Below are 57,671 nucleotides of genomic sequence, written 5' to 3' on the forward strand. Positions count from 1 at the left end.
CGACAAAACCACCCAGTCCTACATCGGCTTCGTTAGCCTCGCCTCAGTCCTGCTCTGGCTACCCTTTGTCCACGATGGCTAGCGATCGCCGTTACCGGGGACCGTTGGGAATCAGGACGATCTTGCCCGCGAAGCTGCGATCCTCCAGCAGGCGATGGGCGGCCGCCCCTTCGCTTAGCGGGAAGATGGTGATGGCGGGCGCGGTGATCGTGCCGGCTCGCAAGGCCGCGAACAGCCTGTCGGCGCGGCTCTGTCGGCTTTCGGCGCGGTTCAGATAGGTCCAAAGATCGCCGCCGACGACACACTTGGAATGCTCCATCAGCGACAGTGGATCGATCGCGGGCGGCGTACCACCCGCCTTGCCGAAGATCACCACGCGGCCACCGGGACGCAAGGCGGCGAGGCTGTCGTGGAGCGTGGTGCCGATCGAGTCATAGACAACATCGACGCCGTCCCCGGTCGCCTGCCGCACCTGTGCCACCCAATCGTCATAGCCATAGACCGCACTCGCGCCATTCGACCGTGCCTGTTCGCGCTTGGACGGCGTCGAGGCCAGCGCATGGACCTCGGCGCCCAGCGCCACCGCCATCTGGGTCAGCAGCCGCCCGACGCCACCCGATGCGGCCTGGACCAGCACCCGGTCGCCTGCCGACAGCCTGCCGCTATCCTCGATCAGATATTGCGCCGTTACGCCTTGCAGCAACAGCGCGGCGGCCGTGCGGTTGTCGACATCGTCCGGCAGTGCGACCAGCCGATCGGCGGGCGCGTACACCCGTTCGGCATGGGCGCGCGGCACGTCGAGAAAGCCGACCCGCTGCCCGACCCGCCAGCGATCGACGCCAGTCCCGACCGCGACGATATGCCCCGCCCCCTCATAGCCGCCGATCCATGGTGCTTCGCCGTCCAACACATAGATGCCCTGACGGCGATAGATGTCGGCGAAGTTCAGGCCGACCGCGCTGGTTTCCACCAGCACCGAACCGGCGTCGAGTGCCTGATCCGAAAGATCGCCATAGCGCAGGACCTCGGGGCCCCCGAACCGTTCGAAAAACAACGCCTTCACTGAACTATCCTCGACACAATCATTACCAATCATCCTTGTTCTGGTTGCTAATGACCGGAGGATGCCTGCTGGACAGCGATGGAAACAGCCGCATAGGATGCGACGTCTTCAAACCAGGGGTTTGCAATGGACCGATTGACCAGCATGGCGATCTTTGTATCGGTCGTCGACCTCGGCAGCTTCACCGCCGCAGCCAAGGCGCACGACATTTCGGCAACGATGGTGGCCAAGCACGTCAATGCACTGGAAGCACGGCTCGACACCCGCCTGCTTCACCGCACGACCCGGCGGTTGTCGCCGACCGAGGCCGGTCGGCGCTTCACGGAAGCCTGTCGTCGCGTGCTGGCGGATGTCGCGATCGCGGAGGCGGTGGGGGCCGAGGTGGCTCAAACGCCGGTCGGTCGGCTTCGCATCGCGGCGCCGATCGCCTTCGGCACCGAACGGGTCGCGCCCTTGCTGGCCACCTATCTCGACTGCTTTCCGGACATGCAGGCGGAACTGGTGCTGGGCGACCGCAAGGTCGATCTGATCGAGGAAGGCTTCGACCTGGCCTTTCGGATCGGTGCGCTGGAGGATGACTGGCTGGTCGCCCACCCGCTCGCTCCCTATCGGCTGATGCTCGCCGCCGCGCCAGCCTATCTGGAGCGACACGGTCATCCGCAGACGCCCGTCGACTTGCGCGGACATCGGCTGATCGGCTTCGCGCAATTCGGTGCGGACGACCGGTGGACGCTGGTCGGTCCGAGCGGTGAGCATGTCGTACCGCTGCCCCCGCCCCGCCTGCGCATCAATCACGCAGCCGCCCTGCGGCAAGCGGCGGTCGCGGGCTATGGTATCATCCTGCAATCCCGCGTGACGCTGGACGGCGATCTGGCGTCGGGGCGTCTGATCCCGGTTCTGGCGGATTACGCGCCCGAACCTCGTCCGCTGACGCTCGTCCGCCTGCCCGATCGTCGCATGACGGCAGGCCTGCGCGCCTTTGTCGAAATGGCGGTCTCGGCGTTCAGCGACGATGCCTAGGGTTATGCTTCGAGCTTCCGGAAGCCATCGGCAATCGCCGCCAGATCCGGAGCGTTCGTCATCCGGCCACCTGCCGCAGCACGGCAAGAAAGCGGTCGTTCTCCGCCGGTCGTCCGACCGTCACGCGTACCCAGTCATCAAGCGGGGGGAACGGCTTGGCAATCTCGATGCCTGCGGTGGCGGCCGCAGCGCGAAGGCGGCCTGCTGCCGGCGTGCGGAAGAAGACGAAGTTCCCACGCGCATCGGTGTGGCGGAGCGACAGCGCGTCGAGCGCCGTGTGAAGTCGCCGCCGCTCCCCCGCCGTCCGGTCGCGCACCATGGCGACATGGCCCTGATCCGCCAGCGCCGCGCCTGCGGCCGCAAGCGCGGGACGGGACAGGGAATGCGGTGCGCCGATCCCCGCCTGACGCAAGGCGGTCGCCAGTGGTGCCTGCGAAACGGCATAACCGACCGACAGTCCCGCCAGCCCATAGATCTTGGCGAGGGTGCGGAAGACGAGCACATTGCGCCCCGCCCGCACATGCTGGATCGCCGACAGCCCGGCGAGGTCGTCATATTCGAGATACGCCTCGTCTACCACAGCCAGCGTCCGGCGGGACAAGTCGGCCAGAAAGGCGTGCCACGCCCCCGCCTCGCTCACCGTGCCGGAGGGATTGTGGGGGTTCACCAGCGACACGGCCAATGTGTCCCCGCCGACCGCGCGAGACAGTGCCGGCAGGTCGTTCTCCAAACGCCCATTGAGCGGTACCGGCCTGCCCCGGCCACCAAGCGGGGCCGCCGCATCGACCAGCGCCGTATAGCCGGGCGCCGAGAAGACGATCTCGCCGCCCCCTGCCCGCCTGCGCGCCAGGAACAGCCCGAGTGCTTCGAGCACTTCGCCGATCACGACCTGCTCGGGCGTGACGCCTTCGAGGCGGGCGATCTGCCGGGCGAGCGAGTCCACTTCGGCCTGCGAGACATAGCGCTCCACGCCAACCGCCGCCGCACGAATGGCGGGCGCGACGTCTGGGGACGGCCCCCAAGCATTCTCGTTGAGTGACAGCCGGGTCCGTGCGGCAAGCCCCGTACCGATCGCCGGTGTCGCGGCCACCGCCGCGCCCATCGCGATCCACTCGCGCCGATTGAGCAGCGCCGCCATCAGAAGCTCACTCCGGCGCGAACATAATAAAAGGCGCCGCTGAAGCCGAAGGGTGAGAATTCGCTGTACGGAAAGACACCGAACGTATCGGCGCCGGTCAGCGCGGCGGTCGACCGGATGTTCTCGGTCGGGTAGACGTTGAACAGATTGTTGGCGCCCACCGTCACCGCCAGGTTGCGGTTGACCTGCCCGGTGAAGCTGAAATCGGTCACCCATTTGGGCTCGAGCTGCTGGATCACATCGACATTGCCCCGCGTCCCGGACTCGGTCGGCAATGTGCGATAGGGCGTCGATCCTTGCGCGATCAGGGCGACGGCGGCAGGCGTCTGGTTGGTCAGCGCCACTTGCTCGACACGGCCATAGCGGGCGGCGCGCACATCGAAGGTGATGGGACCGGTCCGGAAGGTGGCCCCCAGCGCCACCTTGTCGCGCGGCTGGCCACGCTCGACGCGCGTCCGTTCGACGACGTCGAACAGCGGCGTCGTGATACCCAGCGCCGTGATTTGCGGGGGTGTTGCCGCGACACGGCGCAGCCGTGTCCGGTTGTAATTATACGCCGCCGTCAGCTTCAGGTCGCCCCATCCGCCCAGCGGAGTCGCATAGGCTGCGGTCACGTCGACACCTTGCGTCCGTGTATCGACCGCGTTGGTGAAGTAGCGGACGCTGGTCACGCCCGGAATGCCGATACCCGCGAGATAGTCGCGCAGACGGCGGCTGCCCGACGCATCGACATAGTTGGACGACAGCATGATCCGGTCGTCGATGTCGATGTGATAATAGTCGACCGACGCCGTCAGATGGCCAGCCGCGTAAGTCAGGCCACCGCCAAAGTTGGTCGACGTCTCGGGTTTCAAGGCCTGGGCGCCAAGGGCCTTGGCAAGGGCCGAGCCGACCGGCGCGGTGCGGACGAGGACGAATTCAGGGAAACCGGTCGTGTTGTTGACGATCGTCCGGCTGCTGGTCGAACTGAAATATTGCTGGGCGAGGCTGGGCGCGTGGAAGCCGGTGCCGATGGACCCGCGCAGGGCGAACCCCGCCGGCAGGGCGAGGCGCGTCGACGCCTGCCCGTTCCAGGTGTCGCCGAAGTCCGAATAATGCTCATAGCGTCCGGCGAGATCGACCGTCCAGCCGCGCAGCGGTTCCAGCCCGGCTTCCGCAAAGGCGCTGATCGCGTCGCGGTGGACATCGACCGTGTCGCTTGGCTGAATGCCCGCGAAACCCTGCGACCCGATCGTCGGGATCGCCCCGGCATTGGGGCCGTCGAGCACGCGTACGGGCCCATATTGATAGCTGGCCAGCTCGCCGGCGCCGATCTTGTACCCGTCACGGCGATATTCGGCCCCGATCGCGACGTCGATCGGCGCGGCCAGCCCCGCCTCGACACTGTTCGACAGGGTCAGGTCGGTCGTCCACTGCGAATTCCCATAGCGGCCGTTGTAGAAGCGCGTGGGGCTGGCGGTGCCCAGCGTGGCGTTGAGCGTGTTCCGTGTCCGATATGCGATGCGGTTGCCGCCATAGACGCTGGACAGGTCCCACTTCCAACCGGCCAGATCGCCGCGCAAACCCAGCGCGCCGGTATAATCGCGGCTCTCGGTATCGACGAAGGGCAGGAAGCCGTTCGGGTAGATCGCACGGACATTCTCGTCCTGCCCCGGGCGGCGGAACGAAGCGTTGCTCTTCGCCTTGCTCAAGCGATAGCCGCCAAAGCCATAGAGTTCGACGCTGCCGAGCGGCTTGCTGAGATTGACCAGGACGGAGCCGTCCTTGATGTCGCCCTGATCGGCGAAGCGCCAGACGTTGCGGTCGACTCCGGCCTCGCGCGGGTCGAGCCGTGTTCCCGTGACGCCGCCGGGCGGATTGAGCCCGATCCCCGCCCCATAGCGCGACGACAATGGCTGAGGCGTGCCCGTGGGCGAAAGGCCGAAATAGAATTGCCGCGTGTCCGGCTGCGCACGGTTCGCCGCCTGATGATCGCGATAATAGCCGGTGACGTTGACGAAGCCGTCCTCCCCCAGCTTCAGCCCGCCGCCCAGCGAGACCTCATAGGTGTCACCACCGCCATCATAGGTCGTGCCCGCGCTGGCCGTGGCGTGCAGCGCGGTATCGGTCCGAAGCAGGATGTTGATGACGCCTGCGATCGCGTCGGAGCCATATTGCGCCGAGGCACCGTCGCGCAGGATTTCGATGCGGCCGATCCCTGCCGCCGGAATCTGGTTGAGGTCGGTCGGCGTCGCGCCCTTGCCGATCGTGCCGCCGGTATTGACCCAGGCCGCACCGTGAAGCCGCTTGCCGTTGACCAGCACCAGCGTCTCATCCGGCGACAGCCCCCGCAGCGAGGCGGAGTGGATATGGGTGTTGCCGTCCGGCGTCGTCGGATTGGCGAAGGAGAAGGACGGCGCAAGCTGGCGGAGCACCTCGCTCGTCTCCTGATAACCCGAAGCGCGGAGGTCGTCGCCGCGCAGCACGTCGATCGGCACCGGTGAAGTCGTGACGGTACGTTCGCCGGTGCGCGTCCCGGTGACCACGATCTCGTCGCCCGTCTTCGACTCTCCTACACTTGCCCGAGGGGCCGCATCTTGTGCCGCAGCGGTCGCCATGGGTGATGCGCCGACCAACAGACTCATCACGACGATCTTCATCCATCAACCCCCTTGCCGACCCTGCGACGCCTGTTGGCATTCGCATCGATATAATATCCTATCGTTTAGATGGGCTTTGATAGAAATGATTGTGTACGGGCAAGCTCAGACCCACCTTTCGCTCCTGCCGCGCCGCCGCCTTGGAATGTCCATTCCGCCAGGCGGCCGGGCTGCTTCCAGCCCATGCGAATATCCGCGCTCAAACGGCACTTGGCCGGCATGCATAAGGATTGAAGCCGATCTTCAGCGAAGGCTTGCACGCACTCGGGCGAGTGCCGCTTCAGACCATGCCCCCTCCCCCGTCCCAACTATTAGCTGCTCGGACGCAGGAAAAACTTTGTCGCGGGACCGCTCACCGCTTTTCTACCTAACTCCCATCTGAATAAGGGGGTATCATAATGTCGTTGGTCATCGGCCGCCGTCGAGCGGTGCAATTCGCCATGTCCGGTGCGGCGCTGATCGCGATGGCGCAACCGGGGCTGGCACAGCAAAAAGGGCGTTTGGCGGCCCCCGCCGATGATCAGATTTCTCCGACCGATCCCCTGGCCACTGCGGCCGACATCACGGTCGTCGGGACGCGGGCCTCGCTACGCTCGGCGATCGCGCGCAAGAAGCAGGCGGATACGGTGGTCGATTCGATCGTCGCCGACGACATCGCCAGCTTTCCCGACAAGAATGTCGGCGAGGCGCTGGCCCGGATCACCGGCGTGCAGTTGCAGCGCGACTTCGGCGAGGGCAGCAAAGTGTCGATCCGCGGCGTCGAGCCCGATCTGAACCGCATCGAGATCAACGGCGTCAGCCAGCAGAGCGCCGGCGGCGAGCGGAGCGGCGACTTTCGCGAACTGGCGGTCGAGCTGGTCAAGTCGATCGATGTCTATAAGGGCTATACGGTCGATCTGACCGAGGGGGGTATCGGCGGGACGGTGCGCGTCGAGACCCGCCGTCCGCTCGAACTGCTCAAGCCCATCTTCAGCATCAAGGGCGAAGCGCAGCGGCTGAACTTGGCGCAGAAATGGCGCCCGCGCGTCAATCTTACCGCGGGCCGCGCCGACCTGCTGGATGGTCGACTGGGCGTGCTGCTCAACGTGACGCACAGTCAGGTCGACACGCGCGGCGACTCCATCGCGAATACCGACTGGCGGCGCTATTTCGATCTCGACCGGTCGAACGAAAAGACCGTCGCCGACCCGGCCTATGCGGCCTATTCGACCTATGAAAGCTGTGCGGGCACGACGGGCGGAACCGCCGCCAAGGCCACCGCCGCGCGGCTGGCGTGCGAGACCCAGTTCTTCGACTGGGCCCCCAACTCCGCACGATACCGGGTGCTGGACCGATTCGACGCCCGGACCTCGTTCGACGGGCAGTTGCAATATCGCGTCGCCGATAACTTCACGATCTGGACCCAGGCACAGCTCAACTGGCGCAACCAGCGGATGCGCGACACCAACTATACCGTCAATCTGAGCAGCGGGACCGGCAGAACCCTGGACCTGACGCGCTATAACCTGGACGCGCCGCTGGCCGCCAACGCTGCCGGTGGCGCTTCCCGTCCGCGACCGACGGTGGGAACGGTCACGACCGAGAACCACGTATTGACCAGCGTGCTGACCGCGTTGAACGGCGTAAACGCCGCCACCGACGGCGCGACCGCCAATTATCGTGGCGCGAACGGCATCGTCGGGGTGCAGCGCCGCGACTTTCGCTACGACGAGGAAAGCCGCTATCTCCAGACCGGGTTCGAATGGGATCTGGACCGGCTGCACCTGATCGGCCTGGCCTCGACCTCCAGGGCGTCGCGGATCGATGAGACGAACCTGGTGGGGATCACCACGGGCGTACCGGGTATCAAGATCGACCGGCGCAACCCCGACGGTCTGCCCATCCTCCAGTTTCCGGCGGCGTTCGATCCCGCCGCCATATCCAGCTATGCCGACGCCACGCGGCGCGGCGCGAATGGGCAGTTGCTCAACCAGACGGGCCCCGTGCTGCAATATCGCCCCGGCCAGAACGATGCCTCGGAAGACCAGTTGAAGCTGGATGCGACCTATGCCGTCAATTGGGGGCCGCTCAAGGCCATCGCCTTTGGTGGTCAGTTTCGGAACCAGGATCTGGTATCCTACGGGGCGGGCGGCGCCCGCCTGCTGAGGGCGGCCGTCACCGCGGTTCCGTCTGCCGGGATCGCCGCATCGCCTGCCGTCTACCAGTATAACAACAACATATCCTATACGACCGTGATCGGCCCGGTTCCCGCGGGTGGAGCGGCGGCCAACACCTATTACCTGACTGCATCGCAGTATCAGCAGTTCCTCGCGGCCAATAGCGGGGTGACCGGCGGAGCGCCGCTGTTCACCGGGATTTCAGGAGCGGAGGGCGCGCCGCAGAGACTGGCCATCCCATTGTTCGACTATGCCAATTTGTCGCGTTACTATGACCTGTCGGGATTCAACCAGGATCGCGTGCGCTTTGCGGACGGCCTTCCCCAAATTCCCGATTACGTCATCAATGAGCGTATCGTCGCGGGCTATCTGAAGGCCGATATCGATACACGCCTGTTCGGAATGCCGCTGACGGGCAATGTCGGGGTGCGCTATACGGCGACACGTGACCGTTCGGTCAGCAGCAACACGCGGCGCGAAAATCGCGTACGGCCGGGAACCGGGGTCGGCACCATCCCGGCGGTGATCGAAACCGCGACGGTCGCGGTTCAGCAGATCACGCTGCAAAATCGCTATCATGACTGGTTGCCCGCCGCGAATGCCGCGCTGGAAGTACGGCCCGACCTTTTCATCCGACTGGGCTATGCCAAGAACCTGGCACGGCCCAAGCCCAGCGATCTTTCCCCCGCGATCAACTGCGTGATCGACACGGCGGATACGATCGCGGGTGAGGACACCTGCTCGGCAGGCAATCCCTATCTGAAACCTTATCGTGCCGACCAGTATGAGTTGAACGCCGCCTGGTATCCCAACCGCGATACCGCGATCAGCATCGGTTATTACTACAAGGACATCCAGAGCTTCGTGTTGCCCGCCGCGACGGTGTCGGGCATGGACCTTTTTCGCGACGGCACGCTGTACACGGTACGCCAGCCGCTCAACGGCTTCGGCGCGAAGCTCGACGGGATCGAGGCGAGCGCCCAGACCGTGCTCGGCTTCCTGCCAGCGCCATTTGACGGGTTCGGGCTCAGCGGCAACATCACCTATAGCCGCTCGATCAACAGCGGCCTCACCAACCAGGCGACGGGCGAGCCGCTGGCCGAGTTCCCCGGACTGTCCAAATTCACCTACAATGCCAGCATCTTCTTCGACCGCGACTGGCTCAACGCCCGGATCAATTACAACCGGCGGAGCAGTTGGCTTTATCAGGCAGCCAGCGCGAACAACGGCAACAGCCCCGTGTACCGACGCGGCGAAACCTATGTCGATGCCAAGGTACAGCTTCGCCTGGGCGCCCATTATTCGGTCTTTGTCGAGGCGCTGAACCTGACCAATCAGTTGACTCGATCCTATATCGATGATGCGCGGCCGATCGAATTCACCGATGTCGGACGGCGCGTGTTCCTTGGCGCGCAGCTGAAACTGTAAATATGCGGGTGGTTCTGATCGCAGCCGGGCTGGTCGGTCTTGCGCTGCTCGCGAAGAGCGCGTCTGCCGCCTGTGTTCGGGCCCGAACGCCGCCGCCGTCCGCATGGCGGATCGAGGCGGAGGATCCAGCGACGCGTGTCACCTTCCTCGGTGGAGACGAAGTCGAGATCGACACGGCGCGCGGTTTGACCCTGTGGTACGCCCGCCGTCTGGCTATGCCGGTTCGCATCGCGTTCGAGGCAAAAGCGGTTGCGGCGGGCGATGCTAATGATCAGGTGAGCGACCTCAACGCCTTCTGGATGGCAACCGACCCCGCCGTCGCGGACGGTTCGGTGTTGGCCGCCGGTCGCCATGGCAGGTTCGAGGATTATGATGCCCTCGCCACCTATTATGTCGGCATCGGTGGCAATCGGAATACGACCGTTCGGACGCGGCGTTATGTGGGTCAGCCCGGCAACCGTCCGCTGATCGGGGAGCGTGCGCCCACCCGCTCGCGCGACCTGTTGCACGCCAATCGCTGGACCCGGATCGTGCTGACCGCCGATCACGGAGGGATTTCCGTGACGCGCGATGGCCGCCCGCTCTTCGCCTATCGTGACGCGGCGCCCTATCGACAGGGCTGGTTCGCCTTTCGCACGACGCAGAGCCATTGGCGCCTGCGCCATATCTCCATCACTTCTGCCTGTAATTCGGAGTAGACCACCGATGCGACCGACCCACCGCGAGCGGGCCTGATTGATGTGAGCGTCGCGATCTGATTCACGCCTCGCGAAGAAGCCGGGACGAGCGACCATTTTTTCGACTGCTACGTAAATGTGCTACGTACAGCGTCGGCCCGGCCATCAAAAAACGGCGGAAAACTGAAATTCTTGGAAATGGTCGGGAAGACAGGATTCCTGACCTAATTCTACCGCGCGCTAAGTCATTGATTTTGCGTCACCGTGCAACCCGTCTTTCAGCGAGTTGCACAATCAGGGGTACAAGAAGGGGTACAAAGAGGCAAGGACATCGAACGAGGTTTGACACGTTGGCGATACGCCGCCACCGCGGCGCTTCCCAATCGCCGTGGATGCTCTCCGCGTCCTTCAGCCGCACAATATGTCCGAACGCGTCATGCCAGCTACCATGCTTGAGCAAACCGGCCGGAGGTCTCGACTATTGTGTCCATGCTGGCGGACCGACCTGCAACGCCTGGGCATTACAAAAGCCGTGCGCCCATGTTCCTCCGTGCTGGCGTAGATATGTCTGACGCTGGGATAAAGGGGTCGTTCGCGTTCATGCTCGAGAATGGCAGGTTCTATCCAAAACCCGCCATTCCCCGAGCCTCCAACGATCGGTCGACGAACGCGCAACACTGGCCGATAGGTGAATGTCAGGTTCGGAGCCGGACCATGGAGGTCGCAGATATCAATCGGCGTCGGTAGGACCCTTCTTTGCCACTCAGGTGCCGAATGTCCGTTCCCAGGTGCGGTCCGTCCGCTGATCCATTTTGGAAGCGCAAGACGGGCGCGTAGCCAGCAAAACTATGAAAGCAGCAGGGAGGCCGCCTCTCGGCGAACCTCCTAAATTCCTTTGACGATGAGGGGAGGCCATAGCCCGCATTCTTCAAGCCCGGGGGCGGTGATAGCTCGAGGGGGACCAGTTGTCATTGTGGTAGGTTCGCGCCCTCGCAAAATACGGCGTGCTCGATTATGCCATTCATATGGCAGGACCAAACCTAAACCAGCAGGCAGCAATCGAGGCAACACAAGGCCCAGTCCTGATCATCGCAGGACCTGGTTCCGGCAAGACCTACACACTGGTAGAGCGCATCGTTCGCCTGATCCGGGTTGAGGGGAGGCGGCCGGAGCAGTTGCTGGTGGTCACCTTTACCGAGAAGGCTGCCCGCGAGCTGATCACTCGCGTGTCCAACCGCCTCCTTGAGATCGGCATCTCGTTTAACATCAATGAGATGTATATCGGGACTTTCCACTCCATCTGCTTGCGCTTGTTGAAGGATCACCGCGAGTTCACGCGCCTCAAGCGCAATTTTTCCCTGTTTGATCAGTTCGACCAGCAATATTTCCTGTTCCAGCGCCTGGGCAAATTCGACGAGATCGCCGACATCGATCTTGTCATCGGGGCGGAGCAAACCGGCCGCTGGAACCGCGCCACCCAACTTATGAGGTGGCTGAACAAGGTCGCCGAAGAGGCGCTCGATGTCGTGGCCCTCAAGACCGGCGATGATCCTGCCATTGTCGCGCTCGGCCATGCTGCCGACCTCTATCAAGAGTTGATGCTTGGGCAGAACGCCTTGGATTTCTCCGGCATCCAGGCGGAGGCCCTGCGATTGCTGGAAGAAAATCCGGCAGTTTTGATTGAGGTCCGCCACCAACTGACCCACCTGATGGTGGACGAGTACCAGGATACGAACACCATCCAGGAACGGCTGCTCTTCCTTCTCGCCGGGGAGGAGCAGAACATCTGCGTCGTGGGCGATGATGACCAGGGCCTCTATCGGTTTCGCGGTGCGACGATCCGCAATATCCTTGAGTTTCCTAGCAATTTTGCTCCCGGTCGGTGCAAGCAGGAGCGCCTGACGATCAACTACCGGTCAACGCCGGATATCATCAACTTCTACAACCGCTGGATTGCGGACGAGGATTGGTGCGAAGGCGACAGGAGCTTCCGCTTCGACAAGAGCATTGTCGCGCGCGACGATCAGTTCCCCGACACCCCGTCCGTCGTGAAGCTCCGCCAGTCCGATGGCGGCGATTTCCACGAAGAGGTGGTGAGCTTCCTCCACTCACTCCGCGACAAGGGGCTGACGGATTGGAACCAGGTCGCGTTTCTGTTCCGGTCGGTGAAGAACGACAAGGTGCTCGCCCTGGCGCGGCATCTGGAAGCGAGTGGTATCCCGGTCTACTCCCCGCGTTCGAACCTTTTCTTCGAACGCGAAGAAGTTCGATTGATGATCGGCGCATTGCTCTTCCTCTTCCCCCGATACCCTTCGATCAGGCAGACGCGGGAGGGGATGGAACTCGCGATCTGGGACTACTACGATCACCAGTGCTTCCAGGCGTTCGCGCAGGAGCTGCGCAAGCCGGAGAACGCGAGCTTGCTTGCGTTCGTTCGTCCACTCGCCAAGCGCCATATGGCGATGACGGAAGCGGCCGACTATGGCCTGACCGGGCTTTTCTACCAGCTCCTACAGTTCCCGCTGTTCAGCCGCTTCCTCGGCGAGGAAATGATGAATGGGGTCGATAAAGGGCGCGCATCGCGCAACCTCGCCCTGCTCTCGCAGCTGCTGACCAAATTCGAATACCTGCATTTCATCACCGTCATGAACCCGGAATACCTGGATCGCGACCTCTTGAATCTGTTCAACCAGTTCCTGCGCTTTCTATACGACGGCGGCATCGACGAGTACGAGGACGACAGCGAATATGCGCCCAGCGGGTGCGTTTCCTTCCTGACCGTTCACCAATCGAAGGGCCTGGAATTTCCCGTTGTGGTCTGCGGGTCGCTTGAGGCGGTGCCTCGCAAGCAGTGGACGGACATCGATGTGGCGATGGAGCCATACCTCGCCAAGCGGCCGTTCGAGCCCCTAGACCGGATCAAGAATTTCGATTTCCGGCGTCTCTTCTACACCGCCTTCTCCCGAGCCCAGAACCTGCTGGTGCTCGCCACCGAGGAGAAAGAGGGGCGCGGCCGGTCCCCCTCGAAATATCTCGCTGACGCCTGGGGGGAGCTGCCAAACTGGCGCGATCCCGAGTTTCATGCCGAGCGCATCGCCTTCGATGTGGTGAAGCAGATCAACCTCAAGCGGCAATACAGCTTCACGTCCCACATCGCGCTGTTTGAGACCTGCGCAGAGCAGTACCGCTTCTTCCGCGAGCTCGAATTTACGCCCGTCCGCGCCAGCGCCCAGCTCTTCGGCACGCTCGTCCATCAGACGATTGAGGATGTCCACAAGGCGGTGTTGCGCGGTGAGGGGCACATCGTCACCTCCAGCCAGGTCGAGGATTGGTTCGAAACCAACTACCACTATCTTTCGCGCCGCGAGCGGCAGTACCTCAACCAGCTCGCGAAGGGGGCGGCGCTGCGCCATGTCGAACGCTATGTGAAGCGCGAGCGGCGGCATTTCGACCGGCTCAAGGAAGCCGAGGTCGATATCTCCATGGTTAAGGACACCTACATCCTCAACGGATCGGTGGACCTGATCCGTGGCGAAGGCGATACGGTCGAGCTGATCGACTTTAAGGCCGAAAAGAAGCCTGATCTCGTGCGGGATCGGGAGCGGCTGCAACAATACCGGAAACAGCTTGAGGTCTACGCGCACCTGGTGGAGGAGAGGACGGGCCACACGGTCAGCCGCACCCATCTCTATTATACCGGCGAGGAGAGCGGAAATCCGTTCATCAGCTGGGACAAGGACAGCAAGGCCATCGACCGCACCATCGCGGATTTTGACCGGATCGTCGGCCGGATCGAGGCGGGCGATTACCGGATGAAGTCGCGGCCGGGGAAGAAATGCGAGGACTGCGACGCGCGGTTCTATTGTGACATGAAGAATTGGAAATTTTTGGAAAGGTAAATGCGAGTGAGTGACGGACAGGAAAGCTTGGACCTGGGGCGGCAGCAGGAAGGCCGGGTCGAAGAATACAAGTTCGAGCCAATTAAGGGCTACCCCATGCTCAACTGGCGCGGGAAGCGCCCGTTCACATCGACTCAATACTATCCCGCCCAGCTGAAAGAAGTTCATGGTAAAGATATCGATGGCTGGCGCAACAAGATTTTTTGGGGAGATAACCTTCAGGTAATGAGTCACTTGCTGCGTAATTTTCGTGGAAAGATTGACTTTATCTATATTGACCCTCCATTTGATTCCAAGGCTGATTATTCAAAGACAATTCGAATAAGATCTAGAAGTGCTAAAACAGAGAAATCAAACTTCGAAGAAAAGCAGTACGCAGATATCTGGACAAACGATGAATATCTGCAATTCATGTTCGAGAGACTGTCGATAATCCGCGAACTAATGTCGCCCAGTGCAACAATTATGGTGCATCTTGATTGGCATAAATCTCATCAAATAAGATGCATGCTTGATGAAATATTCGGACCATCAAATTTTTTAAACGAAATTATATGGCATTATTATAACAAGATGCAGGGTAATATAAATAGATTTGCATCGAATCATGACAATATTTTCTGGTATAGAAAAGGTGACGGATTTCACTTCGATAAAATCAGGGAGGAACGCGAAAAGCCCGTCACCCAAATCAAGCGAGTCTGGAGTTCAGAAACTCAATCGTTAGTGAATGCAAAAGACGAAAATGGAAAAGTGATCTACATCGAGTCGACCCACAGAACGGTCGATGATGTCTGGCGCATGTCAATGCTTCAGCCAGCCGATAAGATCGAACCTACCGGATATCCAACTCAAAAGCCCGAAGCGTTGATGGAAAGGATACTTAAGGCAGCAGCCCCCAAGGGCGGTCTCGTTTTCGACGCATTTGCTGGGTCGGGAAGTCTCCTGGCTGTAGCCGCCAAAACCGGAAGGCGCTTCATCGGCGCAGACATCAACCTGGGCGCTATTCAGACCATGACCAAACGGCTCCTTGCAATCGAGTCATCAGCAGGCTTGGAATCGTTTAATGTCAATAATTACGATATTTTCCGTAATCCGGCAGAAGCCAAGCAACTGCTGATCGATGCACTTGAGCTCCAGGTGCTTGACGCACATGGAGTTTTCGATGGCGAAAAGGACGGTCGCATGGTGAAGATCATGCCCGTCAATCGAATTGCAACCAAAGCCGATCTTGGTGAGCTTGTAGCCGGTTTCGATCAGAAGCTTTTCCAGCGTCGGCAGGATGAGAAGCCCAATCAGCCAGTCGAGAAAATCCTGCTCGTGTGCATGGGCCATGAGGCGGATTTGAAGGCGGAGCTCGAACTCCAGGCCAAGCCATTCAGGATCGATGTCGAGGTCGTGGACATCCTGCGCGACAAGTCGCAAATCGAATTTAAGCGGGATTCCGAGGCCAAGATCTCAATCCGCGATGGCGAGCTCGTGATCGAGAACTTTTACCCCATGAACCTCCTGCAAAAGCTGTCCTTGCAGCAGGAGCAGGTGGGCGAATGGCGCGAGCTCGTGGATAGCGTGATGGTCGATTGGAACTACGACGGCGCTGTCCTTCAGCCGACCATCGTTGATGTTCCCGGCAAGGACGATTTCGTCATCGGCCGCTACAAGGTCCCGGCAGACGCTGGCACGATCCGTGTGAAGATCACTGACCTCCTTTCCGAAAGCTGGGAAGGCGAAATCGATGGCTAAAGCGACCAAGGCCAGCCAGCAGGAAGCCGTTCTCGGCGAGTTTGCCTTCTTCAACTTCCTATGGAGGTTCTACCGGAATAACCGGGGTACGATCCGGCGCGAGTATCGAGATCTGACCAAAAAATTTCTCGACTTCAACGACCCCGACCACAACCGGAAGGCGTTCCTGCGCACCCCGCAGTTCGAAGCCCTGGAAATGTATGTCTTCCTCAAGGAGTTTCTGGGCAACGCGCGTGTCGAGCAGATTTTCAAGGACTGGTTCGACCGCGCTGGCAAGTTCGCCGACCGGGCCGAAGGTGGCGTTGCCAACTCGCAAGGCCAGGGAACCCTGTTCGAGACGGTGACGCGCGAGCAGTACCAGGTCGTGTTCGATATGATGAAGCGCAACCGGCGCACATATCCGAACTACATCTTCGCCCTCACCATGGGGACCGGCAAAACCATCCTCATGGCGACCTGCATCTTCTACGAATTCATCCTTGCCAACAAATGGCCCAAGGACGCAAAATACTGCCATAACGCGCTGGTCTGCTCGCCTGACAAGACCGTTCTCCAATCACTCCGCGAGCTAGAATCCTTCCCGCTCGCGCGTGTGGTGCCCCCCGAATATGTGAATTTCCTCACCACACATATCCGCTTCCATTACCTGGAGGAGGCGGGCACTTCGCTCGACACGCTCGACCAGTCGCGCTTCAATGTGATCGTCTCGAATGTGCAGAAGATCATCCTCAAGAAGAAGCACAAGCATGAAAGCGCCATCGACACCCTCTTCCGCGCAACCCCGGAGGTGTTTAAGGAGCCGGGCACCGTCTACGCCGATGCAGCCGATCTTTACGGGTTCGACGAGCCCGAGGACGAGGGGGAGCTGACCACCAACCAGCGCTTCGAGAAGCTGACCCGGCTCGAACAGCTCGGCATCTATGTCGATGAGGCGCATCACGCCTTCGGCAAGGACCTGGCGAAGGACATGGGCATCGGGGCGAAGGCCACAGACACCAGCCTGCGCACGACCATCGACAAGCTTGCGGCCAAGCTGAAGTCGGCCGGAACGCAGGTCGTGGCCTGCTTCAACTACACCGGCACGCCCTATGTCGGGAAAACCGTCCTACCCGAGGTGGTCTACGCCTACGGACTGAAGGACGCGATCAGCAACCAGTACCTCAAGACCGTCGATCTGAAGGGATACACGAACTCGCGCACTTCCGAGTTTGTGAAGATCGCCGTGGATGACTTCTGCGATCAGACCGATGGGCTTTTGCCCGAAGGACTGACGCCGAAGATGGCCTTCTTCGCAGCCAGCATCGACGAGGCGGTGAATGAGCTGAAACCGGCCGTCGAGCAAGCGCTCATTGACCGGGGTATCCCCACGAGTCGCATTCTCGTGAATGTCGGTGACGCGAAGCATACCAGCAATGATGATGAACGGGCTTTCCGACGCCTCGATTACCCCGAGAGCGAAAAGCAGTTCATCATCCTGGTTAACAAGGGGCGCGAGGGCTGGAATTGCCGGTCGCTCTTCGGCGTTGCCCTCTACCGCCAGCCAGCATCGAAGGTGTTCGTCCTACAGGCGTCGATGCGCTGTCTGCGCGCCATCGGCGACATGCAGCATACCGGCCACATCTACCTGTCGGCAGGCAACCTGGCGATCCTTGACAACGAGCTCGAACACAACTTCCGCATGACCGTGGAAGACCTGAAGGGCGCTGCGAAGGACAAGGAGACCGTCGAAGTCCGCGTCAACGAGCCGGTCAGGATCAAGATCAAGCGCGTCCGTCGCGAATTTCATCTGGAAGAGAAGGTCCTCACCGACGGGGCGGACCTGAGGTTCAACATGGCCGACAAAGCGGCATGGGCCGATCTGACCGACCGCTATCGGTTGATGGCAACGCACAGGACCGAGTTGGCGCCTGGGAAGATCAGCGACCGAGTAACCGACCTCACCGCACACAGGTCGAAGCTGACCTACTCGCCACTCATGATCGTGTCCGAGGTCGCGCGGTACTTGAACCGCAGTCCCATCGAGGTGGAGGGCCTCCTTGCATCTTCCGTCCAAGGGATGGGCGCCACGGTCGAGGCCGTGAACGCCTACAACGAGTTGCTGCACGATCTGATCATCCCGCAGCTCTTCGGACACCTGTTCACGGTCAGCTCGACCGTGACGCCGGAGGAATACGAAGTTGACCTCGTGAAGGTCCCTGCCGAGGGCTTCTACCGGGTTACGGCCGAAAAGGATAAGATCGTGCGGGAGACCGACGCGCCTGCTGTACCGGTCGCCCACAAAAGCTTCCACCTCGACACCTACTGCTTCGACTCCAAGCCCGAGCAGACGCTGTTCTGGGACCTCATCCGCGAGGGTAAGGTGCGCAAGCTCTATTTCACCGGCATGCTCACCCATGGGCAGAGCGACTTCTTCATCCAGTACATCGACCCGGATTCGAAAGCAGTTCGGACCTACTACCCCGACTTCCTCTTCGAGCGTGAGGACGGAAAGATGGTCATCGTCGAGGTCAAGGGCGACCACCAAGTGGACACGCCGGTCGTGCGGGCCAAGCGCGAGTTTGCCGAACAGATGGCCGTCGCTTCTGGCATGACCTACGAGCTCATCAAGGGGACGGACGCTGAAGCCCATAGCTATGCACGGCTTCTGAACTGACGCGGCGCGGCGTGAGATCGGTTCCGTGCCACCGATCTCACGCCGTCCTCGGTTACCCACGAGCGCTGGAGGTGAACCGTAGGCAGCTTTCAAGGAGAGGCTATTTGAGGGCTCGAACGGCAGCAATGGCGGCAGACCCACCATGCTCGGAGGCCGAGCCGAATGGCGGGTTCAACCGGAAGCCGACGTTCAGTGCCTGTTGTGCGGCGTGGCGTTACGACTGAATCTGGTCGACTGCTGCCGGAAGCGAACGCCGGATCGTGGGACAATGACCCCGCTACTACTGGCTCAGCTAAACAGTTTCACTTGATCGAAGCGGGTGTCGCGGAGCAATGCTCATGACCATCGAAGGTAGCCCGCTATTAAGACGTTCCCTTTCTATTTATACGGCACGGCTTTCCGCCAGTGTCACGCCGATAGTCCGAGCCCCGGTTGGCCCGCGGTGGGTTCCGCGACGAATGCTGCGGCGTCAACGCCAGCCTCCCGAAGAAACGGGGCCTCCGAAAGACGCGCGTAGAGGTTCAACATGCGCGTTTCGGCCCGGCGGATAAACGTCTCGTAAGCCATGGGTATGATCTTCGTGCGGCCTTCCTCGCGAACGCCTTCGCGCGGGGTGAGCTTCGAACCCATCACAAAGCATGTCACCCGCGTTGCATCATCGATGAGCCCGTGGGACTGCAACTCAACGACATATTTCCACGCCTGGTTCTTCTGATCCATCCCGATCGGAATTCCCGGCCGCTTCAATTCGACCACCACCAGATGCGCCACGCCAATAACCTCATGCTGGTCGTCAAAGGCAGGCCGCGCGAACAGGCCGACGCTCCCGTCAGGCAAGATAACGAAGTCGGGGCGGTTGAGGCTGCCCTGCGGGGAGCCGCCGAGCAGGGTCTTTATTACGGTGGACATGCCTCGGTTGGATGTGAATTCAATGCTTTCGAACTCGGGACCGAACACCCAAAGGCTTCGCTCGATGAGCGGCTGCAGTTCGCGCACCTCGTCGGCCCGCTCGTCACGAAGCTTATCGTGCAGCTCATGAATAAGTTTGAGCCGGCTCTGAATCTCATCAAGCGCGAGCTTCGCGGTCGCGACGCTCCAATCGGCGAGAATACCGTCGAGTTGATCGAGTTCCCCAGGTTGAAGGGAATGCAGCTTCGCAAGTAAGCTATATTGCGATGACGACGCTTCTAGATTGGCGAGGATGCCAGCAACCTGCTCGATCTGATCGGATGAAATTCCTGGACAACTGTCGGTGACTTGGTCGACGAAGCTGTTCCAGCGCTCGCGCGCGATCGGCGTGATCTGGGTAACGGTAGAGGCATAGCGCTCACGGACCGCGTCCTTAACCTCTCGGCGCCGTTCCGAATGAAATGCGGAGATTTCCTCGCGGATCTTGTCCTGGACAGCAATCTGGGTCTGTTGCCAGGCGGGATGGCTTTGCTGGAATCCGGACCAGTCGGGCAGAACCGCATCGGTGTCAGCGAGAAAGTCGGCGAAGACTATGAAGGTGAACCGCTTCGCCTCACTGGATCGACCGTCGAGCACGCGTTCATAATCGGTGCTGCGCCAGCCGCAATTGCCGACTAGCCGATTGTTCACGTGCCAGGCAATGCCATGCTGGCGGGTGCTGCGATCGGCGCGCTGGGACTCAATCATCAGTATGGTCGCACGGCCGACGTCGGGGATATCCACGAAGCTCTCGCGCAGAAAATCGCGCGGAATATCGTCGAAGGTCACGGCCTGACCATCGACGAAGACCCGGAAGTTTGGATCGGTAAGGAAGCGAGTGCCGAGCACCTCGCGAATATCAGCGGCGCTGAGCCGCAACCGGGTCGGCTCAACGGCCTTGATCTCGACCCCGTGCCTGGGGCTCGGTTCGCGCTTGACTAGCTCCCAATGGAACGGGCGCAGCCCGCCGCGTGACACACGATAGGTTACCTGCTCGCCGCCCGCTTCGACGGTGATGTCGTAGGGGTTGGAGAAGGCGAAGCCGCCATGGCGTCCGCGTCCGTTGCGGCCATAGGCTCGACGCGGTGCAAGCGTCTCCAACTCGGGCGGGGGCGAGACATATTCGCCCTCGGCCGCCACGCGATTATAGTCGAACACCCCCCAACGCTGTTCAAATTGCGCGGCAGTCATGCCACGGCCGTTGTCCTTGATAGCAAACCTGCGCTCGCCGTCGGCGGTTGGCCAGGTGATATCGACTCTGGTGGCATAGGCATCCCAGGCGTTCGCCACCAACTCGACAATGGCGACCGAGAGATCGGAGATGATGGGACCGGCATGGCGATCGAGGAAGCGCCGGTCGAACGCGTATAAAGTTTCCTGTGACGTCATGACCGATCCCCCGTTTCACCGTTCATAGCGAGGTCGATAACCGTTGCGCCATCTCGAACTGCCATTTTGGCGTCTGGCAAGCCTTTCTCGGTTATCTGGACTCGAGTCATAAGTTGGCATTGGCCTAGATCAGTCCCGAGTAAGCGTGCGCGACCAAAGATCTCCCACCCCTACGTCGAATGGCAACCGATCGCGCCATCGGCCTTGATCCAGTGTGTTTCGTCGGACGGGAGTGTCCGGTTAACCATATGCCGGAGAACGGCTTAAGTTGGTCGACACCTGCCGCACGCGGATCCCAAGAGCTTCACGGCGCCCCCACGGGAGCAGTCAAACAACGCCCTTGATCGTCGATCATGAAGATGGCGGCGGTAAACTCCTTGCCGTCGATCACCGATGCTCCGCCAGACTGCGGAAGGTGATTGACCAGCGCAGATGTTCCATCGGCGCGATGCTGTGCTCCCAGTTGTGGCGGGCTGGTCCGCTCATATGATAGCCGCCCTGCGGGTCGAGCGGCAACGACGCGCGGTCGAAGCCGTCAGCGCGCCGCCGCCGGAAGCGCATCGTCGTCGGTTCGCCGAGGGAGATGCCGAGGACATGGCCGTAGATGGGCCGATCGCGATGCCAGCCGATCCCGGCGCCTGGGTCATAGCGGATAAGCAGCGCCTGAATCAGCGCCTCGGGCGCGAGCCCGGCGAAATTGGCGGCCCTATCGCGGATGGGGAGAAGCCAATCCGGCATCGGTGGCGCATCCTTCGGGCGCCCGACCTCGAAGTCGTAACTCCATCCGAAGGACGTTGTCAGCCGCTTGCCTGTCCAGCCCTGAAAGCGGAACGGCTCGAGGTCGGTCGCGTCGATCCGGTCGATCAGCATGCGCTCCTCGTCCGCCGTGATCAGGTTCGCCCGCGTGGCGAGCCCCGGCAGTAGCGGCGCGTCAAAGAGGTCAAGCATCATGCCGCCGCCTCCGCGAAGATCGGCAACTCGGTCGCCGCCACAGCCTCAGCCTCGACGAAGTTCGATACCGTTACGCCGACCAGTCGTATCCCCTTCTGGGTCGGCAGAACCGACCGGATCAGGTCGAGCGCCGCGCGGCGCAGGCCTTCCCGACTGATGACGGCCACGGGCTGGCTGCGGCGTCTGGTGATCTGATGGAAATCGGCGTACTTGATCTTGACCGTCACGGTCCGGCCGAACGCCTGCCGTGACTCGCACCAGTCCCACACGTCGTCGGCCATGCGAAGCACGCCCGCCTCGATCTCCCCCGGTTCGGTCAGGTCGCGGTTGAACGTGGTTTCCGACCCCGAAGACTTGCGCACGCGGTTCGGATTGACCGGACGATCGTCTTCCCCGCGCGCGATGGCGTGATACCATTCGGCGGAACTGCCGAAATGCTGCTGCAAGAACGCCAGCGACTTGGCGCGCAGATCAGCCCCGGTCTCGATCCCCAGCCGCTTCATCTTCTCCGCCGTCACCGGTCCGACGCCGTGGAAGCGGCTGACGGGCAACGTCTCGACCCAGGCGGCGCCCATGTCCGGCGTGACGGCGAACTGGCCGTTGGGCTTTCGATGATCCGAGGCGAGCTTGGCGAGGAACTTGTTGTACGAGATCCCCGCCGACGCGGTCAGGCCGGTCTCCGCCAGAATAGCGGCGCGGATCGCCTTGGCAGTCAGCCATGCGGTTTCCAGGCCACGCTTGTTCGCGGTGACGTCGAGATAGGCCTCGTCCAGCGACAAGGGCTGGATCAGGTCGGTATAGCGCGCGAACACGTCATGGATCTGGCGTGAGACGTCGCGGTACACTTCGAAGCGGGGCGGCACGAAGATCAGGTCGGGACAGCGGCGCAGCGCGGTGACTGAGGGCAAAGCGGAGCGAACGCCGAACGTGCGCGCCTCGTAGCTGGCCGCCGCCACCACGCCCCGTGCGGCGGCATGACCGACCGCAACCGGCTTGCCGCGAAGCGACGGATCGTCACGCTGCTCCACCGACGCAAAGAAGGCGTCCATGTCGACGTGAATGATCTTCCGCACCGCCATGCGCACCTTTTAACGCATGCAGAACAGGATGTGAACATATTATGAAAAAACTTCGGAAACCCGTCGCTTATCCCACCTGCCCATTTCTTGGCGTAGATCCGAGCACGACGCCGTTCGAGCGATGCCGCGAACGTCGCCGCCGCATCTGCCGGATGATCACCGCCGCGCGAAGAGGTCCATATTCGCATCGCCCCAAGCCTTCAGCGCCGCGATGATAGGCGACAGGGATCGGCCACGATCGGACAGGCTGTATTCGACACGCGGCGGCACCTGGGCGAAGACCTCGCGCTCGATCAGACCATCGGCCTCCAGTTCGCGCAGCTGGTTGGTCAGCATGCGCGGCGTCACATCACCAGCGCGGCGGCGCAGTTCGTTGAAGCGCGTGGTTCCGTCCTGCAAATGGTAGAGGATCACCGCCTTCCACTTGCCGTCGATCAGGCTCACCGCTGCCTCGACGGCACAACCCGGGGTACAATCGAGGCGGGAGTGACGGGCTTTCGCCATCGGAACGGTATCCTTTTCGACACTATGAGCGTTTTTTGTGCCTACGACAAAAGCTGACACCGTCTCTATCTCGCGTGCGTCAGCAGAAGGAGCAAGACCCATGCGCGCCATAGCCTATCGCCAGCCCGGCCCGATTGACCGGGACGAAGCCCTTGTCGAGGTCGAACTGCCACGACCCGTTCCGACCGGGCGCGATATCCTGGTCGCGGTCCGGGCTATCTCGGTGAACCCGGTCGACGCGAAGGTTCGCACTGGCGCCGCGCCATTCGACGGGCGTGACGAGCGCATTCTCGGCTGGGATGCGGCGGGCGTGGTCGAGGCGGTTGGCCCGGAGGCCACCCGCTTCAAGGTGGGTGACGAGGTCTTCTATGCGGGCGACCTGATGCGCGACGGCAGCAATGCCGAATATCAGCTGGTCGACGAGCGGATCGTCGGCCATCGCCCCCGCAGCATCGGCTTCGCGGAAGCGGCGGCGCTGCCACTGACGACCATCACGGCCTGGGAAACCCTGTTCGATCGGTTGAAGGTCGACGACCAACCGCCTGGCGGCGCCCGTGCCATCCTGATCATCGGCGGTGCGGGCGGCGTCGGTTCCGCGGCGATCCAGATCGCGCGGACCCGCACCGACCTGACCGTGATCGCCACTGCCTCGCGCGCCGAGACGGAAGGTTGGGTCCGCGACCTAGGCGCGCATCATGTCATCGATCATTCCCGGCCGATGGCACCGCAGATCGCCGCACTGGAGATCGGTGCGCCCGCCTTCGTCTTTTCGACCACCCACACCGATCGCCATCTCACCGACATCGCCGAGTTGATCGCGCCGCAGGGGCGCTTCGCGCTGATCGACGATCCCGCCAGCCTCGACATCGTCGCCTTCAAGCGCAAGGCGGTGTCGGTTCATTGGGAATTGATGTTCACCCGGTCGCTCTTCGACACACCGGACGTCGGCGAGCAAGGTCGACTGTTGGACGCAGTGGCCGAACTGGTGGACGAGGGGCGCATTCGCACCACGGCGACCGACACGCTCTCGCCGATCAATGCCGCCAATCTGATGGAGGCGCACCGCCGGATCGAGAGCGCCACCACGCGGGGCAAGATCGTCCTGGAAGGCTGGGACAGTCAGCAGGCGTAAGCTCGACGCGTACCACTACGAGAGGAGCGTGCGGGCGGGTCAGGCGAACGCCAACTCGCCCGTGACGATCGCCATGGCATGGTCGACGAAGCGCCCCTTCTCGCCGACCGGCGCGACGTAACGAAGTGCCTCGCGCGCCAGTTCGGGCTCGCCTCCGCGCGCGATCAGCCATGCGGCGAGATAGGACGCGGCAAGGCAACCGCCCGCCGTCGCGACATTGCCATGAGCAGCGAACGGTGCGTCGATGACGGTGACACCAGCCTCCACCACCCATGGCTTGGTGGTGAGGTCGGTGCAGGCTGGCAAATCGCCGATCAGGCCGAGCCTGGCCAACAACAGCGTCCCTGAACATTGCGCCGCGATCAGTTGCCGCGTCGGATCGAGACGAAGCCGGGCCAGCATCGCCGGGTCGGCGGCAATGTCGCGCGTGCGAACCCCGCTGCCGATCAACACCGCATCCGCCTCCTCGATGAATTCGAGCGGGCGTTGGCGATGGACGGTGACGCCGTTCATCGACGTCACCGTTTTAGTCGGGGCGGTAATATGCGCGGCCCAGCCATGTGGGCGCAGCCGGTTGATGATCACGGCGGCCACGAACGAATCCAGTTCGTTGAAGCCGTCGAAGGTCAGGACCGCGACCTGCATCACCCTTGCGTCCGTCCGGAGAACAGCGTCCGCGTCGGACCGGCGACCCAGACCTGGCCGGTCTCATCCTGCGAGACATGGATACGCCCGCTCCGCCCGAGGCGCGTGCCCTGGGCGGCGACATAGCTGCCGCTGGCCCGACCGCTGGCGAACAGCCACTGGCCGACCGAGGCGTTGAGGCTGCCGGTCACCGGGTCCTCGATCAGCCCGCCATGCGCGTCGGTGAAGAGCGCGCGCAGTTCGAACGCGACCTCGCTGCCGGGGGCGTGCGGACCGACAATGCCAATGTCGATATGCTCGGAATGGTACCGCGCCGGTTTGACCGCCAGCACTGCCTCGGCCGACTCCAGCATAACCGCAATCCAGCCGGGGCCATTGTCAGCCCAGGCGGCATCGACGATCGCCGCGCGGTCGATCTGCAGCAACTCGGCGACCTGAGCGATCTCGGCCTCGGTCGGCGTACCGCCGCGCAGCAGTGGCGGTGCGGCAAAGGCAAGCTGATCGCTCTCGCGCCGGATCGTCACCAGCCCGACACCGCATTCCTGCACGATCACGCCGTCCTGCTTCGGCCGCCCGCCCGCTTCCGCCCACGCATGCGCGCTGCCCAAGGTCGGGTGCCCGGCGAAGGGCAGTTCGTGCGCCATGGTGAAGATGCGGACGCGATAGTCGGCCGATGGATCGGTCGGCGGCAGCAGGAAGGTCGTCTCCGAAAAGTTCAGCCAGCTTGCGATCGCCTGCATCTCGTCCGTCGTCAGGCCATCGGCATCGGCGATGACGGCCAACGGGTTGCCGGTCAGCGGATCGGTGCCGAATACGTCGACGAGGCGAAAGGGGCGGGTCACGGTCATCTCCTGTTGATGTTAGCTCGTCCTATCGCGCGACAACTGGCGCCGACAGATACACATCGGTACAAACATGCCGAACTGTATTGGTGAGATTGGCAGTACGATGGCGAGCGCCCCCGATGAAACCCGCACTGGCATGGTGGTCCGTGCGATCCGCGACCGGATCGATGCCCGCGCGCTGACGCCGGGCGCCCGGCTGCCGTCGATCCGCGCCATGGCCGAGACAAGCGGCGTCGCACGCTCGACGGTGGTCGAGGCCTATGATCGCCTCGCGGCAGAGGGCGTGATCCGATCGCGACCGGGATCGGGATTCTATGTTGCCGCGCCCTTGGCCCCGCTGGCGCTGGATCGGCTGGCCAGCACGAAGGAGCGCGAGGTCGACCCGCTCTGGATGCTGCGCCAGTCGTTGGGCGAGCGGCGCCACGAATTGATGCCGGGATGCGGCTGGCTGCCCGATGATTGGCTGGCGGGCGATGCCCTCCGCAAGGCGATGCGCGGGGCAGCGCGATCCGACGAGAACGGCACCCTGGCGGGCTATGCTTCCCCCTTGGGTTCGCCCCCGCTCAGGGCGTTGTTGGCGAGGCGGATGGCGGATCAGGGGATCGAAGCTGGCTCCGAGCAAATCCTGCTGACCGACAGCGGCACTCACGCGCTCGATCTGGTGTGCCGCTTCCTGCTTCAGCCGGGCGATACCGTGCTGGTCGACGACCCGTGCTATTTCAACTTTCTGGCACTGTTGCGTGCGCACCGCGCCAAGGTGGTCGGCGTGCCGATGACATCGACCGGGCCGGACGTCGCCAACTTCGCCGAGGCCGCTGCGACGCATCGGCCGCGCTTCTACCTGACCAACTCAGGCGTCCATAACCCGACCGGCGCGTCGCTCGCCGCCGCCACCGCGCACCGGCTGCTCAAGATCGCCGAAGCGCATGACATGGTCGTCGTCGAGGACGATATCTTTGCCGACTTCGAACACACGCCTTCGTCGCGTCTGGCCGCCTTCGACGGGCTCGACCGGACGATCCGTATCGGCAGCTTCTCCAAATCACTGTCGGCGGCCGTGCGCTGTGGCCATATCGCGGCCCGACCCGACTGGATCGAAGGACTGGCCGACCTGCGCATCGCAACGTCGATGGCGGGCAGTCCGCTCGCCGCCAACCTGCTGCACGCGGTGCTGACCGATGGCAGCTATCGGCGTCATGTCGACGGTGTCCGGACCCGGCTGGCCCGGGCCACGGCGCGGGTGGCGAAACGCCTGCGGGCCATCGGGATCGAGCCGTGGACCGATCCGGCGGCGGGCATCTTCCTCTGGGCGCGACTGCCGGACGGCGTCGATGCCGTTGAGCTTGCCCGGCGGGCGATCACGCAAGGTATCGTGCTCGCACCGGGGCCGGTGTTCAGTCCCAACGGAGGCTGGCGGGATCACATGCGCTTCAACGTCGCCATGAGCGACGACGATCGGCTGTACGCTTTCCTGGAAAAGGCCGTGTCGCACCCGCTACTCGAACCGGCTGGCTAGGCGCTCGACCAGGAAGTCGACGAACACCCGCACCCGTGCTGGCGTGGTTGAGCCGCCGACGAAGACCGCGTGGATCAGCTCGACGTCGCCCGGATTATAGTCCTCCAGCAATGGCACGAGCCGCCCGTCCGCGATCTCAGCCGCGACGCTGAAGCGGCCGACCCGGGTGACGCCGACCCCGGCAGCGGCGAGATGACCCAGCGTCTCACCATTGTTGGCGACGATGCCGCCCTCGACGGACAGGGCGAAATCCCGGCCGTCGCGGCGGAACGGCCAAGTCGGCTCGGCGCGGCGGAAGTTGAAGTTGAGGCAGTTATGGGCGTGCAGGTCCTCCGGGACCTTGGGCGTGCCTGCCCGCGCCAGATAGTCCGGTGAAGCGACAATCACCCGCCCGCCTTCGGACAATTTGCGCGCGGTGAGCCCGCTGTCCGCGAGCGGACCGAACCGGACGGCGACATCGGCCTGCCCGCCGGCCACATCGACCAGCGTGTCGGTCAGGGCGATATCGATCAGGATATGCGGATAGGCGCGCGCGAAGTCTCCGAGCAGCGGCACGACACACAAACGGCCATGCGCCAGCGCCGCACTGATCCGCAACCGTCCGCGCGGCGCGCCCTGGTCGGCGATCTGCTGCTCGGCATCGTCGAGATCGGCGAGGATGCGGCGGGCTGCGAGCAGATAAGCTTGCCCCTCGGCGGTCAGCGTCAACGCGCGGGTGGAACGGAGCAGCAGCCGCACGCCGAGCCGCGCCTCGATCCGGTCGATCGCCCGCGCCACCGCCGACGGCGTCAACCCGAGCGTGCGACCGGCGGCGGAGAAGCTGCCTTGCTCCACCACGCTCGCGAACAGGGCGAGAGACCGGGCGCGATCGTCATTACCGGTTATCTTTGCGTCCAAGGCATAGATCCTTTGCACCGGCGGGCGGTTCCGCCGGGCCGCTTCACCGTTCATCTATGCGCCTGACGAATGACATTCGCAAAGGAGGTGTCATGGAATATCGGCAATTGGGATCATCCGGCCTGCGCGTTCCGGCCCTGTCGTTCGGCGCGGTAACCTTCGGCGGCAAGGGCCCGCTGTTCAGCGCGTGGGGCACAAGCGACGCCGCCGAGGCGCGGCGGCTGGTCGACATCTGTCTCGACGTCGGCGTGACGCTGTTCGACACCGCTGACGTCTATTCGGATGGCGCGTCGGAACAGGTGCTGGGCGAAGCAATCGCGGGGCGGCGCGATGCCGTCCTCATCTCGACCAAGACCGGCCTGCCGATGGGGGACGGTCCGCAGGACTGGGGCGCGTCGCGGGCGCGGCTGATCGGCGCGGTCGAGGCGGCGCTGCGGCGGCTCGGCACCGACCGAATCGACCTGTTCCAGCTTCACGCCTTCGACGCCTCCACCCCAGCGGAGGAGGTGATGGGCACGCTCGACCGGCTGATCGCCGACGGCAAGGTCCGCTATGCGGGCGTCTCCAACTATCCCGGCTGGCAGATCATGAAGGCGCAAGCGCTGGCCGATCGTCATGGCTGGCCGCGCCTCGTCGCGCATCAGGTCTATTATTCGCTGATCGGCCGTGCGTATGAATGGGACCTGATGCCGCTGGCGGCGGACCAGGGTGTCGGTGCATTGGTCTGGAGCCCGCTCGGCTGGGGTCGGCTGACCGGCAAGATCGGGCGGGGACGGCCGATCCCGGCGGGCAGCCGGTTGCACGAAACCGCGCAGTTCGCGCCGCCGGTCGAGGACGAGCATCTCTACCGCGTCGTCGATGCGCTGGAGGCGGTGGCGGCCGAGGTGGGCAAGACCGTGCCTCAGGTCGCGATCAACTGGCTGCTGCGACGTCCGACGGTATCGTCGGTCATCATCGGCGCGCGCGACGAGGCGCAGCTGCGCGACAATCTCGGTGCGGTCGGCTGGGCGTTGTCGCCCGAGCAGGTGGCGGCGCTCGACGCCGCGAGCGACGTGCTGCCGCCCTATCCGCACACCCCATACCGGCAGCAGGAGGGTTTCGCCCGCCTCGCGCCGCCGATGGTTTGAGGGAGCCACGATCATGAAGTTCAACCTCGGATTGCTCGCGCTGGCGGTCGGCGCCTTCGGCATCGGCGTGACCGAGTTTGCGCCGATGGGCATGTTGCCGGTGATCGCGGCCGACCTGCACGTGTCGATCCCCGCCGCCGGGCTGCTGGTCAGCGCCTATGCGATGGGCGTGCTGATCGGCGCACCGCTGATGACGCTCACCACCGGGCGGATCGACCGACGGACATTGCTGATCGCGCTGATGGGCATCTTCACGCTCGGCAACGCGCTGTCTGCCGCGGCGGGCGGATACTGGATGCTGATGGCGGCGCGGGTCGTGACCTCGTTCAACCACGGCGCGTTCTTCGGCGTCGGATCGGTGGTGGCCGCGAGCCTGGTGCCGCCGGATAAGCGCGCAGGCGCGGTGGCGGCGATGTTCACCGGGCTGACCGTCGCCACGATCGGTGGCGTGCCGGCGGCGACCTGGGTCAGCGAGGCGGTCGGCTGGCGCACCGCGTTCGCCGGCATCGCGGGCGTTGGAGCGATTGCGATGCTATCGCTTCGTCTCGCCCTCCCACCGCTGCCCGCGACCGAGGGCGGCGACATGCGCGCCGAACTGCGCGTGCTGACGCGCGGGCCGGTGTTCATGGCGCTGGCCCTGACCACGATCGGCTTTGGCGGTGTCTTCACCGTCTTCACCTACATCGTCCCGATCCTGCGGGATGTGACGCATGGCTCAACCGGCTATGTCACCGCGATGCTGATGCTGTTCGGGGTAGGCGCGACGATCGGCAATGGCGTCGGCGGGCGGCTGGCCGACCGTTCGGTCGACCGGGCGCTCATGACCATGCTGGCGATCATGGCCCTGACGCTGCTCGCCTTCACGATTCTCATGCAATGGCCGGTGACCGCCGCCATCGCCATCCTGATCTGGGGCATCGCCAGCTTCGCGATCGTGCCGCCCTTGCAGATGCGGGTGATGGATGCGGCCTCGGACGCGCCGAACCTCGCCTCCGCGATGAATATCGGTGCCTTCAACCTTGGCAATGCGATCGGCGCGGCGCTGGGCGGCGGCGTGATCGGGGCTGGGCTGGGTTTGGCAACCGTGTCGCTGGCCGGTGCGGCGATGGCGGCAGTGGCTCTGGCGATGCTGCTGGCGTTCCGGCGTCAGCCGAGCGCCAAGGCCTGCCCGACCTGACGGGTGGGCGACGTAAGCCTTGGGTCACAGCCCCTTGCGCATCCGGGTCAACGGCACGACGACGCCATCGACCTGGGTATCGGCGCGCTCAACCGGCTCGTAACCGCAGGCCGCGTAGAGCGGCACACCGCCCGCCGTGCCCATCAGTTCGACGGCTGCGAAACCCTCCGCCCGTGCTGCTTGCTCACAGCGGTCGAGGATCATCCGGCCGATCCCACGCCGGACATGGTCCGGGTGGGTGTACATGGCGCGGATGCGTGCGGCGTCCTTGGCCGGATCGAGCAGCGCCGGGTCGCGCAGGTCGGTGCTATGGTCGCCGCCATAGAGGGTCGCGCGCCGGCTCCATCCGCCGCAGCCGACCGGCACGCCATGGTCCTCAACGACGAAATACGTGCCGTCGCGCACCAATTGGGTGTCGAGCCCCATCACCGAGCGGCTGGCGACGATCTGCGCCGGGGTCAGCACCGCCGCCTGACCGCGATCGATCGACAGCGTCATCAGGTCGCGAAGCGCCCCGAGGTCGGCTTCGGTCGCCAGGCGGATCGTCAGGCCGCCTGTCACGCCGCCAACTCCCGCCGCCAGGTCTCGCCTTGGAGCGGGACGCCGAACCGCTCGTGCATCGCCGTCTCGACACATGCGAAACCATGCGCGGCATAGAGGCGGCTTGCGGACTCCAGCACGCTGTGGGTCCACAGCGTCAACGCGCGATAGCCCGTTTCGCGTGCGAAGGTGACACAAGCGCCGACCAACGCATCGCCGATGCCCCGGCGGCGGGCAAAGGGCTCGACATGGAGGAGGCGCAGCCGGGCGATATCGTCGCCCTCGTCGGTGACGAAAACCGCGCCCGCCATCACCCCATCGATCTCGGCGACCCAGCATTGCTCGCGCTTGGGATTGAGGTCGCGCAGGAACGCCGCGGTCACCTCGCTTTCGATCACCTCCAGCTCGCGACCCCAGCCATGGCTTTCGGCATAGAGGAGCGACTGGCGCGCGGCGATCAGCGCGGGCTCGCCGGTGCGGAAGGGCCGGATCACGAACGGCCCACCCGAGGCAGGATCGAGCAGCAGCCGCGCGCGCGTCAGGGCTTCGACCAGATCGCGCCGCGCTTGTCCGTCCACGGCCGCGAGCAGATCGCCGACGGCATGGCTCTGGCGGTGGTCGAGCGTGCCGAAGGCCTCATGTCCCGCCTCGGTCAGCCGCAGGTCGCGCGCGCGGGCGTCGTCGTCACGGCGCACCCGCACGATCCAGCCGCGCTTTTCGAAGCGTGCGACCAGGCGGCTGAGATAACCCGCGTCCATGCCAAGCGTGTCCTGCAACACTCTAGCGGTGACGGGCTCGCGCGTCGCGATCTCGAACAGCAAGCGGGCTTCCGGCAGGCTCGCCTCGGTGCCGAGGAACCGCGCATCGAGCGCGCCGATCGTCTGGGTGTAGAAGCGGTTGAACCGGCGGATGGCGGTAATGTCTGCATCTTCCATGTCCACCATGCTGGATCAACTTACTTGACGGAGTCAAGTATCAGGGCAGTGCAGGCTCCGGCACCAGTTGCGCACGCATCGTCGCCGCGTCCCGACCGGGCGGTGCACCGAACAGGCGGCGATAGTCGCGGCTGAACTGAGACAGGCTTTCATAGCCGATCGCGAAGCCCACGCGCGCGACCTCCTCGGCGGCGATCAGGCGGCGGCGCGCTTCCTGCAAGCGGACCTGCTTCTGGAACTGCACCGGCGTCATCGTCGTCACCGCCTTGAAGTGGCGGTGGAAGCCGGGGACGCTCATGCCCGCCAGCGCGGCGAGGTCGGCCACGCGCAACGTCTCGGCATAATGGTTGCGGATGAACGCCGTCGCGCGCCCGATCCGCGCGGCATGGGTGTCGACCAGACCCATCTGGCACAGCGCCGGTCCCAACGTGCCGCCGAGCAGCCGCCAGACGATCTCGCGCCGGATCAGCGGGGCGAGCACCACCCGGTCGGCCGGATGGTCGAGTAGGTCAAGTAAACGCCTGAGAGGATCGCGCAGCGCCGGGTCATGGTCGCTCGTTGCCAGCGCGTTGAAGGCGGCGGCCGGGCCCGGCACGCTCACCTGCTCCGCCACCAGTTCGGCCACGGTCACGGGCTCGATCGCCAGCGACAGCGCCAGATAGGGCGCGTCGGCACTCGCCCGCACGATGCGTGACGTGACCGGCAGGTCGACCGAGGCGAGCAGGCATTGCCCCTCGGCATAATGATAGGGCGTCGGCCCCAGCATCGACATCTTCGCGCCCTGCACGACGAGGCAGAAGGACGGCCGATAGACCGTGCGGATGATGCCGGTCGGCTCCTCCGCGCGGGTGATGAGCAGGCCCGGGATCGGCGTTTCGCGACCATGGACGAACCAATGGCGTTCGATCAGCCGAGCAAGGTCAGACAACGTCGTCATGCCTTGCATGGTAGCGTCGCCACGCACCGAATGCACCGGCGCATGCTTCACTTTGATAGGATCGGGCAGGACTTTGATTGGATCGACGTCGCGGCGCCGAACGTTCGCGGCGTATCTCCGGCTCATCCATTCCAATAGGAGTATCGTCCCATGCGTATGCGCCAACTCGGCCATAGCGGCCTGTTCGTGTCCGAACTCTGCCTCGGCACCATGACCTTCGGCGGCAGCGAAGGCATCTGGGGCCAGATCGGCCAGCTTCGCCAGGACGAGGCGGACGCGCTGGTCCGGACCGCGCTCGATGCCGGGATCAACTTCATCGACACCGCCAATGTCTATGCCGGCGGTGAGAGCGAGCGGATCCTCGGCCAGTCGCTCAAGAACATCGGCGTCGCCCGCGACGATGTCGTGATCGCGACCAAGGTGCTGGGTCCGATGGGCGATGGTCCCAATGCGCGCGGCGCGTCGCGCGGCCATATCCTCAGCCAGTGCAAGCAGAGCCTCCAGCGGCTCGGCCTCGACCATATCGACCTCTACCAGATCCATGGCTTTGATCCCGCGACGCCGATCGAAGAGACGCTGGAGGCGCTCGATACGCTCGTCCGTCATGGTCACGTCCGCTATCTTGGCCTGTCCAACTGGGCGGCGTGGCAGGTGGTGAAGGCGGTCGGCATCGCCGAGGCGCGGCGGCTCGCGCCGATCCTGTCGCTCCAGGCCTATTACACGCTGATCGGGCGCGACCTGGAGCGCGAGATCGTGCCGATGCTGCGGTCCGAGAAGATCGGGCTGATGGTGTGGAGCCCGCTGGCCGGCGGGTATCTGTCGGGCAAATATGATGGCGAGGGCCAGGCGGCGGACGGGCGGCGCGCGAATTTCGACTTTCCGCCGGTCGATCGCACCCGTGGTTCGGTGGTGATCACCGAGATGCGCCGTATTGCAGAAGCGAAGGGCTGCACCGCCGCGCAGGTCGCGCTCGCCTGGCTGCTCCATCAGCCGGTGGTGACGAGCGTGATCGTCGGGGCCAAGCGGGTCGATCAGCTTACCGACAATATCGCCGCGACCCAGGTGTCGCTCGACGCGGACGATCTGGCTGCGCTCGATGCGGTGACCAAGCTGCCAGCGGAATATCCCGGCTGGATGCTCGAGCGCCAGGGCGGCTATCGCGCCTGACGGTCGCAGGTTCGGCGGGACGCTTTCTCGTCCCGCCACTCCGACCTAGCGTTCGAACAGGCGGCGGATCAGCCGGGCAGGAGACGGCCCGTCCGGGCGGCGTGGGCAAAGGCCGGAAAGCCGAAAGACTCCGCCTGACGCGCGGCGATTTCATAGTCATAGGGTACGCCGTGCAGTTGGGCCGCCCATCCGGCATTACGACGCTCGACGATGGCATAGCGCGCGAGCGGGCTACCCGCCTCCATGACATGCGGGGTCGCGCCCCAATCCCGGTAGCACGGCATCCCGACGCTACCGGGATTGACGATCAGCACACCATCGACCGCCACGATGCGCGGCGTGTGCGTATGCCCGCACAGCACCAGACTGGCCGACCCGATCCCCTTCAGGCGTGGCCGGATGGCAGGGTCGGCATCCAGTGTCGCGCGGCCGGACGTCACGTCCTCGAGCAGATATTCCAGATCCCCGCCCGCCGGGCTGCCATGGCAGGCGAAGACATCGCCGTCGCAGAGGGTGAGCGTCGCGGGCAGACCCTCGATCCAGGCCCAATGCTCTTGGGTCAGGAGCGGCCGCGCCAGAACGTCGAAGGCGCCGTCGCTGCCGTCCTGCAACTGGCGCTCGTGGTTTCCAGCGATGGTCAGATAATCGGAGCGCATCTGAAGCTCGGCGCTTCCCGCAGGATCGAAGGGGCCGGATACGAGGTCACCCAGATTGATGATCAGGTCGGGCGCGGCGGCAGTCATTGCGTCGCGGACAGCCTCCAGCGCGGCCAGATTTCCATGTGCGTCGGCAATGACCCCGATCTTCAAAACTTCCCCCTTTGGTTGATACGCAGCAGCATGGCGGGCACTTCCTCCAAACACCATGTACGCCGGACGCCCACCAGCAATTGCCGTTACCGTCGGCCACCGGCAGTCAGGGGCCGTCAAATAATGCTACCCATGCGTCGTCTCGTGCATGATCAAGAACGGATTCGCTATCTGGCGACACCGCCTCCTCGACCGCTGTGATTACCTGCCTGATTTCGGCGTTAAACGCGTCACTGTCGGACAGATCGATGATTTCTTCTTCGAGGAAATCGTCAATTAGCCGCAATTGCTCGAGATCCGCATCCATTTGCGTCACGGCAGGCTCCTGTCTCTCGTGGCGTTCATCAACACGCGCTTAAGCTGCCTTCGGCGCGACGCAAGTTCGGTTGCATCGACCCCCAACCGCCGCTGAAGATCGGCACCCTTCGCACCATCCAGTAGCGCATCGATCAACGCGACAAGGCGTGGGTCGCGATCAATCGCCTCGCGGATGGCAGTGATCGTGCGGCGGTAATATATGGCGTCATGGCCGACCTGCTCCGGCGAGGGCGCGGGTGACGCCAGATCGATGCCACCTTCACCGAATGTACCGATCAGAACGGGGCGGTGGCCCGCGATGTCAGCTTCACGGTCAGCCGAGGTCAGGCTGCGCATGATCCCGACCAGGAAGTCGGTGACGTTCCAGCTGCGCTGGCATTTGCGCCGCCCGTCGAGCGCCCGGATGAAGGCTTCCTGACGCAAGTCGGCGGCGAGAATATGCCTGTCGCGTGCCAGATAGCGAGAGGAGGCGATAAGCCGCTGCCGGTCAAAGTTGGGGAGTGCGCCCAGCATCACGCCGATCTCGGCCGGCGTATAGTGGCTGTCGGCGGCACGATCCTCGGCAGTTGAAGCAAGGTTGGGCAAAATGGCGATGCCTCTCAATCATAAAAGCGGACCTGCCGGCATATTCGGACAGGGAGGATGAAAAAATCGCTGCGATTGTCCGAATTTTCTTGGTCGTCCGCTTTATGGATTGAGTGATGCTGTTCCTGCTCGTTCGCCGAAGAGCCTCAGCAGCCGGCTCTCATCTTTTATGAGCGGGAGATTGCCCCGCCATGCCGCCTCGCCGAATTATGCGCAATGTCGTCAGCATGTTACGCCCGGCAGCGCCAAAGCCGCAGTTCAGCACTTGAGATTGTTAACCCGCCCGGCGTAGAGGTGGATTGTTCGCCAGCAGGCGGACCGAGGCGTGGAAACCTCGTCAGTAAGTAGCCGTATGCCCGGCCCGAACCAGTTTCGGCCGGGGAGCGGGCGTGTATGTCCAGGGCTTCTTCGGAGGCCTAAAGACGCTCGCGCCTGTCTTACTGCAGGTTTCCAATCTCCGGCTCACGGGCCGGCACCGCCTCGTTTCAACAGGGGCGGTGCCGCCGGCTGGGATCAGCCTGCCGGCACCGACGCGAACGGGGGTTCGAGCGTGGGTGCATATCATGGTTGCCGCAGCAGGCGGCTCGCCATCATCAGGAACTCGGCGGCGGTTGCGACCGCCATGATGCTCGGCGCCTGCGGTGGCGGCGGAAGCGTCAACTCCCCCGGAACGACGCCGGTCGTCACCCCTACACCAAGTCCGACGCCTGCGCCGACCCCGGCTCCGACACCCACCCCTACGCCTGCGCCGACCGCCGAGGATGCGAAGAGCGCGGCTGCCGTCGGTATGAAGGCCGACTATGCCTACGCGCGGGGGATCACGGGCAAGGGCGTGACGATCGCGATCGTCGACACCGGCATCGACCGCGATGGCCCGGAATTCGCCGGCCGCATCTCGGCCGACAGCACCGGGTTCGATCAGAAGGTCGCCCGCTGCGCGACCTGTCCGGGCGAGACGATCCGGTTCGAGCTCGACGACAAGGACGGCCACGGCAGCAAGACCGCTGCGGTCGCAGCCGGTGCGCGCGATGGCAATGGCATGCACGGCGTGGCCTATGACGCCACCATCCTGGCACTGAAGATCAGCGGTCCGAACCTCGAGGGCATCACCGCGGGTTCGACCGGCCCGATACCCGAATCGTATGCGCCGAACGTCGCCTTGATCGCGCCGGCGATCAGGTATGCGGTCGACAAGGGGGCCTTCGTGATCTCGATGAGCATCAACGGCTCGGGTGGCGGCGAGCAGATGGCCGCTGATCTGAAGTCGGCGATGGATCTGGTACGCGGCGGCAACCGGTTGTTCGTCGAGTCGGTGACGAACAGCGTCGGCGAAGACAGCTTTTCGGGCAAGGTCGCGGAGAACCTCGTCGGCAAGGACCTGTCGAACAAGGACTGGTTCCTGTTCGGCATCCGCGTCGATGCGAACCTGCAGCCGCCCAGCGGCAACGGCACGCCAGGCGCATTGGCGGACCGCACCCTGTCGGTCGTAGCGAGCAACGTCGCCACCGTGGACCAGAATGGTCAGCAGGTCGTCGTGACGGGCAACAGCTTCGCGGCGCCGGGGATAGCGGGTGCCGCGGCCTTGCTGAAGCAGTACTGGCCGCAGCTCGGCGGCAAGGAGATCAGCCGCATCATGCTCGACACGGCGACTGATCTCGGCGCGCCCGGGGTCGATCAGGTCTACGGCGTGGGTCTGCTGAACGTCGAGAAGGCGATGCAGGCGCAGGCACCGGCAATGTCGTTCGCCGCTGCACGGACGGTGCTGACGCGCTATTCATCGTTGGTCGTGTCCGCGCCGTTCGGCGGTGCGGCGGGAGCGGCTGACCTCGGCTCTCGTACGTCGACCATGACCGTATTCGACCGCTACGGCCGGGACTACCTGATGACGGCGCCCAGCAGCATCCGGGCGCGGTCCTCCGGCCTGCTCGCGGGAGGGCTCGCCGCATCCGCATCTGCCTATCCCCTTCGGTCCTCGTCGTGGTCGGACGCGAAACTGGGCATCGCGACGACGACGACGACAGGACCCTGGCAGGCCGCTGCGTCCGGCCGACCGGCGATGGTGACGTTCTCGCCGGCTGCAGGTCAGACGGTCACGCTGGGCGCGAACGTCGCCGTGGGTCCGGGTGTCGCCTCCTCGCTCGCCGGTTCGTATCTGCGCGGCACCATCGGGCAGCCGATCGGCATGTCCTCCGAGTGGTCCATCGGCGGCTGGTCGGCTTCGTTCGCCTCAGGTTCCTCCATCGCCGCGTCGCCCTCGTCATTCCGGCGCGGGTCGCGGAGCCGCGAGGCCGGCCTGCGCACAGTGGCGATCTTCACCCCGTTCGGTCTCGGCCTGGAGGTATCGGAACTCGTCGAGCGGGGTCAGGTGCTCGGGTTGCGGGACGATGCGGGGGCCGGTGCGGGCGATGCCCGGACCTTGCTGGCGACCACGACGCTGCGCCGGAACTTCGCGGGCATGCAGCTGTCCGGTCGCGCCACCGTCGGCAGCAGCAGCGCCGCCGACGCGGTCGCAGGCGTCCGTTTCGATGGTCGCATCATCAGCACCGCCTTCGCGGTCGAGGGAGCGCGTCCGCTGTTCGGCGGACTGGCCACGCTCGGCCTGTCGTCGCCGCTGCGCGTCGAGCGGGCGCGGGCGTCGCTGCTGGTGCCGGTCGCCTATGATCTGATGTCGGGTGCACTCGCTGAAGAAAGCCGGACCTTCGATCTGTCGCCGACCGCGCGGGAGCTCGATCTCGAGCTCGGCTGGTCGACCGCGCTGGCACCGTCCTCAACGCTGCGTTTCGGCGTCGCCCGTGCCTTCGACGCCGGTCATGTCCGCGGCGGGTCAGACGTCGCCGCCTTCTTCAACCTCGTCGTCCGCTGAATCGCAAGGAACGCCCATGTCCAGATCATCCATGTCCGCCGCTGTCCTGATCTTCGCAACCGCCACCGGCTTGAGCGGGTGCGGCCAATCCAAAGCCCCGAGCAAGGAGGCGTTCGCCGCCGCGCTCGATCCCGTCGTCCGCGATGTCTTCTGCCACCCGATCGACGTGATGCGGTACGAGGTCGAGGGCGAGCCTGGCGGATTGGGGTTCCCGATCGTTACCTCGCCAAAGCCGACGCTCGCAGGACGGGGTTCCGACGGGAAGGCGGTCGCGATGCTGGACAGTCTGGCCAGCGTCGGGCTCGTCACGCGCACGCCGTTCGAGAAGCCGGCGCGGTGGAGCGGTTCGGACAACGCGTTCGTGCGCCAGCCACTGATCTCGTACGCACCGACCAAGAAGGGTGCGCCGTATCTTCACGCGGTCGAGCGCAAGGCGACGAACGCCATGGTTTCGGTGCCGTCGCTCTGCCTCGCGAAAGGCGAGGTTGTCGACGTGGTGCGTTGGACCGAGCCGACCGACTTTGCCGGTCATCGGGTCAGCCAGGTCACCTATACCTATCGCGGTGTCGATCCGATCCCGGTCATGCCGCCGGGAGAACAGGCGCAGATGGCCGAGCAGAAGGAGGCGACGACGGCGTTCGAGCTGCAGAGTGACGGCTGGCGTCCGATGCCGCGCTGACGATCGATGTGACTGTCACCATCCCATTCATTTCGACCGACACCATGACCCAGGCGCCGAGCGCCGGGTCGTCAAGGAACACCATGATGCAAATGACCAAGGCTGCTGCCATCGGTGCCGTAATGGCGTTGTCGCTCGCCACCGCTCCCGCCATGGCGCAGAAGGCGCGATTGGCCGCACAACCCGCGTCTTCCGCTAAACCGTTGGCGATGGACGTCGCCGGCGTCCGCCTCGGGATGCCGCTGGCCGCGGTACAGGCAGCGCTGGCGGGGACCTACCGGTGCTCGACATACCAGTCGGCCTCGTTCCGGCAACTCGTCGAGCGAGAGATCCGCAAGCGCAAAGGCATCCCCGACGGCTTCGGCCCGGATGGCACGGCCGTTGGTGAGCTGACCTGCCAGGGTCCTGCTGGTGAGCATCTCCGCCTGTTCATGGCGCAGACGCCGACGGGGGAGATCGTCGACCGGATCGACCTGACGGTGTCGACCAACCGCGTCGATCCGGCGACTCTCCTTGCGCAGGTCGAGGCCAAGTACGGGCGGCCAACTGAGGGCGTCCCGTCGAACGGATCGTGGTGCACGGGACGATGCGGCGGCGATCTGACCATGGAGCCCAATCCGCGCATCACCGTCAGGTCCGACGCCTGGTCGCTCAAGATATTCGGCACCCGCGGGCGAAACGCGCGTCTTGCCGATGAGGCGGCGGTAAAGGCGGCGGCCGCGCGCGAAGCACCGGCTGCGGCGCGCGGCGCTTTTTAAAATCGACTGTAAAGACGTTTGCGTCTTTGCTGCTGGCGCTGCTCGCGACGTTGCCGATGGCGATCGCCGCGCCGGTCACAAATGCCATGCCAAGGGGCGTAGCACCGCGCACGGCAGACGGGCCTAGCTATGCTGCCGCCACGCCCCATGCGGATGGTGGTGAAGGCAGCATTCGCTGGAACCGGCTGCTCGTGATCGCGGGCTGCGGGTAGAAGCAGGCGTCTGCAGTCGACGCGATCGGCTTGGGAAGATGGTAAGCCGCCACGGCGATCTACAATTACTCCAGGTGTTCCGACCGACCGAGGATTTCGTGACGCGCGGCTGCGCTATCCGGCCTGACGGAGTTCTTGGCCTCGTTTTGCGAGCGCAGCTTTCGGCCTTTGGCGCGGGCAGCGGCTTCACGCGGCTGATGTTTGTCGACGACGGATTTGATCGCGTTCCGCAAGTCCACCTCGAACTCCCTGTCACCCGCCCAGAAATCGAGTGCGGCATGCAGCTTCTTCGACAGCTCGACGCGTTCCTCCCTGACCTTTTGTTCCAGCGCCTTGCGGCTAGGTTCGTGATCTTCAAGGATCAACTCGTTTTCCATTTCATCGGCTGGGACATGGGGGCTGACAACGCGCATCAACGTCCACGCCGGCCCCATGGCGAAAACCGGCGTCACCAGCGACGTGATCTGCTCCATCAGCGCCCATGCGATGAGTGAGGACTCGAATTCGAGGGCTGATGCCGCCACCGACTGCGCTGCCGAGAGTTCACGTTCGGCTTTGGCAATCCGGTCCCGCGCTGCGGTGACCCGTTTCGAAGCGCGCTCGATCTCCCGCTTGGTATTCACCTGTGAGACGTGCGGCTTCTCTGGCACGCGCGGCGCAAAAGGTTCGGGACCGCCTGACAGCCACCGAAGCCAAAGTTCCGGGTCAGCCTGGGGCGGCCGGAACTTCATGACCATTTCCCGCAGATAGGCTTCGCGCTCGGCATAGCCCTGCAGATTGTCGACCGCGCGCATGCCAGCGCTTCCACCACCTGCGGGATCCGAAGCCAGTTTGCGGACCAGAGCCAGGACCCTGGCGGTGATCTCCGGCTCTACCACAGCTCCGGTCGAGCGTACCGCATCCCCATCTTCGATTGGCTCGGCCATCCCCGCTCAACCTTCCCATTCTGACGGTCGCGTCGTGGAGCGACGGGACCGACGCGTCTTCGCGGGGCGCGAGACCGTTCGCCGCGCACCGCCATGACGCTGGCATAGCCTGCACATCGTTGAGGAAGTCTGACATACCTTTCGCCGCGTTCCGGGCGGCCTGCGGCCGGTATGTCAGAACGAACGCGATTTCGACGAAATCGCGAAATCTGGGTATGTCAGGAGCCCTGATTTGTCACACCAGATTTTGAAGGCGCAATACCGTAAAGTTGGGGAACCCCAACTTTACCGCCCCTCCCGGCTTCCTGAAGGCCGGAGAGGAGCGTTGCGCTCCGTCTGCGACGGAGAGGTGTCAGCTATGCGGTGGCTATCTGACATACCTCGGCCATCGGCCTGCGGGGTCCTCCACCGTGCGTAGGCACGGTTCCGGAAGGCGCAAGACCAAAGATGGTTGGTACGAACGACTTGCAGGCGCGAATGCCCAAAGGTGCGACGTCGTGCAGTCGTTGAAGGAAACGCTGGCGAAGATGGAAGGGGCGGCACGCGCCGAAGCTGGGCAGCCAGATAGTCAGCGGTTGCCGTGTCACCTGGGTCGGTGGTTCTGCTGCATCCAAAAGCGTGCGCCGCCAGCCTGGATGGTGACGAGGATGAAGGAAGCCGGAATTTTGAGCCCTGAAGATCGATGAAAAAGATTGGACGCGCTTGTCCGGACCGCTCGGTCCGCGACCCTTAAGCTTCGGTACTGCAATGGAATTTCTGACTACCCCCGTGCACTCGCTGCCGCACGTGCTTCTCCACTATCTCGCCACCGGCTTCGGCAAGCCCGAGGTGCCCGCGCTGGTATCGGGCGCTGGCATGCCCGCCGATACCCTGCTGTTCGACGCGCAGTCGGTGATCCTGTCGTTTACCTGTGTCGCGGTGCCGATGTTCCGCGCCAAGATCGAACGGCTCGCTGCGGATCAGTCGATCGACGTCATGCTGGTGCGCTGTTGTCTGACCGGCGGTGACCTGCTGCCGGTGTCGATCGATGTCGTGCTGGCGGGCGGTGGCCTCGCGCCCTTCAAACTAGAGGACTTGGCGCTCTACCGCCACGATGATGGCGGCCTGTGGCTGGTGCCGTTCGGGTTCGGCGGGGCGATCCGGCTGGAGACGCACGGCCTCGAACTCTATCTGGTGCCGCCCTATGAAACGCTCGCCGAACGCGCCGATGGCATCTACCGCGCCGCGTCCGATCTGGCGGAACGCCTCTACCCGCAAGGTGCGATCTGATGCGGACCAAGGCCAAGCGCGCAGCCGTGACATCCAGCGTCGAGGTCAACCCGGGCTGCCTGCCGGATCCGGCGAACCCGCATAGCTGGCTGGTGCTGACCGGCGATGATGCCGATCGCGAGGCGACCCGTGTCATGTATGGCTGTCTGCGCCCCAGCTTTCGCGGCCACCTGAACAGCGCGTCGGCTTTTGCCGCCGCCAAACTGACCGTCGGTGCACCGCCCGACACGCCGCCATGGACGCTGACCGCCGCGCGGGCCGAGGTGCTGTTGCCGCCGGGGGCCGATGACCGGCTGTCCGATCCGCGCGTCCTGATGGAGACGGTCGACGCAGAACTGCCGGTCAAGGCCAAGGCGCTGCTCGCCTATCTGACCTTCACCTTCCCGACGGCGCGACTGCACGAGCAATATGAACTGGTCCGCGACTTCACCCGCCGGTTGATCGTCGATCCGTTCGAGGTGGCCGCGCTGCTGGTCCAGCATGCCCCCCACCGTGCCGGCAGCGCCAGCCCGCCGCATGTTCATGTTCTCCTTGCCGGCCCTAGGCGACTGACGCCGCTCGGCTTTGGCGAATGGGTGACGCCGCTTGCCACCGACAAGGCCCATGCCCTGGTCGGCAACGCCTTTCGCGCATTCCAGGGCGACTGGCGGCAAGTCTGAACACGCCAGCGAACCAACACCATCATCGGGAAACATCATGAACGATAACGAACCCTGGCCGCGGATCGGCCAGGCGATGAACTCGCACGTCGTGCGGACGCTGGCGCAGGCGGCGGGGTGGCGCCTGAGCGACATGCCGGCCGACCTCGGCCTGCCGCTGGCTGGCTGCTTGTATAGCGAGGCGAACCATCTGCTGGTCACGACGACAGTCGGCAATCTCGCCGCGTCCATCGCCGTGATGGACAGCGCGCTGCTCGCGACCCGGTCGGACGCGCTGATCGTCAGTGCTGCAGCCGAGGACGGAATGCCTGGCTTCGCACTGGGCCTGTGGCACAGCGGGCGGGTCACTTGGCACTGGATGCTGACGCTCTGGGTCGATGTCGACGCTGTCCTGTGGCTTGTGCCGACACCGGACAAGCGGGATGGCACGGCCGCTTCGGGGTTCCGGCTGACGGCGCGCCATCTTCGTGTTGAAGAGGTGCCGTGGCGAACGGCGCACGAACGCGCCGATGGCTTGGTCCGAGCCATCCGCATGCTGGTCCACGGCGAGCGCGGCACGGCATCCAGCCCTGCGGGCGGGGAGGATCGGTCATGACGGTGCCGATGCCCCGCCTGCTGCGGCAGGCGTGCTGGGCGCTCGTCATCGCCTTCCCGCTGCTCGTGCTGGCCGGCGAGCACTGGCAGCACGCGGCGGCGGGGCCGAGTACGCGAGGTGTGATGGCGGTCGCCGCCGTCATCTGTCCTGCGGCCGTTGCACGGGCCCGGGCGGTGCACGTCGCTGACGGGGCGCACGTGCTCGACCGTGCTGTCCTGCGGCGGATCGCGGTGCAGCTTCACCTGGGACCGGGGTGCTCAGTCCCGGTTGAACCGCCCGCCGTGCGGGCCGATCGACGGCGCGATCGCGGTGGAAGGGAGAAGATGAGGGGAATGGGCAAGTCGATGTGATCCCCATGGTGGGGATGAAACAAGGAAGACAGACCATGAACCCCGACCAGACCGCCCATGTTCGCGCCCATGTCGCTGCCGTTTCCAAGCTCCTGCTCGGCAACAAGATCATGAACCCCGGCCTGATGATCATGGCCGGTGATTCGCTCGATCCCCACCAGCGAATTGCGTTCGGTCGCACAGCGGTCGAAGCCCAGGTTGATCTTGTCTATCTCGAATTCGCCGTCGGCGAAGACGACGTCCCCGTCATGACCGGGATCACCGTCATGCTGCCGCGCGACACCGTCTGCTACGTCTCGACGGGATGCCGCCTGTCGCTCGTCCCCGGCAAGGCTCGCGCGGTAATCGTGCCGCAGGACGGGGCTCAGTCCCACTTCAAGGTGCTGCCGGGCGAGATCGTGCAGGTCCGGGGTCGACCGGTGTCGCTGATGGCCGGATGCGACCGCGCGACCGCGAAGCTGGCGATGCTGGTTCGCGATGGCGTCGACGTCGCGGGACAGGTTGCGCTACGTGATCACGTCCCCGCATAACAAGGGGATATCGCGCCGGACCCCAGCATTGACGCTTGGCGGTAAGGCGTGATCTTCGCCTGTCATGAGCATATCAACAGGCGAAGCGCGTCGGATCGCTTTGGCAGCGCAAGGCTTCGGACGATCTCGGCCAGAGTACCCATCAGTTCGCCACCTGCGCGGCATCGCCGAGCGGCTCAACCTCTTCCAGATCGATAGCGTCAACGTGCTGACGCGGGCGCACTATCTGCCCGCATTCTCACGTCTCGGCAGCTATGACCGTGCCTTGCTGGAGGGAGATGCGTGGGGGCCGAAACGACAGCGACGCATGTTCGAATATTGGGCGCACGAGGCATCGTTGCTGCCGCTCGACCTGCACCCGCTGCTCCGCTGGCGCATGGCACGGGCGGAGCGAGGCGAGATCGGTTATCAGGCGCTGCGCCGGTTCGCGGTCGAGCGCCGGGCCGAGGCTGACGCCGTGCTCGAACGGATCACAGCCGAAGGCCCACTGGCGGCGGCCGACTTCGAGAACGGGTCTAGCCGCAGCGGCTGGTGGGAATGGAGCCACGTCAAGCATGCGCTTGAATGGCTGTTCTGGTCCGGCCAGATCACCACCGCAACCCGGCGGGGCAGCTTTGCGCGCCTGTACGACCTGACCGAGCGGGTCATCCCGCCAGCGGTACTGGCGCTCCCGACGCCGCCGGTTGAGGCGGCGCAACGCGCCTTGATCGAACGGAGCTCTCGTGCGCTGGGCGTCGCGACCGCCAGCGACCTGCGCGACTATTTCCGGTTGAAACCCGCCGAAGCCGATCACGCCATCGCCGATCTGGCGGAGGATGGCGTGCTCGTGCCGGTGCGGGTCGAAGGCTGGAGCCAGAAGGCATGGATGCATCGCGACGCGACCGTGCCGCGCCGGGTGCGCAGCGCTGCCTTGCTCGCGCCGTTCGACCCGTTGATCTGGGAGCGGTCCCGCACCGAACGCCTGTTCGGCTTCCACTATCGCATCGAAATCTATGTGCCGCAGGATCGGCGCACGCACGGCTATTACATGCTGCCCTTCCTGATGGACGAGGCGCTGGTCGGCAGGGTCGATCTGAAAGCAGATCGGCAGGCGGGGATGCTGCTCGCGTACCGCATCACGCTGGAACCGGAAGCGCCCGTCGATACGCTGCCCCGGCTTGAGGCCGAGCTCGAGCGGATGGCGGCATGGCTCGGTTTGGACGCCTTCCGTATCGGCGCGGTCGTGCATCGCGGTTAAGCGTCTTCGCCCGTCACGTTGCTCCACCCCGCTCAGCAGCGACCACGATGCCGTCGTCGAGCAGCGCATGGAGCGCGGCGATATGGCCATTGTCGCGCGCGCCGCTGGAATCGGAGGTCATGACGACCGTCAGCTTCAGGTCCGGCACGATGAACAGCATCTGCCCGCCATAGCCCCAGGCGAAGCGCAGCGGATGGCCACGACTGGCGCCGACGAACCAGCCATAGCCATATTGTCCGCCGCTCCACGGCGATACGGTGCGCGGGGTCCAACTGTCTGCGATCCAGCGGGTTGGGACGATCCGCCGCCCGTCGATCACCCCACCCAGGCGATAGAGTTCGCCGAACCGCGCCAAGCTGCGCGGCGACATCATCATGTCGTTGCCGCCGAAATAGATGCCCTGCGGATCGCGCGACCATGGCGGGATGGTGATGCCGAGCGGCTCCGCCAGCCAGTCGCGCATCAGGGCATGGGTGTCGCGTCCCGACGCGAGAGTCAGCATCGCCGACAGCAGATGCGTGTTGCCGGTCGAGTAGAGCATCGCGCCGCCCGGCTCATCGACGAACGGGCGCGCGAGGGCGAAGCGGACCCAGTTGCGACTGGACACCCAGCGCCCGTAATTCTCACCCGACGTCCGCTCCAGTCCCGCGCGCATCGTCAGCAGGTCCTCGACGGTCAACCGGGCAAGGCGCGGGTCGGGATTGGGCGGCGCATCGCTGCCAAGCACCGCCAGCACGGGCTGGTCGACGCCGGTCAGCGCGCCTTTCGCGATCGCAATTCCGACCAGCGCGGACAGGACCGATTTGGACGCGGACTTGATATTGACCGGCCGGTCGAGCGACGGCCCGCCGTTGAAGCGCTGCTCGGCCAGCACCTGCCCGTCACGGAGGACCAGCAGCGAGCGGAGCCGGGGAAGACGGCTGGCTTGGGCAACGGCGTCGGCCAGGATGGCGCCGTCCAAACCGCGCGTCTCGACCGGGCGAGACATGGCGGCTCGCCGTGGCGCAGGTGCAGCATCGCAACCGCTGGCGAGGAGGAGCGCCAGCGCGCAGGCATATCGCTTCACGGCGTCATCGCAGAGCGAAGCGATTGCAGGAACTCGGCGGGCGCTTCGACCTGCGGCGAATGGCCGAGATCGTCCAGGCGGATCAGGCGGGCGCCTGGGATGCGCTTCACCGCGTCCTCGGCGGCTTGCGGCACGGTGCGGACTTGCGCCCGCCGATCCTCCGGTGCGCTGCTCGCGCGAAAGGCGGTCAGGTCGCGCTGGCCGATGATCAGCGTGGTCGGGACAGTCAGGCGCGGCAGTTCGGCGGCGACCGGCTGGGTCTCTATCATGTCGGACAGGCGCGCCTGTGCGTCGCGCACCGTGTCGCCGTCGGCGCTGGCATATTGCCCGGCCAGCATGCCGACCCACCGGTCGTAGTCCGGCCGCCAGACCCCATGATAATAGTTGCGAAGCTGATAGGCCTTGATCGACGCTGCGTCCGTCTTCGCCTCCTCGGCGCGCAGCTTGCCGAGGTCGGTATAGGGCACGCCCTCGCTCAGCGTGTCGTTGAGGCCGAGCGGGTTGACCAGCACCAGCTTCGCGACCCGCTCGGGGTAGAGGAGCGCGAAGCGGGTCGCGAGAATGCCGCCGGTCGAATGGCCGACCAGCACGACCTTGCCGGCTCCGGCCCGGTCGAGCAGCGCTGCGGTCAGCGCGGCCATGGTATGGAAGCTGTACTGATAGCCACTCCGCTTCGACGATTTGCAAAAGCCGATCTGGTCCGGCGCGATGACGCGGTAGCCCGCCGCCGCCAATCCGCGTGCGGTGTCGCCCCAGGTCGCGGCGCAAAAGTTCTTGCCGTGGAGCAGGACGACCGTCGTGCCGTTGGGCGTGGCGGTTGCCGGCCAGTCAAGAAAGGCCATGCGAACCGGATGGCCCTGTGACGTCGCCTCGAACCAGTGCACGGGGGCAGGATAGTCGAAGCGCTCCAGATTGGCACCGAGCGGCGCGGTTTGCGCCGAGGCAACGGTTGAAAGAAGGGCCGAACAGGCGGCGGCGGCGAGAAAGGGATGAAGCATCAAAGGGTAACACCGGTCGTGATGCCAGTATCCCCGTAAGCGCTTCTTCTATCGAGGCGAGGATGTAGCGACTGGAGCCCACGAGATAGCGAGTAGCTTCGTTACGACGCCCGCTCATGGCTTGGAGATCAACAGTCCGCCTAACCGCTCGGCGTCTCCACAGCACGGGACAGTCAGACCCGGTTACGTGGTGATGTCAATTCTGCCGGCCCCACGGATGGTCTGATCGCCCCCCGCGGCGCCCGATGACGAACATGGTGTCAAACTGGCTCGTGACTGCGATTTTAAACGCGGCAGTGGAGCAAATGATCGGTCCGCGCGACGATCTCTATGACGGCAGAAGCCCTTTGAAAATCCTGGGTCACTTTGGCTTGGTGGTCTTTGACCGTCCCAAACGACTGGGCGTCCGTACCCCGAACTTCAGCCGGTTCGCGGGACGGATCCGGATTGGCAGGGTTGCCGGGATATGCTCGGTCAGCGGCGTAAGGTGTTTGAGCGCCTCCAGCTTGATCGACAGATTCGCCTCCTCGTCATAGGTTCGCGCCGTCTCGGTTTCACCTTCGTGGCCGAAGATGTCGCAACGAACGCTGTCCTCCACGCGACCCTTCAACATAGTTGTGGAAAGGCCCCGGAAGCTGTGAACGTCCTTGTCCTTCCATGCGCCGCCGTCCTGGTGCAGCCATGGCGTTCCATTAGCGAAAGCCCATCTCCTCCAGGGATTGAAGATGCTTTTGTAGAAGGTGCTGGCAAAGCTGGTGCTTTTTGGCGAGTCCATTTCCGGAAAAAGCATGGAACAACCCGCCGCACGGATTTCCCTGATATAGTCGAGGAAGCCTAGCCGAATAAGTTCAGGATGGACCGGCAGCTTGCGGACGGACTGAGTGTTTTTCAATCCACGGTCTTCGGTGTAGTCGATCTGCAGATACGGAATTGGCTCATCCTCGTGCACATCGCTGAGCGGCAACCCGGCCAGCTCCGAGCTGCGACCGCCATACAACGGCAGCATCAGCGGTAGCCAATACCAAGCATCGTGCAAAACCTCTGTCCCCGGCTTCAGACGATGATCGATTCCGGCTGACCCGGTCCAGATGGGCGCGGACAACAGATGACGAAGTTCTTTAATTGACCAGTTGGCGCGCTTGTCACGATCACGCTTACGCTGTTGACGTGCCTTTTTGCCGATGCCCTTTCGAGCCTTCTTGAAGGTGATCGGCTCAGCGGGACGATGCCCCACCTTGGCGTTCGCTCCCTCGGCATGATCGAGAACAGCCGTAATCCAGGTTATGTGTTTGTTGATCGTCATTTGGGACACGCCAAGCATGTCCGGTTTCATAGTCTTGGCCCGTTCGAGGCTCGCGGCGATCCCGCCCGCCTGTTCTTCGGTCGTGCGCCCCCAGCGATTGGGGAGGGCCCGGCATAGTTCGGTGAAGGCGGTCACATGCTCTTGCTTTATGTCCTCAATGAAGACATTTTCTCCACATGCGAAATCGAACAGCCGAATAGCGGTTTGAACCTGTTTGACGGTGTCCGTACCCCACGCCTTCTCTTGCTTGTGGGCGTCGATACATTTGTCGGCTGCATCTCGCAGGCGCATCTTCGGCTTCTCTGGCACTGGAGCCGCTGCTGGTGCCTCAGGCGTGACGGCAGGAGATGGTTGTGAGGGGACCGCCCCCTCGGGATCGGCCGACGCCTCTTCCCACGCAAATGGTGCCTCATCCGCCAGCGCGTCGTCGATCCAGTCGGCGGGCACGTCTCCGTCCGCCGACAGGTTCGCCGTCGCCTTGCGGCACGCCACCGCTTTGGCGGCGCAGATCGTGACGCGCAGCTTGTCGAGGTTCGTGGCCGTTGGCACGATCCCGAAGTTGGTGACGTAGCTGTCGATCTGCTGTGCGGAGACGGGGCTACCGTTCTGGAGATCGAAGACCGTATCGGCGACAGCCTTCGCCTCTCGCGTGTCCCAGCCGTTGTCGATCAGGCGCTCGTGGTCATCGATCGACCATTTCCCCTCGACGCCGCGCTTCGACAGGAAGGTCCATGCCTCAGCATAGCGAGAGTTGAGGCTGGCGTGACCGACGGCGGGGGTGCTGCTGGCGATCTGATCCTCAAGGATGCGCTGCAACTGCCAGCGCAGCGCGTCGCTGAATACCTTCTTGAGCTGGTCGGGTCTTACCCCGGAGGATCGTTCGCCATATCCCATGCGCAATGCTTCCGCCGCCGAACCGAGGCGCAGGGCGATCACCCGCGCGTCCGTAAAGCTCATCGCACCGATGGGTAACGCCAGCGTTAACCGCACGCCGGCGACCGTCATTTTCTTGCGCCACCAGTAGCGACTGCCGCGCAAGCCCACGTTCGAAAAGCCCATTCCGCCACCCCAAGGGGTACAGCGAGGGGTACAGTCGGGGGTACAACCGTCCCTGATCGCCGTCGTTAAGACGCGAAATCAAAGACTTGCAAGCGGATGGTCGGGGAGACAGGATTCGAACCTGCGACATCCTGCTCCCAAAGCAGGCGCGCTACCAGACTGCGCCACTCCCCGACAGGGGGTCGCCCTTAGGGGAAGCGGGGCGGTACGCGCAAGGGGAATTTGATCCCAACGCACTTCCCCTACAGGTTAGCCTGCTCCTCACGCGGCAGGTCGGCGTCGGGCGGGTAATAGAGGCTCGCACATTCCTCGCGCAGGCAGCCGCCTTCGATCACGATGTCGTCGCGATAGGCGTCACCGATGAAGGAGAGCGTATCGACATGGCGCGCCTCGAAATACATGGCGTGCACGTCGTCGCGCCCGGCGCCATAGACGACCCGCCCCACCTTCGACCAGATCGCGGCCATGGTGCACATGCCGCAGGGCTGTAGCGTCGAATAGAGCGTCGCGCCGCGCAGTTCCATCTCGCCGGTCCCCTCACAAGCGCGACGGATCGCCATCATCTCGGCATGAGCGGTGGCGTCGGGGAGCTCGTGGGTCTGGTTGCGCTCGGCGGCGATCACCCGCCCGTCCAGGACGATGATCGACCCGAGCGGCGAGGTGGCGGGATCGGAGCCCTTGGACCGCGCGACCGCGATCGCCTGGCGCATCCATCGTTCGTCTTCCTGTGTCATGAGCCTTCAACGCGGCAGTCGCGTTGCCGGTCCATGGCCTGGGGTTGGCACCCTACCCCGACGATCAGCGCGCCAGCCAGCCCCCGTCGACCGCAAGGATATGCCCGTTCACATAGGCGGCCGCGTCGCTCGCCAGAAACACCGCCGCCCCGCCCAGATCGCCGGGGTTGCCCCAGCGCCCCGCCGGGATACGGTCCAGGATCGCCTTGTTCCGGCTTTCGTCTGCCTGGAGTGCCGCCGTGTTGTTGGTCGCGATATAGCCCGGCGCGATGGCATTGACGGTCACCCCCTTGGCGGCCCATTCATTGGCGAGCAGCTTGGTCAGCCCGCCTACGCCGCTTTTGGATGCGGTATAGCTCGGAACGCGGATGCCGCCCTGAAAGGTCAGCATCGAGGCGATGTTGATGATCCGCCCGCTCCCCTGCCCGATCATGTGCCGCCCGGCGGCCTGGCACAGGAAGAACACGCTTTTCAGATTGGTATCGATCACCGCATCCCAATCCTTTTCGGTAAAGGCGACGGCATCGGCCCGGCGGATGATTCCGGCATTGTTGACCAGGATATCGAGCCGCCCCAGTTCGGCCAGGGTGGTGTCGACCACCTGCTGCACCGGGGCGATCGTGGACAGATCGGCCGGGATGAGGACGACCTGGCGACCCAGCGCCCGGATCTGCTCCGCCGTCTCCTCGGCGGGGGTACGCCCCACACAGGCAACCTCCGCCCCAGCCGCAGCCAAGTTCACCGCGATCGCCTGCCCTATGCCGGTATTCGCGCCGGTGACGACTGCAACTTTACCGGCAAGATCAAATGTATACGTCATGATTCTTAGGCCAGCTGGCAGATATCGAGGACGTTCATGTCGGTGTAATCCTGGTTCTCGCCCGCCATCGCCCAGATGAACGCATAGGCCTTGGTCCCCGCCCCCATGTGAATCGACCAAGGCGGTGAGATCACCGCTTCCTCATTCTTGACGACCAGATGCCGGGTCGCCTCGCCTTCCCCCATGAAGTGCATCACCCGGTCGTTGGCGAGATCGTCCAGTTCGAAATAGAAATAGATCTCGCTGCGGCGCTCGTGAATGTGCGGGGGCATGGTGTTCCAGACGCTGCCGGGCTTGAGCACGGTGAGCCCCATCACCAGCTGCGCGCTGTCGCACACGCCGGGGATGACGAGCTGGAAGATGGTGCGCTCGTTGGATTCCGCCAGGCTGCCGCGCTCCAGCGCGTTGGCATCGGCAATGCCGAGCTTGCGGGTCTGAAACGCCTTATGCGCGGGACAGGACGCCAGATAGAAGCGGGCGCCCTGCCCTTCGAACAGGACTTCCCGAGCGCCCATCGTGACATAGAGGCAATCCTTGTTGCCAAGCACAAAGACCTCGCCATCGACCGTCACGCGTCCCTCGGCGGTGCCCACATTGACGATGGCGAGTTCGCGGCGCTCGAGGAAAGGATGACCGGCGGCCGATGCGGGCTCTTTCTGGTCGGGCAGCTTGACCGGGGCGTCACCCACCGCGACGCCGCCGATCACGAACCGCTCGGCATGGGTATAGTTCAGCACGCACTCGCCGGTGCGGAACAGGTCCGGGATCAGATAACGGTCGCGCAATTCGTCGTTGGAGACGCTTGCCATCATATCGGGATGGGTGGCGTAGTAGGTGCGGTCGTACATGCTCGAAACTCCCAAGGTCCTGCGTGAATAGCCGGGCGTGGTCAGCAGCCCAGTCCCAATCGATAGATGCGGTCGGCATTGCGACCGAATAGGGCACGGCGGTCTTCCTCGCCGAAATCGGCGACAGCCGCGTGACAGGCGTCCATCTGCGCATCGATAGTGCCGAACAGCCGGTCGGTCGGCAGGTCGCTGGCGAACATCGCGCGATCGGTGCCGAACAGGTCGATCACGGTGCGGACCGTGTCACGCACGAAGGCAGGCGTCGCGTCGCGCCGGGCAAAGCCGAAGCCCGACAGCTTGACCGACACCTGCGGGCACGCCGCCAGCGCCGCCAGCCCCCGCCGCCAATCCGCAAAGCTGTCCGGGTCATCCAGGACCGCCATACCCGCATGGTTGACGATCACCGGAATGTCCGGGTGGCGGGCGAACAGTTCGGCCAGCGCGGTCATCTGGCCCGGATAGCATTGCAGGTCGAAGGACAGGCCATGATCGGCCAGCCTGGCAAAGCCCTTCTGCCAGGCGGCATCGCGGGTCACGTCGCGCTGGGTATAGCTTCGCCGGGGATCGGGATGCCAGTTGACGATATGGCGGATACCCCGCACGCGGGGGTGCCGGGCTTGCGCCGCCAGGAAACTGTCGAGCTCGGGGGCGTCGAGCGCGGCGAAGGCGATGATTGCATCGGGGAGCCCCTCGGCATCGGCCAGGCCGTCCAGCCATTCGGTTTCCCTTAGCGCATCACCGGGATGGGCGCCCGCATCGACATGCACCGCGCCGGCGACATTCCACCGCGCCATCTCGCGCCTGTAATCGGCGGGGAGATAGGTCCGGGCGATCGCCTCGACCGAACCGTTGGGGCCATCATCCGCAAAGGGCGGCGTCAGCCACGGATAGCGCAGCCGCTCCAAATCCCACAGATGGATATGTGCATCGACGAACGGGATCATCAGAAGGTCGTCCGCCCCCCCGACGTGTCGAAGGTCGCCGCGGTGGTGAAGCTGCATTCCTCCGAGGCCATGAAGCACACCATCGCCGCCGTCTCGCTCACCTGTCCCAGCCGCCCCATCGGGATTTTGCCGCGCATATAGTCGACCTGGCTCTTGGGCAGTTGCGCGAGGATCGGGCTTTCAAAAGTCGCGGGCGTGATCGCGTTGGCGATGACCCCCTTGCCCGCCAGTTCCTTGCCCAGCGATTTGGTGAAGCCGATCACCCCCGCCTTGGTCGCCGAATAGGCCGAGGCGTTGGGATTGCCCTCCTTGCCCGCGACCGACGCGACGTTGACGATCCGGCCATAGCCGTTCGCAAGCAGATGCGGCACGACCGCGCGGCAGCAATAGAAGACGCCGTTCAGATTGATCTCGACCACCCGTTGCCAGCTTTCGAGCGGATAGTCCTCGACGCAGGCCGTCGCGCCGGTGATCCCCGCCGAACAGATGAGGATATCGACCTTGCCCAACGCGGCCACGCTGGCGACGGTGGCATGCTCGACCGCCTGGCAATCGGCGATATCGAAGGATTGCCAGTGTGTTGCGCCGACATCCTCCGCCGCTATCGCAAGTTTGTCGCCCTCGACATCCCATAGCGCCACCGATCCGCCCTCGGCGATGATCCTCCGCGCGACCTCAAGGCCCAGCCCCGATGCCGCCCCCGTGACGATCGCGGACCGCCCCGCAAAGCGCCCCTCGAAGAGGGTCACGCGGGCAGTTCCATCGCAAAGGGGATGCAGGTCTGCCGCTGCTCGCCCAGCTTCGCGATGCCCAGATGCATGGTATCGCCGGGCTTGAGGAAGATTTTGTCGGGCTTCTGCCCCTCACCCACCCCCGGCGGCGTGCCGGTGATCAGTAGGTCGCCCGGATGGAGGGTGATGAAGCGGCTGACATAGGCGATGCATTCGGCGATCGGGAAGATCATCGTCCGCGTGTTGCCGGTCTGCATCCGCCGTCCGTTCACGTCCAGGAACATGTCCAGTTCCTGGCAATCGCCGACCTCGTCCGGCGTGACCAGCCAGGGACCGACAGGTCCGAACGTGTCGCAACCCTTGCCCTTATCCCACTGACTACCCAGTTCTTTCTGGAACGCGCGCTCGGACACGTCATTCGCCAGGACATAGCCCGCGACGTGGTTCAGCGCATCGGCCTGCTCGACATAGCGACAGGTCGTGCCGATCACGATGCCCAATTCGACTTCCCAGTCGGTCTTCTCGGCATCCTTCGGGATCATCACGGGGTCGTTGGGGCCGGTCAGGCAGGAGATCGCCTTGGTGAAGAAGATCGGCTCGGGCGGCGGCTCCAATCCCGATTCCTTGGCATGGTCGGCATAGTTCAGGCCGATGGCGATGAACTTGCCGATCCCGGCGACGGGGACGCCGTAGCGCGGATCGCCCTCGACCAGCGGCAACGTTTCGGGATCGACCGTGCGCAGGCGTTCCAGCGCTTCGGGCGTGATGGTGGCGGGCGTGACGTCGTCGATCATGCCGGACAGGTCGCGGATCCGACCCTGCGCATCGACAAGACCGGGCTTTTCCGCGCCCTTTTGACCATAACGGCAGAGTTTCATGCGAAGATCCTCAATGGGTATAGGGGCGGTGAAGCGGCACGTCGGCGTTGAGTTCGACACCGAATCCGGGCTTGTCGAGCGCGCTGGCCCGGATACGGCCATTCTGCGGCACCGGCTCGCCCAGCAACTGCGGCGCGAACATCGGCACCACCTCGGTCGGGCCTGGGTGCATCATCAGGAATTCGGCGAAGGGCGAATTGTGGCGGGTGATGACGAAATGATAGCTATAGACCGATGAGCCATGCGGGATCATCATCACGCCCCGGCTGTCGGCATAGTTGGCGATCTTGATCAACTCGGTCACGCCGCCGCACCAGCCCACATCGGGCTGGATGATGTCGCAGCAGCCCATGTCGATCAGCATCCGGAAACCCCAGCGGGTCGCCTCATGCTCGCCGGTCGTGACCAGCAGGCCCGGCGGCGCCTTTTTGCGCAACGCGGCATAGGCCCAATAGTCGTCGGGGCTGAGCGCCTCCTCGATCCATTTCAGACCGCATTCGTTCCAGGCGCGATGCGCGAGCCGCGTGGCATAATCGAGGTCGAGCGCCATCCAGCAATCGTACATCAGCCAGAAATCGTCGCCGCACTTCGCTCGCATGTCGGCGAGCAGGGCGATGTTCTTCTCCATTCCCTCCAGCCCCTCGGCGGGACCGTGGTGGAGCGGCAGCTTGCCGCCGATGAAGCCCAGTTCGCGGGCGATATCGGGCCGCGCGCCGGTGGCGTAGAATTGCAGCTCGTCGCGCACCGCGCCGCCCAGCATGTGATAGACCGGCTCGCCCCGCAGCTTGCCCAGCAAGTCCCACAGCGCTAGGTCGACACCGGAAATCGCATTCACGACCAAGCCCTTGCGGCCATAATATTGGGTCGAGAAATACATCTGGTCCCAGATCTTCTCGACGTCGACAGGAGAGCGTCCTTCGAGGAAGCGGGCGAGGTGCTTCTCGACGATATAGGCGGCGGGCTCACCCCCGGTCGTCACCGCGAAGCCGACCGTGCCGTCCTCAGCCTCGATCTCCACGACCAGCGTGCCCAGCACGTTGATGCCGAAACTCTGCCGCGACTGGCGATATTCGGGATAGCGGCTCATCGGCGTGGCGATGTGGTCGTCGATCCAATGGCCCGCGCCCTGATCGTGATAATCCGCGCCCGCACCGCGCGCGACGAAGGCACGGACATGCTTGATCCGCGAGAGGGTCATCGCCCACCCTTGCTGGCTTGCGTCGTTCGGCCACCGCCCCGCATCCGATCCTCCCGGCTTTACTTTCTCACTTTATGGAATAGGATGCTAATTGTTGAGACTTCGGGCGTCAATCGGTTGTTTTGCGAAAACCGATGGCCAAGGTGAGCCGGTGGACAGGATGAGGAGCGAGGCCGTGAAACTGCTGGAAGGAAAGACCGTCGTCGTCACCGGTGCCTCCACGGGGATCGGCCGGGCGATCGCGATCGGCGCGGCCGAACATGGCGCGGACGTCGCGATCAACTATGCGCGCGATTCGGAAGGCGCAGTCCAATGCGTCGCGGGGATCGAGGCGCATGGGCGGCGCGCGGTCGCCATCCAGGGCGACGTCGCCGATCCCGCCACCGCGACCGACTTCATCGCGCGGGCGGCGAAGGCGCTGGGCAAGGTCGACGTCATGGTGTCGAACGCGGGCATCTGTCCGTTCCACGGCTTTCTCGACATGCCGGTCGAGACGTTCGAGCGGACGATGCGGGTCAACCTGCATGGCGGCTATTATATGTGCCAGGCGGCGGCGCGGCAGATGGTCGAGCAGGGGCATGGCGGATCGATCATCGCGGTCTCCTCCATCTCGGCGCTGGTCGGCGGCGAATTTCAGACCCATTATACCCCGACCAAGGCGGGCCTGCACTCGCTGATGCAGTCGGCGGCGATCGCGCTGGGGCGTCATGCCATTCGCTGCAACTCGCTGCTTCCCGGCACCATCCTGACCGAGATCAACAAGGAGGATTTGGCCGACGAGGCCAAGCGTCGCTATATGGAGGGCCGCGTGCCGCTGGGCCGGTTGGGCGTGCCAGAGGATATGGTCGGACCCGCCGTCTTCCTGGCCTCCGACATGGCGCGCTATGTGACCGGCGCGGCGTTGCTGGTCGATGGCGGCGCATTCGTGAACCTGCAATAGGCTCGGGCGGGGGATGGCGCTTTCCCCTCGACATGCGGACGTGAGAAAGGCAAACACTTCCACAATATGGTACGCGCTGACAGCAAATGCGGCGCGTCAGGAGAAGATGTTTCCATGCCCGCATCCGCCAAATCCCCCAAGGCTGAAACCGGCGAGA

General features: G+C 64.2%; 49 protein-coding genes and 1 tRNA gene (1 of these 50 running past the window's edge). 22 read left to right on the forward strand and 28 right to left on the reverse strand.

What is annotated here, in order from left to right; all coding sequences use genetic code 11:
- Window positions 1-91 precede the first annotated feature (91 nt).
- On the reverse strand, window positions 92-1,063 hold the full coding sequence (locus ACFX59_RS05220) for a quinone oxidoreductase family protein (protein WP_387430301.1): 972 nt from the start codon (window positions 1,061-1,063) through the stop codon (window positions 92-94).
- A gap of 126 nt (window positions 1,064-1,189) precedes the next feature.
- Here ACFX59_RS05220 and ACFX59_RS05225 point away from each other — a divergent pair, with 126 nt between their 5' ends.
- Window positions 1,190-2,083, forward strand: coding sequence for a LysR family transcriptional regulator (locus tag ACFX59_RS05225; protein ID WP_387430303.1), 894 nt, complete (start codon window positions 1,190-1,192; stop codon window positions 2,081-2,083).
- Between the two features lie 58 nt (window positions 2,084-2,141).
- Here ACFX59_RS05225 and ACFX59_RS05230 read toward each other — a convergent pair whose 3' ends face one another.
- Both ACFX59_RS05230 and ACFX59_RS05235 read right to left on the reverse strand, forming a co-directional pair.
- Window positions 2,142-3,173: a pyridoxal phosphate-dependent aminotransferase gene (locus tag ACFX59_RS05230; RefSeq protein ID WP_387430305.1), complete on the reverse strand. Its 1,032-nt coding sequence runs from the start codon at window positions 3,171-3,173 to the stop codon at window positions 2,142-2,144.
- 47 nt (window positions 3,174-3,220) lie between these two features.
- Window positions 3,221-5,860, reverse strand: coding sequence for a TonB-dependent receptor plug domain-containing protein (locus tag ACFX59_RS05235; protein ID WP_387430307.1), 2,640 nt, complete (start codon window positions 5,858-5,860; stop codon window positions 3,221-3,223).
- A gap of 398 nt (window positions 5,861-6,258) precedes the next feature.
- Here ACFX59_RS05235 and ACFX59_RS05240 point away from each other — a divergent pair, with 398 nt between their 5' ends.
- From ACFX59_RS05240 to ACFX59_RS05260, 5 genes are all read left to right on the forward strand, one after another.
- Window positions 6,259-9,444, forward strand: a complete 3,186-nt coding sequence (locus tag ACFX59_RS05240; protein ID WP_387430309.1) for a TonB-dependent receptor — start codon at window positions 6,259-6,261, stop codon at window positions 9,442-9,444.
- A gap of 2 nt (window positions 9,445-9,446) precedes the next feature.
- Window positions 9,447-10,142 carry a DUF6250 domain-containing protein gene (locus ACFX59_RS05245; RefSeq protein ID WP_387430311.1) on the forward strand — a complete coding sequence of 232 codons (696 nt, stop codon included), beginning with the start codon at window positions 9,447-9,449 and terminating at the stop codon, window positions 10,140-10,142.
- 983 nt (window positions 10,143-11,125) lie between these two features.
- Entirely contained in the window at window positions 11,126-14,020 is a 2,895-nt protein-coding gene (locus ACFX59_RS05250) for an ATP-dependent helicase (protein ID WP_387430313.1), read from the forward strand.
- A gap of 6 nt (window positions 14,021-14,026) precedes the next feature.
- Window positions 14,027-15,763, forward strand: coding sequence for a DNA methyltransferase (locus tag ACFX59_RS05255; RefSeq protein ID WP_387430315.1), 1,737 nt, complete (start codon window positions 14,027-14,029; stop codon window positions 15,761-15,763).
- Window positions 15,756-18,416, forward strand: coding sequence for a type III restriction endonuclease (locus tag ACFX59_RS05260; RefSeq protein ID WP_387430317.1), 2,661 nt, complete (start codon window positions 15,756-15,758; stop codon window positions 18,414-18,416). The genes ACFX59_RS05255 and ACFX59_RS05260 overlap by 8 nt, the downstream gene beginning before the upstream one ends.
- A gap of 408 nt (window positions 18,417-18,824) precedes the next feature.
- Here the strand turns inward: ACFX59_RS05260 and ACFX59_RS05265 are convergent, their stop codons facing one another.
- The 4 genes from ACFX59_RS05265 to ACFX59_RS05280 form a co-directional block, all read right to left on the reverse strand.
- Window positions 18,825-20,753 carry an ATP-binding protein gene (locus ACFX59_RS05265; protein WP_387430319.1) on the reverse strand — a complete coding sequence of 643 codons (1,929 nt, stop codon included), beginning with the start codon at window positions 20,751-20,753 and terminating at the stop codon, window positions 18,825-18,827.
- A 387-nt stretch (window positions 20,754-21,140) separates the two neighbouring features.
- Complete coding sequence (locus ACFX59_RS05270) at window positions 21,141-21,704, reverse strand: alpha-ketoglutarate-dependent dioxygenase AlkB (protein ID WP_387430321.1); 564 nt, start codon at window positions 21,702-21,704, stop codon at window positions 21,141-21,143.
- Window positions 21,701-22,783, reverse strand: a complete 1,083-nt coding sequence (gene dinB, locus ACFX59_RS05275; protein ID WP_387430323.1) for a DNA polymerase IV — start codon at window positions 22,781-22,783, stop codon at window positions 21,701-21,703. The genes ACFX59_RS05270 and dinB overlap by 4 nt, the downstream gene beginning before the upstream one ends.
- A 156-nt stretch (window positions 22,784-22,939) precedes the next feature.
- Window positions 22,940-23,287 carry a helix-turn-helix domain-containing protein gene (locus ACFX59_RS05280; protein ID WP_183952462.1) on the reverse strand — a complete coding sequence of 116 codons (348 nt, stop codon included), beginning with the start codon at window positions 23,285-23,287 and terminating at the stop codon, window positions 22,940-22,942.
- 100 nt (window positions 23,288-23,387) lie between these two features.
- Here ACFX59_RS05280 and ACFX59_RS05285 point away from each other — a divergent pair, with 100 nt between their 5' ends.
- Window positions 23,388-24,419 carry a zinc-binding alcohol dehydrogenase family protein gene (locus ACFX59_RS05285; protein ID WP_387430325.1) on the forward strand — a complete coding sequence of 344 codons (1,032 nt, stop codon included), beginning with the start codon at window positions 23,388-23,390 and terminating at the stop codon, window positions 24,417-24,419.
- 39 nt (window positions 24,420-24,458) lie between these two features.
- On the opposite strand, the gene ACFX59_RS05290 is transcribed toward ACFX59_RS05285, so the two are convergent.
- Window positions 24,459-25,064: a DJ-1/PfpI family protein gene (locus tag ACFX59_RS05290; RefSeq protein ID WP_387430327.1), complete on the reverse strand. Its 606-nt coding sequence runs from the start codon at window positions 25,062-25,064 to the stop codon at window positions 24,459-24,461.
- Window positions 25,064-25,906, reverse strand: coding sequence for a PhzF family phenazine biosynthesis protein (locus ACFX59_RS05295; protein ID WP_387430329.1), 843 nt, complete (start codon window positions 25,904-25,906; stop codon window positions 25,064-25,066). The genes ACFX59_RS05290 and ACFX59_RS05295 overlap by 1 nt, the downstream gene beginning before the upstream one ends.
- A gap of 73 nt (window positions 25,907-25,979) precedes the next feature.
- Between ACFX59_RS05295 and ACFX59_RS05300 the strand changes: the two genes are divergently transcribed.
- A complete protein-coding gene (locus ACFX59_RS05300; RefSeq protein WP_387430331.1) occupies window positions 25,980-27,425 on the forward strand; it encodes a PLP-dependent aminotransferase family protein in 1,446 nt (481 codons plus the stop codon).
- Here the strand turns inward: ACFX59_RS05300 and ACFX59_RS05305 are convergent.
- Window positions 27,405-28,322 carry a LysR family transcriptional regulator gene (locus ACFX59_RS05305; RefSeq protein WP_387430333.1) on the reverse strand — a complete coding sequence of 306 codons (918 nt, stop codon included), beginning with the start codon at window positions 28,320-28,322 and terminating at the stop codon, window positions 27,405-27,407. The genes ACFX59_RS05300 and ACFX59_RS05305 overlap by 21 nt on opposite strands.
- A 92-nt stretch (window positions 28,323-28,414) precedes the next feature.
- Here ACFX59_RS05305 and ACFX59_RS05310 point away from each other — a divergent pair, with 92 nt between their 5' ends.
- Both ACFX59_RS05310 and ACFX59_RS05315 read left to right on the forward strand, forming a co-directional pair.
- Entirely contained in the window at window positions 28,415-29,449 is a 1,035-nt protein-coding gene (locus tag ACFX59_RS05310; RefSeq protein WP_387430335.1) for an aldo/keto reductase, read from the forward strand.
- Window positions 29,450-29,462: 13 nt separating this feature from the next.
- Entirely contained in the window at window positions 29,463-30,626 is a 1,164-nt protein-coding gene (locus ACFX59_RS05315; protein WP_387430337.1) for an MFS transporter, read from the forward strand.
- A 24-nt stretch (window positions 30,627-30,650) separates the two neighbouring features.
- Here the strand turns inward: ACFX59_RS05315 and ACFX59_RS05320 are convergent, their stop codons facing one another.
- From ACFX59_RS05320 to ACFX59_RS05330, 3 genes are read right to left on the reverse strand one after another with little or no spacing between them, the layout of a single operon-like run.
- Window positions 30,651-31,187, reverse strand: coding sequence for a GNAT family N-acetyltransferase (locus ACFX59_RS05320; RefSeq protein ID WP_387430339.1), 537 nt, complete (start codon window positions 31,185-31,187; stop codon window positions 30,651-30,653).
- Window positions 31,184-32,101, reverse strand: coding sequence for a GNAT family N-acetyltransferase (locus ACFX59_RS05325; protein ID WP_387430341.1), 918 nt, complete (start codon window positions 32,099-32,101; stop codon window positions 31,184-31,186). Before ACFX59_RS05325 ends, ACFX59_RS05320 begins: the two co-directional genes overlap by 4 nt.
- 40 nt (window positions 32,102-32,141) lie before the next feature.
- Window positions 32,142-33,038, reverse strand: coding sequence for an AraC family transcriptional regulator N-terminal domain-containing protein (locus ACFX59_RS05330; protein ID WP_387430343.1), 897 nt, complete (start codon window positions 33,036-33,038; stop codon window positions 32,142-32,144).
- A gap of 150 nt (window positions 33,039-33,188) precedes the next feature.
- Here ACFX59_RS05330 and ACFX59_RS05335 point away from each other — a divergent pair, with 150 nt between their 5' ends.
- A complete protein-coding gene (locus tag ACFX59_RS05335) occupies window positions 33,189-34,205 on the forward strand; it encodes an aldo/keto reductase (protein ID WP_387430345.1) in 1,017 nt (338 codons plus the stop codon).
- Window positions 34,206-34,273: 68 nt separating this feature from the next.
- Here ACFX59_RS05335 and ACFX59_RS05340 read toward each other — a convergent pair whose 3' ends face one another.
- From ACFX59_RS05340 to ACFX59_RS05350, 3 genes are all read right to left on the reverse strand, one after another.
- Window positions 34,274-35,014: a metallophosphoesterase family protein gene (locus ACFX59_RS05340; RefSeq protein ID WP_387430347.1), complete on the reverse strand. Its 741-nt coding sequence runs from the start codon at window positions 35,012-35,014 to the stop codon at window positions 34,274-34,276.
- Window positions 35,015-35,120: 106 nt separating this feature from the next.
- On the reverse strand, window positions 35,121-35,330 hold the full coding sequence (locus ACFX59_RS05345) for a hypothetical protein (protein ID WP_387430349.1): 210 nt from the start codon (window positions 35,328-35,330) through the stop codon (window positions 35,121-35,123).
- On the reverse strand, window positions 35,327-35,935 hold the full coding sequence (locus tag ACFX59_RS05350; RefSeq protein WP_309658569.1) for a hypothetical protein: 609 nt from the start codon (window positions 35,933-35,935) through the stop codon (window positions 35,327-35,329). The genes ACFX59_RS05345 and ACFX59_RS05350 overlap by 4 nt, the downstream gene beginning before the upstream one ends.
- 769 nt (window positions 35,936-36,704) lie before the next feature.
- Here ACFX59_RS05350 and ACFX59_RS05355 point away from each other — a divergent pair.
- The 3 genes from ACFX59_RS05355 (at window position 36,705) to ACFX59_RS05365 (ending at window position 40,217) form a co-directional block, all read left to right on the forward strand.
- Window positions 36,705-38,780, forward strand: coding sequence for a S8 family serine peptidase (locus tag ACFX59_RS05355; RefSeq protein ID WP_387430351.1), 2,076 nt, complete (start codon window positions 36,705-36,707; stop codon window positions 38,778-38,780).
- A gap of 16 nt (window positions 38,781-38,796) precedes the next feature.
- Complete coding sequence (locus ACFX59_RS05360; protein ID WP_387430353.1) at window positions 38,797-39,459, forward strand: hypothetical protein; 663 nt, start codon at window positions 38,797-38,799, stop codon at window positions 39,457-39,459.
- 92 nt (window positions 39,460-39,551) lie between these two features.
- The gene (locus ACFX59_RS05365; RefSeq protein ID WP_387430355.1) at window positions 39,552-40,217 is read left to right on the forward strand and encodes a hypothetical protein; all 666 of its coding nucleotides are present in this window, start codon (window positions 39,552-39,554) and stop codon (window positions 40,215-40,217) included.
- Window positions 40,218-40,494: 277 nt separating this feature from the next.
- On the opposite strand, the gene ACFX59_RS05370 is transcribed toward ACFX59_RS05365, so the two are convergent.
- Entirely contained in the window at window positions 40,495-41,355 is an 861-nt protein-coding gene (locus ACFX59_RS05370; RefSeq protein WP_387430357.1) for a hypothetical protein, read from the reverse strand.
- A 747-nt stretch (window positions 41,356-42,102) separates the two neighbouring features.
- Between ACFX59_RS05370 and ACFX59_RS05375 the strand changes: the two genes are divergently transcribed.
- The 6 genes from ACFX59_RS05375 to ACFX59_RS05400 all read left to right on the forward strand — a co-directional run bounded on the left by ACFX59_RS05375 (window position 42,103) and on the right by ACFX59_RS05400 (window position 45,995).
- Window positions 42,103-42,624 (forward strand): hypothetical protein, encoded by a 522-nt coding sequence (locus ACFX59_RS05375; protein ID WP_387430359.1) that lies wholly within the window; start codon window positions 42,103-42,105, stop codon window positions 42,622-42,624.
- On the forward strand, window positions 42,624-43,283 hold the full coding sequence (locus ACFX59_RS05380) for a hypothetical protein (protein ID WP_387430361.1): 660 nt from the start codon (window positions 42,624-42,626) through the stop codon (window positions 43,281-43,283). Before ACFX59_RS05375 ends, ACFX59_RS05380 begins: the two co-directional genes overlap by 1 nt.
- Window positions 43,284-43,320: 37 nt before the next feature.
- Window positions 43,321-43,878: a hypothetical protein gene (locus ACFX59_RS05385; RefSeq protein ID WP_387430363.1), complete on the forward strand. Its 558-nt coding sequence runs from the start codon at window positions 43,321-43,323 to the stop codon at window positions 43,876-43,878.
- Window positions 43,875-44,228, forward strand: coding sequence for a hypothetical protein (locus tag ACFX59_RS05390; protein WP_387430365.1), 354 nt, complete (start codon window positions 43,875-43,877; stop codon window positions 44,226-44,228). Before ACFX59_RS05385 ends, ACFX59_RS05390 begins: the two co-directional genes overlap by 4 nt.
- Window positions 44,229-44,263: 35 nt before the next feature.
- Entirely contained in the window at window positions 44,264-44,758 is a 495-nt protein-coding gene (locus ACFX59_RS05395) for a hypothetical protein (RefSeq protein ID WP_387430367.1), read from the forward strand.
- A 100-nt stretch (window positions 44,759-44,858) separates the two neighbouring features.
- Window positions 44,859-45,995 carry a winged helix-turn-helix domain-containing protein gene (locus ACFX59_RS05400; protein ID WP_387430369.1) on the forward strand — a complete coding sequence of 379 codons (1,137 nt, stop codon included), beginning with the start codon at window positions 44,859-44,861 and terminating at the stop codon, window positions 45,993-45,995.
- 13 nt (window positions 45,996-46,008) lie between these two features.
- Here ACFX59_RS05400 and ACFX59_RS05405 read toward each other — a convergent pair whose 3' ends face one another.
- The 11 genes from ACFX59_RS05405 to rhmD all read right to left on the reverse strand — a co-directional run bounded on the left by ACFX59_RS05405 (window position 46,009) and on the right by rhmD (window position 56,574).
- On the reverse strand, window positions 46,009-46,983 hold the full coding sequence (locus tag ACFX59_RS05405) for a serine hydrolase domain-containing protein (protein ID WP_387430371.1): 975 nt from the start codon (window positions 46,981-46,983) through the stop codon (window positions 46,009-46,011).
- Window positions 46,984-47,057: 74 nt separating this feature from the next.
- Window positions 47,058-48,059, reverse strand: coding sequence for an alpha/beta fold hydrolase (locus tag ACFX59_RS05410; RefSeq protein WP_387430373.1), 1,002 nt, complete (start codon window positions 48,057-48,059; stop codon window positions 47,058-47,060).
- 361 nt (window positions 48,060-48,420) lie between these two features.
- Window positions 48,421-50,421, reverse strand: coding sequence for a hypothetical protein (locus ACFX59_RS05415; RefSeq protein ID WP_387430375.1), 2,001 nt, complete (start codon window positions 50,419-50,421; stop codon window positions 48,421-48,423).
- Between the two features lie 97 nt (window positions 50,422-50,518).
- Window positions 50,519-50,595, reverse strand: a tRNA-Pro gene (locus ACFX59_RS05420).
- 68 nt (window positions 50,596-50,663) lie between these two features.
- Window positions 50,664-51,155, reverse strand: a complete 492-nt coding sequence (locus tag ACFX59_RS05425) for a nucleoside deaminase (RefSeq protein WP_387430377.1) — start codon at window positions 51,153-51,155, stop codon at window positions 50,664-50,666.
- A 64-nt stretch (window positions 51,156-51,219) separates the two neighbouring features.
- Window positions 51,220-51,975, reverse strand: a complete 756-nt coding sequence (gene kduD, locus ACFX59_RS05430) for a 2-dehydro-3-deoxy-D-gluconate 5-dehydrogenase KduD (RefSeq protein WP_387430379.1) — start codon at window positions 51,973-51,975, stop codon at window positions 51,220-51,222.
- 5 nt (window positions 51,976-51,980) lie between these two features.
- Window positions 51,981-52,823, reverse strand: a complete 843-nt coding sequence (kduI, locus tag ACFX59_RS05435; protein WP_309695238.1) for a 5-dehydro-4-deoxy-D-glucuronate isomerase — start codon at window positions 52,821-52,823, stop codon at window positions 51,981-51,983.
- A gap of 41 nt (window positions 52,824-52,864) precedes the next feature.
- Window positions 52,865-53,767 carry an amidohydrolase family protein gene (locus ACFX59_RS05440; RefSeq protein ID WP_387430382.1) on the reverse strand — a complete coding sequence of 301 codons (903 nt, stop codon included), beginning with the start codon at window positions 53,765-53,767 and terminating at the stop codon, window positions 52,865-52,867.
- Window positions 53,767-54,516, reverse strand: coding sequence for an SDR family NAD(P)-dependent oxidoreductase (locus ACFX59_RS05445; protein WP_387430384.1), 750 nt, complete (start codon window positions 54,514-54,516; stop codon window positions 53,767-53,769). The genes ACFX59_RS05440 and ACFX59_RS05445 overlap by 1 nt, the downstream gene beginning before the upstream one ends.
- The gene (locus tag ACFX59_RS05450; protein ID WP_387430386.1) at window positions 54,513-55,376 is read right to left on the reverse strand and encodes a fumarylacetoacetate hydrolase family protein; all 864 of its coding nucleotides are present in this window, start codon (window positions 55,374-55,376) and stop codon (window positions 54,513-54,515) included. The genes ACFX59_RS05445 and ACFX59_RS05450 overlap by 4 nt, the downstream gene beginning before the upstream one ends.
- A 10-nt stretch (window positions 55,377-55,386) precedes the next feature.
- Window positions 55,387-56,574: an L-rhamnonate dehydratase gene (gene rhmD / locus ACFX59_RS05455; protein WP_387430388.1), complete on the reverse strand. Its 1,188-nt coding sequence runs from the start codon at window positions 56,572-56,574 to the stop codon at window positions 55,387-55,389.
- Window positions 56,575-56,749: 175 nt separating this feature from the next.
- Here rhmD and ACFX59_RS05460 point away from each other — a divergent pair, with 175 nt between their 5' ends.
- Complete coding sequence (locus tag ACFX59_RS05460) at window positions 56,750-57,514, forward strand: SDR family NAD(P)-dependent oxidoreductase (RefSeq protein ID WP_387430390.1); 765 nt, start codon at window positions 56,750-56,752, stop codon at window positions 57,512-57,514.
- A 114-nt stretch (window positions 57,515-57,628) separates the two neighbouring features.
- Window positions 57,629-57,671: the 5' end (the start) of an IclR family transcriptional regulator gene (locus ACFX59_RS05465; protein ID WP_387430392.1), read on the forward strand. The gene runs 761 nt beyond the window's last position; 43 of the gene's 804 nt are visible here — the first part of the coding sequence; it begins with the start codon at window positions 57,629-57,631; its stop codon lies off the right edge, out of view.

The organism is Sphingomonas sp. NCPPB 2930 (genome assembly GCF_042867205.1).
In the GTDB taxonomy this organism is placed as follows: Bacteria; Pseudomonadota; Alphaproteobacteria; order Sphingomonadales; family Sphingomonadaceae; genus Sphingomonas.

Coding starts and splice junctions, on each gene's coding strand:
- ACFX59_RS05225 (WP_387430303.1), top strand. CDS start 1,190: ATGGACCGATTGACCAGCATGGCGATCTTTGTATCGGTCGTCGACCTC.
- ACFX59_RS05235 (WP_387430307.1), bottom strand. CDS start 5,860: ATGAAGATCGTCGTGATGAGTCTGTTGGTCGGCGCATCACCCATGGCG.
- ACFX59_RS05240 (WP_387430309.1), top strand. CDS start 6,259: ATGTCGTTGGTCATCGGCCGCCGTCGAGCGGTGCAATTCGCCATGTCC.
- ACFX59_RS05245 (WP_387430311.1), top strand. CDS start 9,447: ATGCGGGTGGTTCTGATCGCAGCCGGGCTGGTCGGTCTTGCGCTGCTC.
- ACFX59_RS05260 (WP_387430317.1), top strand. CDS start 15,756: ATGGCTAAAGCGACCAAGGCCAGCCAGCAGGAAGCCGTTCTCGGCGAG.
- ACFX59_RS05265 (WP_387430319.1), bottom strand. CDS start 20,753: ATGACGTCACAGGAAACTTTATACGCGTTCGACCGGCGCTTCCTCGAT.
- ACFX59_RS05270 (WP_387430321.1), bottom strand. CDS start 21,704: ATGATGCTTGACCTCTTTGACGCGCCGCTACTGCCGGGGCTCGCCACG.
- dinB (WP_387430323.1), bottom strand. CDS start 22,783: ATGGCGGTGCGGAAGATCATTCACGTCGACATGGACGCCTTCTTTGCG.
- ACFX59_RS05280 (WP_183952462.1), bottom strand. CDS start 23,287: ATGGCGAAAGCCCGTCACTCCCGCCTCGATTGTACCCCGGGTTGTGCC.
- ACFX59_RS05285 (WP_387430325.1), top strand. CDS start 23,388: ATGCGCGCCATAGCCTATCGCCAGCCCGGCCCGATTGACCGGGACGAA.
- ACFX59_RS05290 (WP_387430327.1), bottom strand. CDS start 25,064: ATGCAGGTCGCGGTCCTGACCTTCGACGGCTTCAACGAACTGGATTCG.
- ACFX59_RS05300 (WP_387430331.1), top strand. CDS start 25,980: ATGCCGAACTGTATTGGTGAGATTGGCAGTACGATGGCGAGCGCCCCC.
- ACFX59_RS05310 (WP_387430335.1), top strand. CDS start 28,415: ATGGAATATCGGCAATTGGGATCATCCGGCCTGCGCGTTCCGGCCCTG.
- ACFX59_RS05315 (WP_387430337.1), top strand. CDS start 29,463: ATGAAGTTCAACCTCGGATTGCTCGCGCTGGCGGTCGGCGCCTTCGGC.
- ACFX59_RS05325 (WP_387430341.1), bottom strand. CDS start 32,101: ATGGAAGATGCAGACATTACCGCCATCCGCCGGTTCAACCGCTTCTAC.
- ACFX59_RS05330 (WP_387430343.1), bottom strand. CDS start 33,038: ATGACGACGTTGTCTGACCTTGCTCGGCTGATCGAACGCCATTGGTTC.
- ACFX59_RS05335 (WP_387430345.1), top strand. CDS start 33,189: ATGCGTATGCGCCAACTCGGCCATAGCGGCCTGTTCGTGTCCGAACTC.
- ACFX59_RS05355 (WP_387430351.1), top strand. CDS start 36,705: ATGAAGGCCGACTATGCCTACGCGCGGGGGATCACGGGCAAGGGCGTG.
- ACFX59_RS05360 (WP_387430353.1), top strand. CDS start 38,797: ATGTCCAGATCATCCATGTCCGCCGCTGTCCTGATCTTCGCAACCGCC.
- ACFX59_RS05365 (WP_387430355.1), top strand. CDS start 39,552: ATGACCAAGGCTGCTGCCATCGGTGCCGTAATGGCGTTGTCGCTCGCC.
- ACFX59_RS05370 (WP_387430357.1), bottom strand. CDS start 41,355: ATGGCCGAGCCAATCGAAGATGGGGATGCGGTACGCTCGACCGGAGCT.
- ACFX59_RS05375 (WP_387430359.1), top strand. CDS start 42,103: ATGGAATTTCTGACTACCCCCGTGCACTCGCTGCCGCACGTGCTTCTC.
- ACFX59_RS05380 (WP_387430361.1), top strand. CDS start 42,624: ATGCGGACCAAGGCCAAGCGCGCAGCCGTGACATCCAGCGTCGAGGTC.
- ACFX59_RS05385 (WP_387430363.1), top strand. CDS start 43,321: ATGAACGATAACGAACCCTGGCCGCGGATCGGCCAGGCGATGAACTCG.
- ACFX59_RS05390 (WP_387430365.1), top strand. CDS start 43,875: ATGACGGTGCCGATGCCCCGCCTGCTGCGGCAGGCGTGCTGGGCGCTC.
- ACFX59_RS05395 (WP_387430367.1), top strand. CDS start 44,264: ATGAACCCCGACCAGACCGCCCATGTTCGCGCCCATGTCGCTGCCGTT.
- ACFX59_RS05405 (WP_387430371.1), bottom strand. CDS start 46,983: ATGTCTCGCCCGGTCGAGACGCGCGGTTTGGACGGCGCCATCCTGGCC.
- ACFX59_RS05410 (WP_387430373.1), bottom strand. CDS start 48,059: ATGCTTCATCCCTTTCTCGCCGCCGCCGCCTGTTCGGCCCTTCTTTCA.
- ACFX59_RS05415 (WP_387430375.1), bottom strand. CDS start 50,421: ATGGGCTTTTCGAACGTGGGCTTGCGCGGCAGTCGCTACTGGTGGCGC.
- ACFX59_RS05425 (WP_387430377.1), bottom strand. CDS start 51,155: ATGACACAGGAAGACGAACGATGGATGCGCCAGGCGATCGCGGTCGCG.
- kduD (WP_387430379.1), bottom strand. CDS start 51,975: ATGACGTATACATTTGATCTTGCCGGTAAAGTTGCAGTCGTCACCGGC.
- kduI (WP_309695238.1), bottom strand. CDS start 52,823: ATGTACGACCGCACCTACTACGCCACCCATCCCGATATGATGGCAAGC.
- ACFX59_RS05440 (WP_387430382.1), bottom strand. CDS start 53,767: ATGATCCCGTTCGTCGATGCACATATCCATCTGTGGGATTTGGAGCGG.
- ACFX59_RS05450 (WP_387430386.1), bottom strand. CDS start 55,376: ATGAAACTCTGCCGTTATGGTCAAAAGGGCGCGGAAAAGCCCGGTCTT.
- rhmD (WP_387430388.1), bottom strand. CDS start 56,574: ATGACCCTCTCGCGGATCAAGCATGTCCGTGCCTTCGTCGCGCGCGGT.